This is a genomic window from Thiobaca trueperi, assembly GCF_004342175.1.
Taxonomy (GTDB): Bacteria; Pseudomonadota; Gammaproteobacteria; order Chromatiales; family Chromatiaceae; genus Thiobaca; species Thiobaca trueperi.
The window spans coordinates 1-44,717 of sequence record NZ_SMAO01000014.1 but is presented as its reverse complement, the minus strand read 5'-3'; the positions used below and the strand labels follow the sequence as shown (position 1 = coordinate 44,717).

The following is a 44,717-nucleotide window of genomic DNA, read 5'->3' as shown; positions in this document are numbered from 1 at the left end:
GGCAACGCTTCTATGTCCTCCCGCAAGCGGTCTGAATCATTCATCAATTTGATGGACAGGAGGCAAAAAGGACTTGCGTCAGAACAGAGTATCTATGAGCTACGAGCAGCCCCCCAGAAATCACCTAAGCGATTGATTTTAAAATTTTACTTAAACCGCGCCCCACCGAACTTCATTGGTCGTCACAGTGCCGATCCTCACTCGAAAAACGCCTGTCACACTGGACGCGGTTTAAGGCCGGACGCGGTTGATCGTGACGGCAACGGTGCTGTCAGTACCGAGCCTGATCGTTCCCGTTTCGCCTTCGAGATCGCCCGTCTGCGCCATGGCGTCGCCCGTTTTCGAGACACGGGCACCGATCACGACCTCCGTGACATCCGACAGACGCCGGTTAGGCATCATCGCCATGCTGTCGTCCAGGGTCACGGTCTGCGGCAGATCCTTGACCTGAAGACGCTTTGCTGCCAGCGGCATGGCCGAACCGCTGGCGGCGCGGGCAAAAATGAAGAGACTGTCATCCGGTCCCGCCTGGGCGGCGATACCGGGGTCCAGGCTCACCTCGACCGCGACCGATGCGCCGGCAGGCGCGGCGATGGCTCCGGTTTGATCGGATGCCGCTTTCGGTGCGGGCGATTCGGTTGCAGCCGGTTCGGTCGTGGCGGCGGCGGAAGACAGACCCGCCTCACGACGCGCATCGGCAATCATCTGACCCAGATTTTTGGCCTCGTCACTTGCGGGATCCATCTCATCCAGGATCTTCTGCCAGGTCACAATGGCCGTGTCGATCCGCCCTCCCTGATAGTCGATCATCCCGCCGAGCCAGCGCGCGACCTGATTGTCCGGCTCCTGCGCCAGTGCGGCGCGGATGAGTTCGGTCGGTCGGCCCGCCAGACTTTTGGTCGGGCTGGCAGCCGACAGCGCCTGGGCGTAGGACAGCATCACATCCACGCGCTGCGGGGCGAGCGCATACGCCTTTTCGATGGCCTGGAGACCTTTTTCCATCTGATCCGTGGCGAGATAGGTGCGACCGAGCATCAGCCAGCCTTCGACGTTGGCCGGATCGGCCTGCAGGCGTTCTTCCAGACGCTGGACCAGCATCTCCATTGAGGCGGCTTCCTGATTCTCTGCGCTGGCCGGCTGGCTGGCGGCGGTCTCCAGGCGCGGGATGATGCCCTGATCGCCCAGCTCCAGATACATGAAGACCGTGAGTGCAGGCACACCAATGGCGAGCGCGACGGCCAGCAGCCAGCGGCTGACAGCCGAGGATGGCGTGCTGTCCGGCGTGGCGGCCGCGTTGCCGTCGAGATCGTGCAGCAGATCGCGCTCCAGATCGCGGCGGGCGGCGGCGTACTGGTCCTGATCGAGAAAACCGGCGTTCAGGTCGGCGTCCAGTTCCTGCAAACGCTGACGGAAGACCTCCAGATTGAGCGCATCCGGCTCCGGCGAGTCAAGAGGTGCATCCTGGCGGGAGAGCGGCAGAATAATGAACAGCAGGGCCAGACCGATCAGGCCGGCGGCAAGAATCCAGAAGATCATGATGTGGCTCTAATCCTGATGATCGCCGGTCCTGGCGAGAAGTTGCTGGAGACGGGTGCGCTCGGCTTCGCTCAGATCCTGTTCGGGCTCGGCCTTTTTGCGTTGCAGGGTGCGAAACAGCAGCCAGCCGCCGATCCCGACGAAGAGAAAAGGACCGAACCAGAGGATGACGGTCGAGGGCTTGAGCGGCGGCTCGTAGAGCACGAAATCGCCATAACGGGCGACCAGAAAATCGACGACATCCTGCCGGCTTTTGCCCTCCTGCATCATCCGGTAGACCTCCTTGCGCAGATCCTGGGCGACGCCGGCCTGTGAGCCGGCGAGCGATTCGTTCTGACAGACCAGACAGCGGAGTCCGCCGATCAGATCGCGGAATTCGGCGGCTCGCGCCGGATCCTCGAAGGTGAATTCTTCGAGCGTATAAGCCTGCACCGTGCCGCAGCCGATGGCACCAGCCAGCAGGAGGCCGGTCACAAAGCGTTGAGTGAGTCTGCGCATCATTGTAATTGCTCGATGACGGGAAGGATTTCGCTCTCCCACACGGCGCGGTCGATGGGACCGATCCGTTTGTGGCGAATGATGCCTTCCTGATCCACCACGAAGGTCTCGGGGGCGCCATAGACGCCCCAGTCGATCCCGGCCTGATTATCCGGATCGTAGAGACTGACCAGATAGGGATCGCCGAACTGCTGGAGCATCTTCAGCCCGTCCGCGCGGTTGTCTTTCCAGTTGAAGCCGATCACCTGCACGTCATTGTCGCGCGCGATCCGCATGAGTTCGGCGTGTTCCTGACGACAGGACGGACACCAGGAAGCCCAGACATTCACCAGTGAGATCTTCCCCTTGAGGATGTCCTGGGTGATGGTCTGGCCCGGATCCTTCAACGAGGGCAGGGCGAAGTCCGGGGCCGGTTTGTCGATCAGGGGCGATGGCACCTTGCGTGGATCCAACTGCAAGCCGTAGAACAGCAGAGCGGCCAGGGCCAGGAAAATACCCAGCGGGATGAGTGCGCGTGTGGCGGATGTTTTCATGGTGTGAGGTCTTTGAAATTCGTGCCTGTGATCAAATCTTTTTCGACAGGATTAACAGGATTTAAAACAGTGACTTAAAAACCCTGTCAATCCTGTTAATCCTGTCTGAATCTTTAGCGTCAGGCGGTCGCCACAGCGCCGGCTGGCGCGATGGCTCTCTGGCGGGCGGTACGATAGCGCCGATCAGTCACGGCCAGGATGCCGCCGATTGACATCAGGATGCAGCCGAGCCAGATCCAGCGGACATAGGGTTTGTAATAAACCCGCAGCGCCCAGTCGCCGGTAACGCCCACCGGCTCGCCGAGCGAGATGTAAATATCGCGCAGGAAGCCGGCATCGATCGCGGCCTCGGTCATGGGCATGCCGCCCGAGAAATAATTGCGCTTCTCGGGATAGAGCCGGGTCATTTCCTGTTCGCCCCGATAGACGATGAACTCGCCACGGAAGGCGTCGTAATTGGAGCCTTTAACGACCTGGACGCCATTGAACTGGAAGCGATAACCCGAGTCCTCATGGACATTGCCCGGCGACATGCGGATATCCGTCTCGGTACCGTGATTGGAGACCATGGTGACGCCGACGATGAAAACCGCGATGCCGATGTGGGCCAGCCACATGCCGTAATAGCTGCGACTGTTGCCGCTGAGGTCGGACGCCAGCCCCTTGAACCAGCCCCGATGTCTGAGTCGGCTGGCGAGACTGATGAGATGGGTCGCGACCAGCCAGACGCTCATGCCCAGCCCGAAGCCGACCGCCAGACTGCCGGCCGGGAAGACTTCCAGCGCAGCGAGCACAAAGACGAGGACGCCGAGCGCGAGAGCCAGCCACAGCGAGCGGATCAGCCGTTTGGGCTCATCACTTTTCCAGTGCGTCAGGGGGCCGATGCCCATCGCCAGGATCAGCAGCGGCGAGAGAAAAATAAACATCTTGTTGAACCAGGGGAAACCGACCGAGATCTTGCCCCAGCCGGCGGCCTCATAGATCAGCGGCGCCAGGGTGCCGAACAACACCAGCAGCGCCAGGGTGGAAAGCAGCAGATTGTTCGCCAGCAGGAAGCTCTCGCGCGAGACCAGATCGAAGCGCCCGCCGCCCGAGATCGATGGCGCGCGCCAGGCGTAGAGCGCCAGCGAACCGCCGATGACGATGCAGAGAAAGATCAGGATGAAGCTGCCGCGCGTCGGGTCGGTCGCAAAGGCATGGACCGAGGTCAGTACACCCGAGCGGACCAGGAAGGTGCCGAGCAGCGAGAGCGAAAAGGCCGAGATCGCCAGCAGCACGGTCCAGGTCTTGAATGCCGCGCGTTTCTCCGTCACCGCGAGCGAGTGGATGAGCGCCGTGCCCACCAGCCAGGGCATGAACGAGGCATTTTCGACCGGATCCCAGAACCACCAGCCGCCCCAGCCGAGTTCGTAATAGGCCCACCAGGAGCCAAGCGCGATGCCGATGGTCAGAAAGACCCAGGCGACCGTGGTCCAGGGGCGCGACCAGCGCGCCCAGGCCGAATCCAGCTTGCCGCCGATCAGGGCCGCGATGGCGAAGGCGAAGGCAACCGAGAAGCCGACATAGCCCATGTAGAGCATCGGCGGATGGATCGCCAGACCCGGATCCTGCAACAGCGGATTCAGATCGCGGCCTTCGAGCGGGACCGGGAAGATGCGCTCGAATGGATTGGAGGTCAGCAGCATGAACAGCAGAAAGCCAATCGCAATCATGCCCTGCACCGAGATGACACGCGCGATCATGGCCAGCGGCAGATTGCGGCTGAGCGCACCAACCGCCGCCCCCCAACCGGCCAGCATCAGCACCCAGAGCAGCAGCGACCCTTCATGCGCGCCCCAGATCGCCGACACCTTGTAGGGGGTCGGCATGAGCGAATTGGAATTGGTCGCGACATAGATGACCGAGAAATCGTCGGTCAGAAAGGCTTGCAGCAGACAGAGAAAGGCGATGACGATGAAGGTCAACTGGCCCCAGGCGAGCGGGCGCGCCAGCTCCATCCAGGCGCGGTTGCCGGTGAAGGAGCCGATCAGCGGCACACTCGCCTGAACCAGGGTCAGGGACAGGGCGAGCAGCAGGGCGAAATGACCGAGTTCAGGCACCATCAGTTGGATGCTCCGGTGCCGTTGGCCTCAGCCGCTTGGATCACGCCTTCCGCATGAGCGGTCTTGAGTGTGCTCGCGACCTCGGGAGGCAGGTATTCCTCATCGTGCTTGGCGAGCACCTCGTCGGCATAAAAGATGCCGTCCGGCCCCAGCTTGCCCTTGGTCACCACGCCTTTGCCCTCGCTGAAGAGGTCGGGCAGGATCCCGGTATAGGCAACCTTGACCGTCTCGGCGTTATCGGTGACATCGAAATGAACCGTCAGCCCGTCCTGCTGGCGCGTGACCGTGCCTTTGGTGACCAATCCGCCGAGCCGGAAGACATGATCAGGCGGCGCCTCGTTGGCCAGCACCTGCGACGGGCTGAAAAAATAGGAAATATTGCTCTGGAGCGCGGTCAGGGCCAGCGCCGACGCCGCGCCGATCCCCAGAATCGCCAGGCCCACGAAGGCCAATCGTTTCTGTCTTGGTTTCATGCTTAACAGTCTCCGAAGTCACAGGCCCGGTCAGTCGTGCCGTTGTTCAGTCTCGCGAATCCGGCTCAATCGACCAAGTCGCGCCAGAATAGTTCGCCGCTGCGCGCGCAGTTGCAGGATTTCGGCCAGCAGCAGGAGCGCGACCATGCCATAAGCGCCCCAGACGAAGAAGGCGTAACCGCCTTGCGAGAAGAATTGGCTCATGTTCGATCCTCAGGATTCAGGAGTTCGCGCACCCACTGGCTGTCGGCCTCGCGGGTCAGGATGATGCTGCGCAGACGCATGAAAATGGTCGCGAACGAATGCATCCAGAAGGCCAGGGTCATGATCAGCATCGCGAACAGGATGTTGCCATCGACGCGACCCAGACCGGAACGCTGGTGCAGCGCCGCGCACTGGGTCGGATCCGGACAGTTGATGGACCAGAAAATGACCGGCACCATCACGAGTCCGACGATGGCGAGCAGGGCCGCGGCGCGATCCGCACGCCGGGTGTCGTCGATGGCCGAATGCAGCGCCATGTAGCCGATATACATGAAAAACAGCACCAGTTCGGAGGTCAGGCGCGGATCCCAGTCCCAATAGGTGCCCCAGCTCGTGCGGCCCCAGAAGGCCCCGGTCCAGAGCGCCAGGAAGGTGAAGATCGCGCCGGTTGGCGCCACCGCGTTGGCCATCATGAAGGACAGCCGGGTGTTGAACACCAGACCGATGGCCGCCCAACCGACCATGACGACATAGAGCCACATCGACATCCAGGCCGAGGGCACATGGATGAAGATGATGCGGTAATACTCCCTCTGTGGATTACTGCCGCCGAGCTGATCGGGGGTCTGAAAGAAACCCCAATAGAGCCCGACGACGAGCAGCAGGGCGGTGAGGATCCAGAACGCCGGGATCAGTCGCCCAGCGATGGGATAGAAAGAGGCGGGGGATGCAAGTTTGAACCAATTCAGAGTCATTGGGTTGATTGGAGCCGTGTTGGTTGGAGAGCGTGTCGCGCCTGATCCTGCTCTTGATTTTGGCTAAGCCGCCTGCCGGGGCAGCGGCAGTTGAAATCTTCCAGCGATAATTCCGGCAATGGTTAAATCTTCGTCAAGTTCTTCCCATCTCAATGCGTGCCCGTTCACTTCAATTTGAACGCTTTTAAGTTGTTTCTCGGATGCTTGACTTAGAATTTGGAAGCGGTCAGCGGGAAAGCCGACAATGCGTCCATCCATTAACTCGACGTAGATCATCCTGCCTTCCGTCCAGGCATTGATGGCGACAGGCTCTGTCTCAGTAGTGATGGTATTCATCATAGATTTCAGTCAGGATTTGTTTATTTTCAAACACAAGCCGCTCAATTTCTCGCAAATCATGTACAGGTATGCCACGATTACGTGCCAAAGCGATTGGCGAGAGCCAGAACTTGCACTCGCCATCGGCGCAGCGCACATGAATATGCGGTGGTTCGGCGCCTTCATCCGAATAAAAATGAAAGCGGAATCCCCCGATTTTCATCACTGTCGGCATGGCTGATTCAGGATAAGTCGCTTTTTGAATGCGTGAGTCAGCCTCACAGCTACTCAACCGAAATCCGCAACGCCGCCGCCGACGCCACCGGCGCAAAAATCAGCGCCACCAGCAGAAAGGCTCCCAGCAGCCCAAGATACGGCTGGGTGTCTGACAGATCGATGACACTCACCTCAATCGCGCCCGCTCCATAGACCAGCACCGGGATATAAAGTGGCAGAATCAGGAGCGACAGCAGGATGCCGCCGCCGCGCAGTCCGAGCGTCAGGGCCGCGCCGATGGCACCGATCAGGCTCAATACCGGGGTGCCGAGCAGCAGCGCCAGCATCATGACCCCGATGGCGGTGTCGGACAGGTGATACTGCATGCCGACCAGCGGGGCGATCAGCACCAGCGGCAGCCCGGTCAGGAGCCAGTGCGCGGTGATCTTGGCCAGTACCAGCAGCGACAGGGGTTGCGCCGTCAGGAGCATCTGTTCGAGCGTGCCGTCTTCGTAGTCCGCCGCAAAGAGACGTTCCAGCGCCAGCATTGAGGCCAGCAGCGCCGCGACCCAGACCACGCCGGGACCGAGGATCTGCAAGACCTGGCGCTCGGTGCCGACGCCCAGCGGAAAGAGACTGACGACGATGACAAAAAAGAACAGCGTGGTCAGCACGTCGGTACGGCGGCGCAGGGCCAGCGTCAGGTCGCGGGTGAGAACGCACCAGAAGACTCGCAGCATGATGATCAGTTCCCCAGATCCAGGCGCCGGATCTGACCCGAGGTCAGCGGCACCTCCTGGTGCGTGGTCAGGACAGCCAGCCCGCCAGCGGCGATGTGATCGGCGATCAGACGCTGGAGCAGGGCCACGGCGCCGGTATCCAGTGCGGTGAAGGGTTCATCCAGGATCCAGAGGGGCGCCCGGCTGAGGATGAGCCGTGCCAGCGCGACCCGTTTCTTCTGCCCCTGGGAGAGCATGCGGGTCGGCAGATCCTCGAAACCCGCCAGCCCGATCTGTTTCAGCGCCTCCCAGATCGCCGGCTGATCGACGCGGTCGCCGTCCAGGGTGGCGGCAATGGTGAGGTTTTCGATCCCGCTCAGATCGCCCTTGATGCCGTTGAGATGACCGAAATAGAGCAGATCGCGCTGGAATTCCTCGCCCAGCTCCCGCGTCGGCTGTCCCCGCCAGCGAATCTCGCCCGCATCCGGGGTGAAGAGTCCGCAGAGGGTGCGCAGCAGAGTGGTCTTGCCGCTGCCGTTGCGCCCGCGCACATGCAGCAGAGTGCCGGCGTCGAGGGCGAAATCCAGTCCGGAGAACAGCCGCCGATCGCCGCGTCGGCATTCCAGCTTCGTCACCTCAAGCATCTTGGGCAGTTATCCGATTCGTTGGCGTGGGACTGGCAGGCAGGGCCGGCATAACCGCCGCGACTTGTACAGGGTGGGCGCGTGAGATGTCTATACTCGATTGAACAACCATAAACGCTGGCGCTGTTTTTCACAACCAGGCACAGTCAACTCCCGCCAGCAAAGCATTTTTTGCAAACGGGGGCAACATTTTCCATGGATGATAAAATTTCCGCCGACCATCAGTCAGAACTCGCCAAATGGTGAAAACCCATGAAAAAGCCCATTCTAATCAATCTGATGATGCTATTCGCGATCACTGGTGGAGTGTCTGTCGCGCACGCTGAAGAATATATGAAGCGCGGCGCGAGCGTTCAGGACTATGAACAGGCGTTGAACCGGGTCATGGAGCGCAAACGCGGCCTCGTCACCGGACGCGAGCGTCAGGCCGCGCGTCAGTCGGAACAGGCGCCCAACACCGGCCATCGCACCAAGTCCCAGCCGGCACCGGCATCACGCGCGGAGACCGCACGCGCCGCAACTGTCTCCAGTCCGGACATTTACACCCCTGATCCGACTCAAAACGCCGACACCTCGAACGGGATCTCGATCTACTTCGGCTATGACTCGGCGCAACTCACCAACGCCTCCAGAATGGAGCTGAAAAAACTCGGCCAGGCACTGGCCTTGCCGCAATTCAGCGGGATCTCCTGGCTGATCGAAGGCCATACCGATGCCTCGGGTTCCGCCGATTATAACCAGGGGCTGTCGGAACGACGTGCGCAGTCGGCGCAACGCTATCTCATCGATCAGTTCGGAATCGAACCGCAAAAACTGATCGCCGTCGGCAAGGGTCAGACCGAGCCCTACGACCGCGAGAATCCAAGGGCAAGCATCAATCGGCGGGTGCGTCTGCTGCCAGCCGGGGAATAGCGCGGATGGCTTCAGTGCATGGTCGTGAAGAAATGATAGGCGACAGCGTGCCGAACCGGCCTGCCTGACAGGCCATTGTCAAGCGCGGCGGTGAGTGCGGTGAGATAAGCCCCGGCAGGCTCCGATTGATCGATCCGCCGCCGCGCAAACAGCGGCGTCTCGCTCCAGGTGGCCAGAATGAGATTGTTGCCATGCGGACGCGAGACCACGAAGCAGGCGTCTGGCTCTTGTTCGCATTGAGCATCGTCGCGTGCGCCAATGACAATCTGCGCGCCCGGCGCGACGAAGTGATCCGGCATGGCCGCCGTCGGGAACAGATGCACGACATCCTGATTGCTGTCGATGAAATCCAGATAGAGATAGCCGCCAACCGCGCCTGCGTTGGCAACCGTCAGCACCAGATAGTCCTCTTCGTGATAGAGCCGATCCGGATGGCTGAAGAGGATGGCCGGCATGCCCGGATGCCCTGCCCCATCGGCACCGACCGCACTCATCCTGGCGAGGATGTCGCAAAAGGGCGCCGCAAAGGCGATGTCGCGATCATCGACCGCCGCATCGGGCGCCAGCTCATTCAGACGCTCAATCAGCTTTGTCAGTTGTGCGCGATCACGCAGATAACCCGACAGCCGCAGATCCGTGTCACGCATGGACTCAAGCTTCACGCGCGCGCAGTCCAGCCCGGCCAGACCCAGCCGCTCGGCCAGTTGCGCCGCATCCAATGGTCCGGCCTCTGAGGATTCCCCCCCACCCGCTGGCTGATGCGTCTGGCGGCTGTCCGGTACGCTGACCTCAGGCGGGACGGGAGTTGAATCGAGCGGCAACGGCGGATCCACCCTGTCGGGCGCGCCGATCCAGTCGCGCGCCAGAAATCCGAGCGGAAGACTCAGAAGCAGAACCGCCAGGCCCGCCAGCGGATAGATCCAGCGTCCGGGTGGCGGCGACCGATCCGGCTGATCGCGGAGCCGGCTGAGACGGCTCTCCGACGGCCCGGCAGGATCTGGCGCCGACTGAGGCGCGGTGCCAGACGAAGTGGCTGGGGGCGCGATCACCTGACGCAGCGTCTCAGCCTCCCCGATTCCGACGACGCGCGTCTCGACATCCGCTTCCACAACCCGCTTGAAGAGCGTTCGCCACTGCGCGACGGTTTGGGGCCGCTGCTGCGAATCGAATTGCAGCCCGGCCTCCAGCGCCATCAGAAACGACGGATGATAGCCACAGCATTGCGTCTGCCAGTCGGGACTCAGGCGAGGCGGCGGCGGTCCGCCGGTCACGGCGTAAAACCCGGTCGCGGCCATGGCGTAGATATCCGTCCAGGGTCCCTGCGCGCCACCGAACATCTGCTCCGGCGCGGCAAAACTCGGGGTGTATTGCGAGATGACGCTCACCGCACTGTCCGCCCGCTCACGATGGGCCGCACCGAAATCGATGAGCAGCGGCGTCCCATCCTCACGGATCAGGATATTCGAGGGCTTGATGTCACGATGCCAGACCTGACGGGCATGGGCATGCTCCAGACCATCCAGCAGGGGCAGGATCCAGCGCATCAGCTCCGCCTCGCCGATGCGTCCGCGCGCCTCCAGGATGGCGTCCAAGGGCTCGCCACGCTCGAAGCGCATGCACAGATAGACGGTATCGTTTTCGTGAAAGGCGTCCGTGACCTGCACCAGATTCGGATGCGGCCGCGGACGGGCCAACTGGACCAGCGTCTGGCCCTCCTCCAGAAATTTCTGACGCAGCTGCTCGTAAACGGACTCCTGACCGGGGCGCGCCGCCACGCGCCTGCCGTCCGCCCGATACGCCAGATGACGCGGCAGGAACTCCTTGATGACAAAGGTTTCGCGCAGAATCGCATGCTCGGCGGCATAGACGATGCCGACCCCTCCCCGTCCGAGCGGTTCGCGAATGACAAACTCGTGCAGAGACGTCCCGGCTGGCAGGGGTTCGAGACTGGCGCTATCGTCCATCGCAATCCTCAGCGTTACCGACCCAATCATGTCGCACGGCCTTCACCGCCGCCTGTCCACCACAACTGACGCAGTTTTTAAGGCTGGACGTGCTTGACCAGGATCATACAAGATACTTCGGCCTGATCGGACGGCGGTCTCGACATCATTCAGTCAACCACTGGAGAGCGCAGCGATGTCCATCAACTTCTGGCGGCTCCTTCCTGGCCTGACGCTGCTCGGCGCCGCAACCTGTCCCGCCCAGATCGTCACCGACGGCACGGTCGGTCCACGCGCCACACTCAGCGGTCCCGACATGACCATCGGCGCCGAACTCGGCACCACGAAAGGCGCCAACCTCTTCCACAGCTTCCAGACCTTCGACATCCCGACCGCCCACACCGCCACCTTCACCGGCCCGGATCAGATCCAGAACGTCATCAGCCGCGTCACCGGCGGCAAGGCATCCCAACTCGACGGCACCCTGCGCTCCCGGGTGGGGAAGGCCGATGTCTTTCTGGTCAACCCGTCGGGCGTGGTCATGGGACCGAATGCCAGGGTCGATGTCCCGGCGGCCTTTCATGTCAGCACCGCCGATGAGGTTCGCTTTACCGATGGCAGCCGCTACAGCGCCAGCGATCCGGCCTCCAGCAGCCTGACCATGGCGGCGCCCGAATCCTTCGGTTTTCTCTCACCGCAACCGGCCAGTCTCACCATCAACGGCAGTCAGTTGGAGCTGAAGCCGGGCAAGACCGCGACGCTGACGGCGGGGGACGTGAGCATTGCCGGCACCAGCCCCACCCAGCGTGCCGGGGTCAACGTGGCAGGCGGAACCATTCGCGTCGAGGCCGTGGGAGGCCGGGGCAAACAGGTGCCTGTCAATGCAGCATCGCAGACAGCGGGCACCGGCAAGCTGTCGATCAAACATGCCGGTCTGGGGACGATCGGCGACGGCGGCGGCCAGTTGAGCATCCGCGCCGGCGAGATCGATCTGGACAACGGATGGCTCTTCGCCAACAACATCGGAACAACCGACGTCATCAGCAGGATCGACCTGACCGCCACCAGCCGACTGACGCTCACGAATCAATCTTACATCTCCAGCAGCACGGCAGCTTCCGGCCAGGCTGGAAACATCTCGATTCGGACGGGCGAGCTTCAGGCGGATGGCGAGTCGGCCATTCTGAGCGGCGCTTCCCGGGGATCGGAGGGTGCCGGCGGAAGCCTCGTGTTGGACGTGACCGGTCTGCTGCGTTTATCCGGCAAGACCTGGATAGGCACCGATACCTGGGGCAGCGGACAGGCCGGGGAGATCACGGTGCAGGCAGGCAGGCTGGAGCTGTTTTCCGGGGCAACCATTTCCAGCAATATCTATGGCGGCGGCAATGCCGGGCAGGTCGCCGTTCATGCCGATGAACTGCACCTGGACGGACTATCGACTGCAATCATGAGTCTGGCCGCGCCAGAGTCGCAAGGCCGTGCTGGCCGTGTCGTGATCGAGATCGCGAAACTCGCGCGACTGAGCAACGATGCATTCATCGGCAGCGATTCATACGGAGCAGGCAATGCCGGCGGGGTCTCTCTGCGAACCGGAGCACTGGAAGCGGCGTCGGGCGCGGACATCTCATCCAACACATACCGCCAGGGACATGCCGGAACCGTCAGCGTGCAGGCCGCCGCACTCCATCTCACCGGCATCAATACCAGCATCGCGAGCACATCGGGTCAGGACGCAAGCGGTCATGCTGGCGATGTGACAATCGACGTCGATGGGCTTGCGCGTTTGCAGGATGGTGCCTGGATCGGCAGCGACACCCTCAGCACAGCCGACGCCGGGCAGACCCTGATCAGAGCCGGCATGCTCGAACTCTCTGGCGACAGCTCGATTTCCAGCAACACCTTAGGCGAGGGCGCTGCCGGAAATGTCGAGATTGACAGCTATGACCTGCGACTCAACGACAGCTCCTGGATCACCAGTCTTGCGTCTTTGGGTGCAACAGGAAGAGCCGGTCAGGTATGGGTGAAGGTTAAAGGCCAGGCCGTTCTGAGCGACCGCAGTTCAATTCTCAGCAGCACCTTTGGGCCGGGCGATGCCGGTCAGGTCAGCGTGCGCGCCAAGATGCTGAATCTTCTGGACGTCGCCCGGATCGATAGCAGCACTTATTCATCGGGCAATGCGGGCAAGGTCGATGTCGCCGCCGACAGGCTGCACATCTCAGGCGCTCACTCCAATCAGGATATGGGGATCCTGAGCACGACCTTCGCCGAAGGCCAGGCCGGTTCGGTAACGGTCAAGGCCGGCGCGCTGCGGATTGATGGCGCGGGATCCGAACATTTCATCGGGATTACCAGCGGCTCTTATCCGCAGTCAACCGGTAACGCAGGCACCGTCAGCGTGGCAGTCTCCGGTTTGCTGGAGCTTCTCGGCGGCGGTCAGATCGATAGCAGCACCTATTCATCGGGCAATGCGGGTCAGGTCGATGTCACCGCTGGCATGCTGCATATTTCAGGTGCCGGCTCCAGTCAGGACATGGGGATCCTGAGCGCAACCAAAGCCGAAGGTCACGCCGGCCCGGTCACGGTCAAGGCCGGCGCACTGCGGATTGATGGCGCAGGGTCTGGAGACTTTACAGGCATCACCAGTGGCACTTATCCGCAATCGACCGGCAACGCGGGCACCGTCAACGTGGAAGTCACCGGTTTGCTGGAGCTTCTCGGCGGAGCGCAGATCGACAGCAGCGCCTATTCCTCGGGCAATGCCGGCGAAGTTCTGGTTAAAGCCGGCGAGTTACGCATCGATCACGTTCAGGACGCGCCTTTTGAGACGGGCATCAGCAGCCGCACGCAATCAACCGGAAACGCCAATCGGGTCACAATCGATGTCCGGGGTCTGCTGGACATCGCCAACGGGGGCAAGATCGACAGCACCACTTTTGCCGCCGGCAATGCCGATGTGGTCACCATTCATGCCGGCACGGCGCAACTCCTGAATGGATCAAGCATCGAGAGCCAGGCGCGCCGACGCTCAACCGGTCAGGCGGGGGCGGTCAATCTGCATGTCGATGGATTGCTGGATCTGCGCGACGGGTCGGAAGTCTTCACCGATACCTGGGGGACAGGCAATGCGGGCACTGTCACCGTGACAGCGGGCAACCTGCGCCTCGATCACGCACGTCTTGCCAGTCAGGCAAACACCGGTTCGACCGGCGAGGCGGGCGATGTCTCGGTGACGGTCGATAACCTGCTGGAACTCTTGCATGGCGGCGTGATTTCGACCAGTACCTGGGCCAGGGGGCAAGCCGGAGACATCGTCATCACGGCGGGGAATGCGTCTCTCGACGGCGGTGGAACAGGCAACCCGCTGACCACCATTTACAGCGATGCCTATGCCGGCTCCAGCGGCGATGCCGGAACCGTGACGATGCAGATAGCGGGACTGCTGGAGGCGCGTCACGGGGCGATCATTTCGACCAACGCCTGGTCGGTGGGCAATGCCGGCGACGTCGAGATCCAGGCCGACCGGCTGCGTCTGGTTGGCGCGGGAATCCTGAGTGCCGCGAATCCCGGCGCCAGCGGTCAGGTCGGGAAGGTCACAGTGCGCGCCACCAATGTCTCGCTCAACGAAGACGCGCAAATCAGTATCGCTGCCAATCACGGCATGCCCGTCGCCATCACGACATCCGATCAGCGTATCCGGATCGATGCCGGCAGGCTGCTGCTCGATCGGAGCGCCATCACCGCCGCCAGCACCGGAAACGTCCCGGCCAGCGCCATTCAGATCCGCGCGGACGACCTGCGTCTCGCCCACGACAGCCGCATCACGACCGAAGCGAGTCAGGCGGATGCCGGGCCCATTGCCATCGGCGGCGGTCGGCTGTGGCTGACCGACAGCCTCATCACCACCTCGGCCAACGGTCAGGCTGGCAACGGCGGCGACATCACCCTGACACCCGATTACCTGATCCTCGACGGCGGATTCATCCAGGCCAACACGGCGGCCCAGGGCGCGCGCGGCGGCAATATCCTCATCGACAGCCGCGCCCTTATCGCCAGTCAGGGGTTGCTGGAGATCGGCGGCGCCACCCGCCAGGACTTCGCCGCGCATAGCGGACGCAACATCATCCAGGCGGCTGCCCCCGGCGGTGAGCAGGGGGTGATCAAGGTCACCGCACCGGATCTGGATCTCACCGCCAGCCTGACCCCGCTCGCCACACCTTTCGACGATCCCGACGAGCTTTTCGCCGATCTGTGCCGCATCGCCACCGGCGACCAGGCCAGCTCACTGATCGAGCGCGGCAGCGGCGGGCTTGCCCCCGCCCCCGATGCGCCGGGAGCGGTGTCGCTGGGCGGGACGCGGCTGGATCGGATCCTCGCCAGGTGATGCGCCCGACGTCACTTCACGGTATAGGTCTTGCGGAGCTGGTTATTCCCTTCTCTGGATTCAGGCGTTTCGCACCAGCTATCGACGAATGCCCGAAATGTTTTGGTGCCCGCGCGACCGGCGCGGAACCTGATGGTCAGGGTTTTGCTCTGGCCCGCTTCAAGACGACCAATGGCGGCCCAGGACTCACTCATGGCGCCGCAGGACTGCGCTGTCGATTGATTGCTCCAGAGATCGAGATAACCGCCATCGGCCCCCAGCGTCCCTTGGTTTTTGACCGTCACCCTGGCCGTGAAGGTGCCCTTGGCACTCGGCGACACCGGATTCAGGCTGATTCCGGTCACCAGCAGATCGACAGAGGAATTGCCGGTGAAGGTCGCGGTGACCGTTGTTTTGGCGGTCATTCTGACCACACAGGGTCCGGTCGTGTTGGTGCAGGCGCCTTTCCAGCCGGCAAAGCTCGCACCCGCCGCCGGAACCGGCGTGAGTGTCACGGAAGTCCCGTGATTGAAGCTGGCCTGACACTGGGTTCCGCAATCGATTCCTGCCGGCTTGCTGGTGACTGTGCCGGGACCGGCCTTGCTGACCGAGAGGCTGTATCGTCTGGGTGCGAATCCGGCGACCAGAGTACGGTTGGCCTGGACGGTGAAGGCATATTGCGCACTGGTCGAGACAACCTGAGCGTTTTGGGTCCAGTTGGTGAAAGTCCAGCCCGTGCTGGGCGTGGCGCGCAGGGTCGCGGTGACACCGGCAGGATAGACACCGCCACCGGAGACCGTACCGCCCTGCACCGGGTTGGCGGACGCGGCAATGGTATAGGTCGCTGAATTCCAGAGATGACCGCGTCCCGCACAGAGCGGATTCTGCGGTTGGAAACTGGCATCCAGTTGCAGATCGACATCATGGGACCGGGCATCGCCGCCGATATGTGTCTGCCAGGCCGCCAGATTGCCGACCCAGGGTTCGCCGCCTCCGGTACGCTGATCCCTGAAACCCGCTGCACCGGCCTGCCGGTCATAACAGTTGTCGGACATGATCGGTTTGCCGGTCAGGGCGCTCATACCGCCAAAATCGAGTGAGTAGCGGATATCGACCAGGGGCGGATCGGTCGTCACCGCCGACGACTGACTGATGACGTTGCGCAGAAAGGACGGATTCAGATTGGGCGGTCGTCCCGCCTTGTCATCCCAGTCCTGATAACTCAGACCGAAATACAGCGGGCTGTGATACTGATTGGCGGCATCCAGAATGGTGTTGTTATAGGCCTGGGCGTCCTTCGAGGCATAAAAGCCGATTCCCGCCCAACCGGTCTCGCGGATCAGGTTATAGCGTGCGATCCCACGGATATTTTCGTAGTAATCGGGGTTGACGGTCAGATCGAAATATTCCGGGCTGGTGTCGAAACCAAGCAGAATGCCCGCCGCACCGGTGCGTTCGATCAGGTTGTATTCGATCACCCCGTCGGTTGCGCCGCCTTTGAGATAGACCCCGGTGGAACAGGTGTCATGGATATGGTTGTAAGCGACCTGCGTGCGATCACCGTTGACGTTATCGATGCCTTCGGCATTGCAGTCATCGACTGGCTGACCGACGCCCGAGTCGAAGATTTCATTGTGGCGAATCAGAATATCATCGCTGTTGGGCTTGATCTTGATCACATCGGCATAGGAGCCGTGGAGCCGGGCATGCTCGATCCGGATCCGCGAGACACCCGCGCGGTCATTCGGGTCGCCCCAGTCCCATTTGGTTTCGGTCGAGACCACATAGAATCCGCCGATGACTTCGATACAGGTCAGGACGCCATCGTCCGCGCCCACATAGAAATTGACGCCACTGTTCTGATCGGTATTGGAACTCCGGTCAATCACGGCCCATTCGCCGGGAAAGGAGCGAAGGGTCACGCCGGGCACGCGAAACTGAACCTCATTCGGTTCCAGATAGGTGCCGCCGCGCACCACGATGCTTTCATTGGCCTGGACGACCTCGGCCACGCGGGACAGGGTCCGATAGGGACGCGCCAGCGAACCATCGGCAGTTGCATCGTTTCCGGAGAGCGACACATAACGGACCTTGCCGGTGATGACGGCGGCGTCGCAAACCGCACGCTGCACACCCGGCGCGGCGGCTGTCGATACCTGATCGGCGAGCGGATCGGCGTCACGCGCCGACAGGGGCGCCACCATCGACAGCGCCAGCATGAACGCGAGACCTGTTTGCAAGCCAGACATGGCCAAATCCTCTATCTTTGCGGACGGTATCGTTGAGTGTAGCCAATCCGCCAGGCCGGCATTACCGGAGGCTTATGTTGATGTCATGAGCGGCGGGACGCGGCTGGATCGGATTCTGTCCCATTAACCCAAACGGCTGACGATGATGAACCTGTGCTCCGGTGATCGATACGCTTGGGCGTCTCTGCTGTGGTCGCTGCCATTGGCGGTGAGTCTGGCCCAGGATGTGCCGCCGGTATCCTCCCTGCCGGGCGGACATCGCGGCGCGACCGGGCCGGCACCGATGGAGCCGCTGCCGACTGAAGCGATCCCTGCCACGCCGCCGCCAGATAGCAGACCTGTTCCGGTGCCGACCGGCGGACCGGGCTTCATGTTGCACGGGGTCCGCTTCGAGGGCGGCGGGACGCTGCCTCAGGATGGGCTCAAGGCGGTCTATACGCCCTTCATCGGTCAATGGCTGACCCTGGCGGATGTCGAGGAATTGCGCTATCGCCTGACCAGGCATTATGTGGATCAGGGCTATGTCAACAGCGGCGTGCTGCTGAAGCCGGATCAGGTGGTGCGCGATGGCGTCATCGTCTTTCAGATCATTCCGGGGCGTCTGGCCGAGATTCGGGTGAGCGGGCAGGAGAGGCTGCGACCGTCCTATGTGACTGGCCGCATTCAGCCCGATCCGGAGATACCCTTCAATCGCAGCGATTTGCAGGAGCGGTTTCAGCTTCTGCTTCAGGACCCGCTGATCGAGCAGATTCACGGCACCCTGCTCCCCGGCAACGCACCGGGCAGCGCGGTGCTGGATCTCCAGGTGCAGCGCGCCCGGCCCTGGGATCTGTATCTGCGCACCGACAATTACCGCCCGCCGAGCACCGGGGCCGAGCGTGCCTATGTGGGCGGCGTGGTGCGCAATCTGACCGGTTTCGGCGATGTGCTGGATCTCTATCTCGGGCGCGCCTATGAGGGCCAGGGCAACGAAGGGGCGATCGGCTGGTCGGTTCCGCTCAATGCGCGCGACACCCGTCTGATGCTGCATTACGACCTCACCAATGCCTCGCTGCTCGAAGAGCCGCTGGTCGATCTCAACATCGAGAGCGAGACCAATCGTTTCGATCTGGGTCTGTCGCATCCGCTGTGGCAGTCATTGCAGAGCACGCTGCGACTGGGCGGGCTGCTGAGCTGGTCGGAGAACAAGACCACCCTGCTGGGCGAACCCTTCTCCTTTTCGGAGGGCGCGGTGGAGGGCACCAGCCGGGTGACTGCGTTGCGCTTCGTGCAGGAGTATTCGCGACGCTCCGCGAAGCAGGCCTATGCCCTGCGCTCGGTCCTGAGTTACGGTCTCGATGCCTTCGACGCCACCATTCACCCCGCCAATACGCCCGACAGCCGTTTCGCGGCCTGGCTCGGTCAGGGGCAGGCGGTGTGGCGTCTGACCGAAAGCGGCACGCAGTTGATCCTGCGCGGGGGCATCCAGCTTGCGGGCGAACATCTGCTGCCCTTGGAGCAGTTCGCCATCGGCGGCGTCAACACGGTGCGCGGCTATCGCGAGAACGAACTGGTCGGCGACAGCGGTTATGCCGCCTCGCTGGAGCTGCGTTATCCGCTCTGGGAGGGCGTCGGTTTTGCCGAGACCCGGCAACAGGTTCAGCTTGCCGCCTTCACCGATACCGGTAGCGCCTGGAATCACGGTCAGTTCAACCAGCGCGAAGACCTTTTCTCGGTCGGCGTCGGACTGATCTGGACGATTGAGGAACGCCTGCGCGCGGAACTCTATCTGGGACACGCCCTGACTGATCGCACGCCCCAGACGGATCACAATCTTCAGGATGACGGGATTCATTTCATGGTCCAGGCCGATTTTTAGGTGACTGACATGGTGATGCAGAGCGGTCGATTCCTGATCCTGGGGCTGGGTCTGAGCCTGGGGCTGGTCTGTGCGGCACAGGCGGCGCAGACATGCAACGCACCCGGCCGCGTCTCGTATCCGGCAAACGGCGAACAGTCCAGGGCGCTCGCCGCCTGGACAACGACCATCGAGCGCCGGGGCGCGCCCGCGACCGAGATCATCAAGGCACGCATCCGGCGTGGCGAGACCTATCGGGCGCTGGGGCGTTACCCGGATGCCGAGGCCGATCTGAAGCAGGCGGTGCAGGCGGCGCGCGCCCATGACCATGCCCTGCTGCAGGCGGTGGCGACGCAGGCGCTGGGACAGGTTCATGCGCAGCAGGGGCGCAACCGCGAGGCCGAGGAAGAGCTCCGCGATGCGCTCGCGCAGGCCCGGCGGCTCGACAGTCCGACCCTGGCCGCCGCCAGCGCCAACGGCCTGGGCAATGTGCTGCTGCAACAGGGACGCACCACTGAAGCCGCCACGCTCTACCGTCAGGCGCTCGAACAGGCGCGCAGGGCCGATGATCCGGGACTGATGGCGACCGTCCATATCAATCTGGCGCGACTCGATCCCGGTCAGGCATGGCGTGAACTTCAGGCCGCCCGGAACGCGACGGCGCGGGTGTCCTCGCCTGCCGAACAGGCGGAACTCCTGCTCAGCCTGGCCGTGCAGGCGCGTCAGATGTCAGGCGCTCCGGGACAGACGCTGGCCCGCGCGAGTCTTGAGACCGCCGCGGACCTCGCCAGAGCCGAGCGGCTGGGACGGGTCGAATCGCAGGCGCTGGGTCAGTTGAGCGAGCTGGCCGCCGCGTCGGGACGCGCGACCGAGGCGCGCCATCTGACCGAACGGGCGATCCAGGCCGCGCCGGTCGATGCCTATGATCTGCGCTATCGGTTGGAATGGCGTCTGGGTCAACTGCTGCGCGAGGCAAACGACCGTCCACGCGCCATCGCCGCCTATCGGCGCGCGGTCGATCATCTCCAGCGCATCCGTACGGACATACCGGTCGACTACGCCGAGGGTCGTTCCTCCTTCCGCGAGACCTTGGCGCCGCTCTATCTGGGTCTGGCCGATCTGCTGTTGCTGGACGCCGCCGCGACGGGCGACGCGACGCGGACGCAGAGTCTGCTGCGCGAGGCCCGCGACACCGTGGAGCAGATCAAGCTCGACGAGCTGCGCGACTATTTCCGCGATGCCTGCATCCAGCCGCTGCGCAAGGAGATCGAGTTGCTCTCGCCACGCGCCGCCGTGCTCTATCCGGTCATCTTCGCGGATCGGCTGGAGATCCTGGTGAGTATCGGCCAGCGTCTTTATCAGGCGACCACGCCGGTCGCGCGCGATGAGCTGATCATGGCCGCCGAGATCCTGGCGCTCAAGCTGCGTTACGACCAGCCCGCCGACGAGGAGTCCGCACAGCTCTATCGATGGCTGGTGGCGCCGATCCAGGCGTGGCTGGATGAACGTCAGGTCGATACCATCGTCTTCGTTCCCGATGGTCCGCTGCGCGCCGTGCCCCTGAGCGCTCTGCGTCAGGATGGTCGCTATCTGATTGAGCGTTATGCCGTGGCGACCGTGCCCGGATTGAAGCTGCTGCAACCCGATGTGCTCGCCAAAACCCGGCTGACGACTCTGCTCGCCGGACTCAGCCATCCCGGCCCGGTGGTCGATGACCTGCCGCGCTGGTGGGTGGATGCGCTGGTCCAGCAGCATCGCGGACGCGGCGCGCGCGGGGCATCAGACACTGACCGGCGCGGGGTCTCGGTCGGCGTGCGGGGAGCCTCGGAAGGCGAGCGCGATACGGTCAGGCCGCTGCGCGCGGCCCGAACCGAACAGATTGAGGCGCTGTCGCTCCCCGGCGTCGCGGTGGAGATCGATCAGTTATCTCAGCGGCTGCCGGGGCGCGCCCTGCGCGATCAGGAATTCGTCCTGAACCGCTTCGTCCAGGAGGTCGCCGACCAGCCCTATCGGGTGGTGCACATTGCCTCGCATGGGCTCTTCCAGGGACCGCCGGAGGAGAATTTCATCGTCACTTACGACCGCAAACTGGACATGAAGACCCTCGCAGCGGCGCTCAAGCCGAAGGAGCTGGCCCAACAGCCCATTGAGATACTGGTTCTGAGCGCCTGTCAGACGGCGGAAGGCGATGACCGCACCCCGCTGGGTTTGAGCGGTATCGCGATCCAGTCCGGTGCCCGCAGTGCGCTCGGCTCACTCTGGCCGGTCGGCGATCAGGCGACCCAGATTCTGATGCAGCATTTCTATGATCGGCTCAAGGAGCCGGGGATGAGCAAGGCGCGTGCGCTACAGGCCGCACAGCAGGCGTTGATTGCACGTGAAGGCTCTCATCCAGGGGATTGGGCGGCCTTCATTCTGGTCGGCAACTGGCTCTGAGCGGTTCTTGGTGTTGGACAGGATTGGCAGGATTTTCCAGGGGATCGCCACTCAGCGTCGCGCATCGAGTGCAACCTGAGAGATCCAGAGCAGCGCGGGTTCGTCGTCTTTTCCCAGTTCGCCGTCGCGGAAAAAGAGCGCACCATCCCGCACCGGCTCGGTGGCAACACCCAGATCATCCGCTGGCGCTGTGGGCCGCTGAACGGCGGCGTCACGGCCTGCGACCCGCTGTCGCACCCAATCCTGAATCGCCTGATGATAGGACTGGCGGTAGACGATCTTGGCAGCGGTCAGTCGCTCGCCGAGAAAAAACAGGGTCAGTGCAGAGGCCGGAATCTGATTGAATGAACCGATCTCAGCGCCGCAGAGCCGGTCGCCAAAGGGGTTCGCGCCCTCGGCGCACTGGAAGTTCAGTTTGGGGAAGGTCTCGCGGATCTTGATTTCAGTCAAACCACTGTGGAAGATATCCAGGGCCGGATTGAACTCGGGTTTGCCGAGGACGAACATCAGCGCCAGATCGGTGCGTTGCTGGCCGTCGTCGGTGAAGGCCAACCAGAAGAATGGCCCGAAGACGAGCGCCAGCATCAGCAGGGTCTTGTAGGTTTTGGGTAGCTTGAGATCGTTGTTCATCGCTGTATTGTACCGATAGGCGGCGGGCGATTGGGAATGGCCTGACGCGCATCCGGCGATGAACTGGAGACCATTTCGATCCGATGATTACGCGCGCGTCCGGCAGCGGTTGCGTTCGAGACCAGCGGCGAGAGCCCCGCGATTCCCGCCGGCGTCAGGCGCTCGCTGGCGATCCGATGGTCGCGCACCAATGCCTGCGCGACCTCCGCTGCGCGTCGTTGAGAAAGATTCAGGTCCGCTTGCAGCACGCCCGCATTGTCGGTGTGGCCGACCAGATAGACCTTCAGATCCGGCTGCTCGCGCAGCAGCCTGGCCATCGCCTCGAGTTGCGGGCGCGACGCCGGAAGGAGCCTGGACTGGCCGGCATCGAATTGGATCCCTTCGAGCACCACGCGCCCGGCCTCGGCGAGACCCTGCGCCAGTTTCTGAGCCAGTTGCGCGGCGTCCGGCAGCGCCGCGCCATCCGGCGCCGGTTTGGCGCGGATCTGTTCAACGAAGATGGCGACCCGCTCGCCGGCCTCGGAGTCGGCGTAATTATCCTGAAAGGCGGCGAAGACGAAGACATAGGAATCGGTGCCCGACTGGCTCAGACGCCCCGCCAGAATGTGCGGCTCGCGTACCGACTGCCCCGAATAGACGCTTTTGAGCAGATAGCTGTCGGTGAATTGATTGCCGTGGGCGGCGTCGGTATAAAAGGCCGCCACCTCTTTTCCGCATTCATCGAAACCCGAGCATTGAAAGAGCAATTGATAGCCCTGGCTGTCGAGCGTCTCCCGATAATGCCGGATGACCTCCAGTGATTTGGCAGGACGCGGAGCGAGATAGAGCAGACGGGTGCGCGGCCCCTCGACCTGTACGGATTGTTCCCAAAAGATGCGTCCGGCATTCCCTCCCCATTTGCCGGTCGGGATGATGCTCTGCTCGGACTCACTGACATGCTGACCGATCATGATCGAGTCGGCGAAACGCGGGATCCCCGCCGGATCGCGCGCACCGGGGAGATCCTGAGTCAGATCGACGGCGGACAACACCACGCCGGGCATGGATGCCAGAAACAAGAGGGTCGTCAGCAGGCGGCCAAAGTTGAACGGCATGTGCGATCCATCGGGGCGTCAATCAGACATTGAGGAGACGTCGGGGCATCGGCGCGCATCCAGTTCGAGCCACAACGACTCGCCGTTGCGGCGTTTCATGTCCAGCACGGCGGTGCGGGGCAACTGGCCGGCGTATCGCGTCACCACATCCATGACCCAGCCATGCGTGATCACCAGGACGCTGACGCCGGCATGCTGGTCCGCAATGTCGTGCAGGGCGTCCAGCACTCGGTCGGCGAAATGATCCATGCCTTCGCCCTGCTCGAATTCGCAGGCCGGGTTGCGCCGCAGGATTTCCTGATACAACTCAGGATGCGAGAGCGACAGATCGCGCTTGGGCATCCCTTGAAAGATACCGAAATGACGTTCTTTCAGACCGTCATGCGCCGTTGGCGGCGGCAACCCCCAGGCATTGGCGACGATTTCAGCCGTTTCCGCCGAACGTCGCAAGGGGCTGGTGCAGACCGCCGCAAAACCGACATCCGCCAGCGCCTGCGCCAGCTCCACGGCCTGTCGCCTGCCGGTGTCATTCAGCGCGACATCGATCCATCCCTGCAGGATGCCCATGATGTTCCAGTCGGTCTCGCCGTGGCGGGTCACGCAAAGTTTGGTTGGTTGGTTGTTCATCACCTATTCCATCATGCTGCGGATCACACCGCGTAGCCGGGTCAGGATCGCGTCACGCCCCTGACTACCGAACAATCGTATCAGTTCATGCATCGGACGGAACTGACGGATGGCGGCAATCAGCAGCGCGGCATCGTCCGGTGCAATGATGCCTGATTCAAGGGCGGGCTGGAGCCGGTCATGAACGAAATCGGTCAGCGCGGGCAATGTGGCCTCCAGCGTCCGGTGGCCGGCGGCAAAGGCGTTCAGTTCGTCCCGGCTCTCGTCTGGATCGCCATCGGCGCCCTCCCCCGTCTGTCCGGATGGCGCCGGAAGCGCACGCAGCAGGGCGACGACGATCACTGGATCGAGCGCGCGCAACGGCCCGGCGAGCAGGACCGGCAGGCGTCTGGCGAGTCGCCGTTGCGCCTGGGCTGCGAAACGGGCGCCGGTCTCGGTCGTGGCGTCGAGGACGACGGCGGCCTGTTCGCCGCTCGCGGCATTGCGGCTGGTGCCGATCTGTACCGGGCGATAGCCGCAGCGGCCCCAGAACGCCAGCAGATCGGGCGTGGCGCCGAAGCTGGCGCCGAGCAGATCGATTCCTTCGTCCAGCGCGTCCTGTCTGAGTCTGCGCAGCAGCATCCCGCCCAATCCACGACGGGAGAGCGCCGGATGCACGGCGATGCGGATCACTCGCAGATAGCGATAGCGCGGCGCATCCGCCAGACCGGCATGGGCCGAGAGCGTCTGTGGCAGCAGATGTCCGCGCGGGCGGCGGCGGCCCATGAAAATGGCCTCGCGCAACCCGGCATCCATGAAACCGCCTTCTTCGGCGGCAAGCAGTGTGGCAGCGACGTGCGCGCCGTGGCGCAGGACATAGACCCGCACATTGGGCCCGTCGAGCAGCATGCGCAGATCCAAAGGGCGGGTCTGATAATGCGCCAGCACCAGCAGGCCGAAGAGCTCGCGCAGGGTCGGTTCGTCCAGGGCGAGTTGATCGCGGTCGAGACGTTCCGCCCGGCAGGTGGACGGCATGGCCGTCGTCAGTTGCCCGGCGTCGGCTGGCGCGGCATCGAGCAGGAGTGCACGGAAACTGAGCGCCTCCAGCGGGTCGTCGGGCGCCCAGCGGATCGGGGTATCGAGCCTGAGCGCGCGCCAGTCTGGCGTCAGATGATCGAGGGTCGCGCGAAAGCGGATCTCGAAGCCGCGTCCGGTGCCTTCGTAGCCATGCACGGTGGTGGCGAAGACGATGCGCGGATACTGGACGAGCAGTCTTTCGAGCAACGGGGTCGGAATAGCGGCGGCCTCATCGACCAGCAGCAGGTCGGCAACGGGCGGATCGGCGACGATGGTATCCGGCGAGAGAAAGACCAATCGCTCCGTGCTCTTTGACTGCGATGCGGTCAGGGCTTCCGCATGCCGGAACAGTGACACGACTGCCGCGCGTCGGGGCGCCGTGACCAGAATCATTCGCTCCCCATCGATCAGCAACCGCCCGGCCGCCAGCCCCAGTGCCGCGCTCTTGCCGCGTCCGCGATGAGCGGTCAGGACCAGCGGACGCCGGGCGCGCCCGTGGGCGGTCTTGAGGATGGCCTCGACGGCGGCCGCTTGATCGGTCGTCTTAGCCCCTCTCCCCTCGCGGGAGAGGGGTTGGGGAGAGGGTGGAGAGCGGCCGGAATGACTCGTTTGTTTTTGTGCTGTTAGAAAGCGTTCAGCCCCCTTCCCACCGGCCCCCTCCCACCGGGGGAGGAGGAGAGGCTCAAACTGCTGAACCAGGTGGAGATGCGGATCGGCCAGCAGCACCCGGACCAATCGGGCCAGAAAGCGCCCGCTGACCGCATCCGCTGCATGGGGCCAGACCGCAATGCGTTCGGCCTCCGGGTCAGGTCGATGGGACCAGTTATCTAGAGGCGGCGTCAGGAGAATCAGCAGTCCACCGCCACGAATGGCGCCGGTCGCCGCGCCGAAGGCATCGGGATCGAATCCGCTGTGGGCGTCGTAGATCAACAGGTCCAGATCCTGCCCCAGTAACCCGATAGCATCGCGCAGGGGGTGCGTCTTTGGGGCCAGCGGGCGATGCGTGAGCCAGACCGGCGTCAGGTCGGGCCGTGCCGAGACGACCTCGCGTGCACGGGCAGCGGTCCAGTCGGCCTCGCCCGCGAGCAGCAGGATGGTGCGATGCTGGCGGAGAAGGCCAAGGCCCGCAGTGGTCGTGTCCCGATTCATGTGAAGCAGAGCTTCATCGCTGAGGTCACGAAGCTGGAGCTTCGTGACCAGAAAATGGACAGGATTAACAGGATTTCCCAGGATGGACAGGATTTTTCAAGTCATTGTTTTTAAAGCGCGCCGACTCCGACACCGCCTGAGTCAACCGGGGTCGATCCGATCCAAAAACATCGCATACCGTGTTGGGCGCGGTTTAAAGCAGGACCAGATTGTCGCGATGGATCAGTTCTTCGTCGTCGAGATAGCCAAGGATCGACTCGAAACGGGCCGACGACTGGCCCTTGATGCGGTTGGTGTCCTCGGCATCGTAATTGACCAACCCGCGCGCGACCTCCTGTCCGGCCTCGTCCACGCAGGCCACGACTTCACCGCGATTAAATGCGCCCTGTACGCCTTTGACCCCGACCGCCAGCAGGCTGGTGCCTTTGTCACGTAGCGCGCGCACCGCGCCGGCATCGAGGATCAGCCGTCCGCGCACCTGCAAATGACCGGCGAGCCACTGTTTGCGTGCGGCCTGCGGCTCCTGGCAGGGAATCAATAGGGTGCCGACCGGCTCGCCCAGACCGATGCGGCTCAGGACCGCTTCGCCACGACCGGGAGCGATGATGGTCGGCGTCCCGGAGCGCGCCGCGAGTCGCGCCGCGCGCACCTTGGTGACCATGCCGCCGGTGCCGAAGCCGGTGACGCTGCCGCCAGCGACCACGTCCAGTTGCGGATCGTTGACCCGGGTCGCGCTGATCAGCCGGGCATCGGGATGGCGGCGCGGATCCTGATCGAACAGACCATCCTGATCGGTGAGCAGGATCAGGAGATCGGCCTCGATCAGATTGGCGACCAGTGCGGCGAGCGTATCGTTGTCGCCAAAACGCAGTTCATCGGTGGCGACCGTGTCGTTCTCATTGATGACCGGCACCACGCCCAGCTTGAGCAGGGTGCGCAGGGTGCTGCGGGCATTGAGATAGCGGGCGCGGTTGGCGAGATCGTCGCGGGTCAGCAGCACCTGAGCGGTGTGCAGGCCATGCGCCTGAAAGCAGTCTTCGTAGGCCCGGATCAGACCCATCTGACCGATGGCGGCGGCAGCCTGGAGTTCGTGCAGGGTCTTGGGGCGCGCACGCCAGCGCATGCGGGCCATGCCTTCGGCCACCGCGCCCGAGGAGACCAGCACGATCTCGCGGCCAGCGGCACGATGCGCCGCCATCTGCTCGACCCAGGGGGTGAGCATGCCGCGTTCCAGACCCTGACCATCGCGGGTCAGGAGTGCGCTGCCGATCTTGACGACCCAGCGGCGTGTGTCGGGGATGGTATGGCGAGACATCATGGCGAGAAAAGAATCAGCCGAGCGGATGCCAGGGGCCGTCATCCGGCGCGGCTGGCATATCCCACTCGGAAAGGGTTGAATCCTGCCGAGCCGATGCCGCCAGGGGCACGGCCTCGGGGTCGAGCTTGAGCTGTTCGAGACGCTGCATCAGATCCTGGACCAGCTCGGTCGTACCCTGTCCGGTCAGCGCCGAGATGCTGTAAACCGGCCCCTGCCAGTCCAGACGCTCCAGAAGCTGCGCCCGGCGCGTCTGCGCGTCTTCGTCATCCAGCAGATCGGTCTTGTTCAGCACCAGCCAGCGTTCCTTGTCCAGCAGATCCTCGCTGAAGGCTGCCAGCTCGGTCTCGATCTTGCGCACCTGTTCGGCTGGATCGTCCTGTTCGTCGAGCGGGGCGAAATCGACCAGATGCAGCAGCAGACGGGTGCGCGAGAGATGTTTGAGAAACTGGATGCCGAGACCGGCGCCATCCGCCGCGCCTTCGATCACGCCCGGAATGTCGGCGATCACGAAGCTGCGATTCTGCCCGACACGCACCACGCCCAGATTGGGATAGAGGGTCGTGAAGGGATAATCGGCGACCTTGGGCCGCGCGCTCGACACCTGACGGATCAGCGACGACTTGCCGGCATTCGGAAAGCCGAGCAGCCCCACGTCGGCCAGCAGGATCAGCTCCAGTTGAAGGTCGCGGCGCTCGCCCGGCGTCCCCGGCGTGAACTGGCGCGGGGCGCGGTTGGTGCTGGACTTGAACCGCGCGTTGCCGATGCCGTGAAAGCCGCCCTGGGCCACCAGCAGACGCTGGCCCGGCTCCAGCAGCTCGCCGATCAGCTCGCCGGTCTCCTGTTCGAGCACCCGCGTCCCGACCGGCACCAGCAGGGTCAGATCCGGGGCGCTGCGTCCCCGCATGTCCTTGCTCATGCCGTTCTGGCCGCGTTCGGCGCGATGCACCCGCTGATAGCGGAAATCCACCAGGGTATTGATGTTGTTGTCGGCGAGCAGCCAGACGCTGCCACCATCGCCACCATCGCCACCATTGGGTCCGCCGAAGGGGATGTATTTTTCGCGGCGAAAGCTCACGCAGCCGCTGCCGCCATCGCCGGCCTCGACCCGAATCAATGCCTCGTCGACGAACTTCATGCTGCTGACCCGATACGCTAAACCGCGTCCAGTGCGATATGCGTAATTTTCAGTTTGTGTTTAGTTTTGGAGATGTCATCGACATCAGTGGAGACGCGGTTTAAAACTTTATATTTCTTAATATCTTAAACCGCGCTCCCGCGAATGGCCGTCGATTCTGCCAAGGCTGAATCAATCCTCAAAGATCACATACTGCATCAGGCGCGGTTTAAAACGAAAAAGCCCCGTCCGATAGACGAGGCTCCGCAGATACTGCCGATGCCTGACGCGCTCCCCTCAAATGGGGGATCAGAGGCTCTCGACCGTCACGAATTTGCGGTTTTTGGGGCCTTGCACCAGATACTTCACGATGCCATCGGTCAGGGCGAAGAGGGTATGATCGCGACCGCAACCGACATTGACGCCGTTGTGGAATTTGGTTCCGCGCTGGCGCACGATGATGCTGCCCGCCGTCACCTTCTGACCGCCAAAGACCTTGAGACCCAGTCGTTTGGATTCTGAATCGCGACCGTTGCGCGAACTACCGCCTGCTTTTTTATGTGCCATGGCTGATTGCTCCTCAACCGGCGCTGATGCTGGTGATCTTCAGCGCCGTGAACCACTGACGGTGGCCCTGATGCTTCAGATGATGCTTGCGCCGACGAAATTTGATGATCTTGACCTTCTTCGCGCGCCCATGGGATGCGACTGTCGCGGTCACCCGGCCACCGGCGAGATAGGGCGTACCGACTTTGACGGCATCGCCATCAGCCACCATCAAGATTTGGTCGAAGTCGATGCTCGCGCCTTCTTCAGCGGTCAGCTTTTCGACTTTGACGATGTCACCTTCGGAAACCCGGTATTGTTTGCCACCGGTTTGAATGACCGCGTACATGTCTGCAATCCCCAGGACTATGTTCGGAGTAGCCGACGCTCCGCGCCGGAACAAAGAAGCGGAAGGGTACTGCTAAAAAGGGCAAGGCGTCAATCATGAAAAGCGATCCAATTCATCCGAAACCCGTGACCGTCTCGAACGCCATGTCCGAGCGCGAGGCTTGAAGGCAGGATTTGTGCAGGCGCTGTTCGATGAGAGCCTGGAGCTTGGAGCCTGGCGATGATCGTCGCCGGTTCACCAGCGGAAACCCGGATCTCGATCATTTCTTTCAGCGTTTTGCGGGGCAGAATCACCTTGGCGTGACCTACCCTGCTCTCAGCGCTTCGGGCGAGGATTCCAGGCCGAACACCTGCTCCAATAGCCTGCGCTCTTCCTGATTCAGATCCAGCAGGATGCCCGGATCGGTGCCGCCGGCCTTCAGGAAGTCGATGCCGGTGCGGAAGAGACGCAGCGGCAGCCGGAAGGCGTCGATGTCCTTGCCTGCTTCTTCCCAGGCGGCGGCCCAGGTCTCCAGGTTGTCCGGGCTGGGGAGTTTTTCCGTGTCGGCATGGAGCCTGCCCAGATGTCGCGTGAGCGCTTCGCCAAGCTGGGTGATGGCGTCGGCATCGCGGTAGACCTCGAACAGACTGCGGGTGCGCTCGCGCCGGATTGCGGGTTGCAGGGTGCTATCGAAGAAGGCGCTGATGATGTTCGTTGAGTCGCCTTGATAGGCTGGCGCGGCGTTGATGCCCTCCCGCAGGCCATCTCCCAGCGCGACCATTGCGACATCCCAGCGCCCCGTTGCGATATGGAGCATGGCCAGCGCGAGGCAGGCATCGACGCGACGTTCGAGAGGTGCGCCTATTAATCTGGAGACGGCCTCCAGATCCCGCTGGGACTGCTCCAAGTCGTTCAACTTCCAATAGGTCATAGCCCGATTGACGAGCGCTCGGGTGGCCCACTCGACGGGGGCTTGCGGTAATTCGATCACGGCGCTGTAGTCGGCAATGGCCTTGTCGCTGTCGCCGCACTGCCCGTAGATTCTTCCCCGGTTGATGAGCGCCCGAGCGATTCCCTCGACGGGAGCCTGTGGTAGCTCGACCACAGCACTGTAGTCGAGAATGGCCTTATCGCTGTCGCCGTGCTGCCCGTAGATCACGCCCCGATTGAAGAGAGCCCGGCTGATCCACTCGACGGGAGCCTGCGGTAGCTCGATCACGGCGCTGTAGTCGGCAATGGCTTTGTTATTGTCGCCGCACTGCCCGTAAGTCGCGCCCCGATTGACGAACGCTCCGGCGATCCACTCGGCGGGGGCTTGCGGTAGCTCGATCACAGCGCTGTAGTCGGCAATGGCTTTGTCATTGTCGCCGCGCTGCCCATAGGTCACGCCCCGGGTGACGAGCGCCCGGGCGATCCACTCGACGGGAGCCTGTAAGCGATCGATCACGGCGCTATAGTCGGCAATGGCTTTGTCCTTGTCGCCGCGTTGCCCGTAGGTCATACCCCGGTTGACTAGTGCCTGGGCGACCAGCGTGATGGGAGCCTGTAGTCGATCGATCACAGCGCTGTAGTCGGCAATTTCCTTGTCGCTGTCGCTGCGCTGCCCGTAGGTTACTCCCCGGTTGATAAGTGCCTTGGCGATCAGCGCGACAGGAGCCTGTGGTAGATCGATCACGGCGCTGTAGTCGGCAATTTCCCTGTTGCTGTCGCCAAGCTGCCAGTAGAGCGCGCCTCGGTTGACGAGCGCCCCAGCGATCTCCTCAACGGAGACCGACGGCAAAGCCAGCAGCGCATCAAGCGCGTTTTTCGCCAGAACCAACTCGCCTTGCTTGTAGTAAATTTCGCCAGCGAGATTCAGTGCCCGTGTCTTGACCTCGATGGACTGCCCGCTATTCACCCCGGCAATCTCATCGAGTATCCGCAGCGCCTCGGCATCCTCGCCCTTGGCCCAATGCCCGCAGGCCAGGGCCAGCTCCTCTGATTGCTCGGCACAGGCTTCGATCAGCGGACCCCATTGCGCCCGTCCCGCCTCGTCCAGCTCCGCATTGAATGCATCCACCAACAACCGCGCACGCAGATTGCCCTTGGCTTGATTGGCCTCGATGGCGGACGCGAGATAGACCCGCGCCAGGCGGTCGGTCCTGTCGTCGGAGAGCCTGGCGTTCAGCTCATGGCCGTCGTACCAGACGCGCAGAAAATCCACCAGCACCCGCAACGGTCCCTGATTCTGGTTCTCCTTGATCTCGACGCAGATGCGCATCATGGGCTCGGCGATCTCGTACAGCGATTCGCGCCCGCGCTGTGCGGACTGGACATAGCCCTTGCCGCGCAGATCCTTGAGCTGGCTGGAAACGGTCTGCTGGGTGGCGAAGAGTCGGCGGGCGATCTGCTTGACCGGGGTGGGGCGGTCCTGGGTGCAGAGGAATTCGACGATCTTGCGCTGCTGCGCCGGCAGCCAGCGGATGCGCTCCTGATAGTAGGGCGTCATTTCATCGACCATCTTGGCGAAAGGCTCCACCAGTGCCTGGATGCTGTCGCGATTGATGAACTGGGACAGGACGATGTAGATCCGATGGTTGCCGCCGGAGAGGTGATGCAGGGCGCGGATGCGCGAACGGCCGGTGGCGCTGTCGAGAAAGGCGATCACATCGCTCTGACCATTGAGCCGGGCGATGTTGCGGAGCAGTTCGCGGGCCTGCTCCAGGGACAGTGGTTTCAGGTATTCAGTCTGGAAGAAGCCGAAAAAGGCGCTCTGGCGCCTGGCGATGTCATCGATCAGACGCTGGGCGGTCGTCACCATGGACAGCACCGGATGCTCCTGGATGAAGGCCCGGAGTTTCTGCTGGCCGGTCTGACCCAGTCCCTCGAAGAGTGCGTCGAGGTTTTCCACGACGACCAGCAAGGTACGATCCAGCAGGGTCTTGAGCAGGAGTTGGGCGAGTGCGTTTTCGGCATCCTCGGGCGTCAAATCGAACAGGGGTTCCAGCGCGTCGGGAGTGAATTCATCGGGATAGCGCTTGTTCAGAGCCTCGTAGATACGGCGCAGCAGCTCCAGCAGGCTGGTGCTGGTCTCGTCCTCGTTGAGCCAGGCGATGCGCAGACGCTTATCCAGGGTGCGATCCTGTCCCAGCCGATGCACCAGCAGCGTGACCAGATGGGTCTTGCCGGTGCCGCGCGGCCCGACGAACAGGAGATGGTGCTTGTTGCCCGTGGTGGCGCTTTCATGCGCCCGTTCGACGGCATCGGCGAGTAGTGCCTGACGCTGCACCGTGATGGCCTCCAGATCCTCCGGCGCGGTGCGACTGGGGGTGAAGACGGAGAGAAAGGCGCGGTCCTTCATGGTGGGATGAATAGGCTCATGTGTGATCTCAGAGTCCACGCGCCAGCCGCCACCAGCGTTGCAGCAGCGGAAAGCGGAACCGGTAGCTGCCAGCGGCGTCGCGCGACAGATAGTGGTCCTGCTCCATGAGTCGGAGCAGGTCGATGAGCCGGTCGCGATCGTCCAGAGTGCCGGCGGCCCGACCTTCGGCCAGCAGATCGTTGATGGAGAGTGCAACGGGTGTTGCGTCTGCGGCACGGGCGGCGAGGCCGTCGAGGATGCCGAGCACTGCCTGTTCGGAGTCGCTGCCGTAGTAGATCGGGATACGCTCGCGGTAGTGGCTCAGTTCCCAGGGATCGTTGGGGTCAAGCAATTGTTGCGCAACGACCTGCTCGACCAGCGCCGGATCGGCGCCCGTAGCCGACGTCAGCGCGGCCTGTTTCAGTGCCTTGACGATGTGGTGAATGTAGAAGGGAAAGCGGTCGGCGAGCCGGGCGACGGCGTCCGCAGTGTCTGAATCCGAATCTGAGGAACGGGAGATGCGGACTCGCTCGCCCTCGATCAGACGGGTCGCCAGCTCCCGCGCTGGCCCTGCGTCCAGCGACGGCACTTCCAACGGGTAAGTATCGTTGAGCGGAGAGTTGGCATAATTCTGCCGCTTGAGGCCGGCGATGACATGATGGAGACCGATCGACCCCGTCAGCACCATGCGCAGACCGGCCGTACGGTGGGTCTGGCGAAGCGCGCGCAGGTTGTCCAACACGGCCATGGCGACCGGCTCGCCTTCCTGCCTGCGGATGCTGTCGAGCATGAAGGGCACTTCGTCCCAGAGGAAGAGCGGGCGCTTATCGAGACGTTCTAGCTCCTCGACCAGATCCTGGATGACGAGACTCAGGATGTCCTGCCAGGGTGTGTCGGCCACCATTTTCGGGAGTTTGAGCACCCCGCCGACCTCGATACCACCGAGGGATTTGAGAAAATCCTTGCTCCGTCGGGCGAATCGCTTATGCAAGGACAGGAACCGATTCACCTCCTGGTAGACCGAAAGCGCGAATTCCCGCGCGCTGTGATAACGCTCCAGATCCTGAAAGATGGGCACCCAGCCAGGCCGTGGTTCGGCGCGCAACTTGCGGATGATGGTGGTCTTGCCGATGCGCCGCTCGGCGGTCATGCGAATGGATTGCTGCTCCAGCGTGTCCCAGATCTGCCCGATCAGTTGGTCACGCCCGACGACCTCCGCGAGGTCGATCTGCCCGCCCGGATTTGCCTTCATGCCGAGATCCCTGCGTCATCATTATGATACCCAAATCATACGCCAGAATCGTCGTGCGTCAAATATAACGTATGTTTCAAAGCGCATTCCGGTTTCAGGCCGGAAGGTGACGCAACCGGCCTGTCATGCGCAGACCGTCGCGCCCTGACGACCGGAACCTTCCCTGCCCTGCTGGCGCTCTGGCATGTTGACGGACTGCCGCCATCTCCTCGAAAGGAGCAGATATTTCCGCTATGGCGCGATGTAGAATCCCTGCGTGACCGGCTGAAGCCCTGATTCCTGCGGGCGCTGCCGCCAATGTCACCGGCTGCCAGCACAGGATTCTCCATCAAACCGCCCGCACCTCATGCAACCATCAGGAATCCCGCGACCATGAACCGACCGCCTTCCTTCCTTGCATTGATTCTGGTCGCCCTGACGGCGCTGCCGACTATGGCTGGCGAGACGCTGGAGACCGTCAAATCGCGCGGGATGCTGCGCTGCGGCGTGAGCGAGGGCATCGCCGGGTTCTCGCAGCCGGACGCCGACGGGCGCTGGCAGGGACTCGACGCCGATTTCTGCCGCGCGGTCGCCGCCGCAGTGCTGGGCGATGGCGAGCGGGTGGAATTCGTGCCGCTCCAGGCCGCCGCCCGTTTTCCCGCCCTGCTGGGGCGCAAGATCGATCTGCTGTCCCGCACCACAACCTGGACCCTCAATCGCGAGGCGATTCTCGGGCTCCAGTTTCCCGGCATCATCTTCTACGACGGACAGGGCTTTCTGGTGCCAGCGGCGGCAGGCATCCAGTCGCCGAGTCAGTTGCACGGCAAGATCATCTGTCTGGAGAAAGGCACCAACCATGAGCGCAATCTCGCCCGCTACGCCTATCTGAAAAAACTGACCTTCACGCCGCTGGTGCTCGATTCGCTGCACACGGCAGCGGACGCACTCTTCGCCGGACGCTGCGCCGCCTACACCGGGGACGCCGGTCAACTGGCCGCCACCCGCCTGCGGGCACCGGGCGGCGCGGACGCCTTCGTCATCCTGCCGGAACGCATTTCCAAAGAACCGCTGGCCCCGGTCATTCTCGAAGGTGACAGCCAGTGGACGACGATCATCCGCTGGGTTCTCTTCTCGCTGATCCGGGCCGAAGAATACGGGGTCACCCGCGACAACGTGGACGCCCTGTTCGACGACGACACCGCCACCCTGGGCCGCCAGTTTGCCTTTCTGACCAAGGAAGAAAAACGGCTGCTGGGCAATGCGATGAGTCTGACGCCCGGCTGGGCAATGCGCGCGATCAAGACCGTGGGCAACTACGGCGAGATCTACGAGCGCCACCTTGGCCGCGCCAGCCCGCTGCACATCGAGCGCGGGCTCAACCGGCTCTGGACCGAGGGCGGGCTGATGTATGCCCCGCCCCCCGATTAGAACGAAAATTCAGACAGGATTAAACCGCGCCCGGTGCGGTATGTGATATTTGAGGATTGAGTCGGCCTTGGCAGAATCGACGACCGTTCGAGCGAGCGCGGTTTAAGATATTAAAAAATCTAAATTTTAAACCGCGTCTCCACTGATGCCGATGACATCTCCAAAGCTAAATACAAATTGAAAATGACGCATATCGCGCTGGACGCGGTTTAGCGCACTGGACCGCCGCCATGACTGACTTCCAAATCTACCTGACCGTCGGCATCTTCGCCGGGGTCATCCTGCTGATCGCCTTCGATCTGCTCGACATGACGCTCGCCGCCCTGCTCGGCGTCTGTCTGCTGCTGGTGCTGGGGCTGCTCGACCGCGCCGACATCATGGACGCGATGGCGACTGCTGGCGGTCCGCTGGCGCTGTTGTTCGGCGGCATGGTCGTGGCGCGGGTGCTCGCCAGCACCGGACTCTTCGACTGGCTCGGCGAACGATTCCTGCGCGCCACTGGAGGCAGCGGCAAACGCTTCCTGCTCCTGCTGGTCGCCCTGACCGCACCGGTATGCGCCTTTCTGCCCAACGCCACGACCGTGATCCTGCTGGCGCCCGTAATCATCCGCGTGGCGCAGGCGCTCAAGGTGGATTTCGTGGGTCCGTTGATCCTGACCGCCATCGTCAGCAACTCGGCGGGCATGCTGACACTGGTGGGCGATCCTGCAACCTTTCTGGTCGGCAACGCCATCGGTCTGTCATTCGGCGACTATCTGCGCACCGTGAGTCTGGGCGGTCTGCTGGCGGTGCTCATCATCGTGCCGCTGCTGCCATTGCTGCTGCGCGCGATCTGGACCGCGCGCCTGACCCTGCCCGATACCACGCCCCACACCGTCATCCAGCGTCCCGGCTTCGCCACCTTCGCCCTGCTGGCGCTGGGCGTCATGATCGCCCTGTTCCTGATCGGCGAAAACCTGCCCCACCGGATCGTTCCGCCAGCGGTGGCCATCATCGGTGCCACGCTGGCCCTGCTGGCGGTCTATGGGGCGCGCATCGAGCCGGTGGACGCGGTGCTGCGCGACGTGGACTGGAAGACCCTGATCTTTCTCGGTGCCATTTTCGTGCTGGTACAGTCCTTCACCAAAACCGGACTTCTGCAAGGTCTGTCGGTGCAGCTTGATGGCTGGTTCGGCGCCAATCTGACGCTGGTGGCGCTGCTGCTGCTGACTGGCATCGGTGCGCTGTCGAGCCTGCTCGCCAATATCCCGGTCGTGGCGGCGGCGCTCGTCATGGTCCAGGGCTATCTGGTGGTCGCCGAGCTGGTGCCCGAAATCGCGCTGGCCTCCGGCTTCGCCGACTGGCCCGCCGCAACCCTCCCGGTCTTCATCGCCATGATGTTCGGCGCGACACTGGGCGGCAACGCCACCCTGGTCGGCGCCTCGGCCAACATCGTCGCCGTCGGCATCTGCGCCAACGCCGGCAAGCGGGTGAGCTTCATGCGCTGGGTCCGCTATGGTCTGCCCATCACGCTCGCGCAATTAAGCATGGGAGCGGTCTATGTGCTCGTTCTGACCCGGCTCCAGGGTTGAACGCACGGGGATGAATCACCCGGCGTGCGTCTGACCCACAGGATCAGATCGATTCGCTGTCGTTGTCGTAATCGAAGATTCGCAAGCCGATTACGACAACGACCATGATCGGGGACGGTCTCGGAATCTCTGCACGGCTGCACATGCAGCATTGCCGGGGGGCTGCGAATTTTGCAAATAAGAATGATTTTTGTTATTTTGCGAAATACGCAGTCCACAACCGGAATGGCGGGACCAGCCGCGTGCGGCGGATCCCGAGAACCCTGACGCGAGACTCGATCAACGCATGACGCACAGCCGCTCGATGGAACCGCCCGCCTGGAAGCCAATCGATGCCTTCTTTGCGCGCGAAAGTGAGAGCCCCCTGACAGACGCCTTCGCAGGGCGGCGCGCGGTGCATCCCTTCGTCGGGATGTCGCCGGTGCCGGAGCAGGAATGGATGTCTGTCTGGAGCGAGATGACCGCTGGCGCGCGTTCGGGAAAATCGGTCGCCTACATCCATGTGCCCTTCTGCGAGAACCACTGCCTTTTCTGCAGCTTCTACCAGAACGCCTGGCACGCGCCGCTCGGGGGGCGCTATGTGGACGTGCTGGTGGATCATCTGCGGCGCGACCGTGACCGGCCCTATCAGGCCGTCGGTTCCATCCATGCCGTCTATTTCGGGGGCGGCACCCCGACGCTGCTGTCGGCCCCGGATCTCGCGCGTGCGGTCGAGGCGGTGCGCGAGCATCTGCCGCTGGCGCCGGATTGCGAGATCACGCTGGAGGGACGGGCGCAGGATCTGACCCCGGACAAAGCCCGGGCGGTCTTCGATGCGGGCGTCAACCGGCTCTCGATCGGGGTGCAGAGCTTCGATGACGGAGTCCGTCGCCGTCTGGGCCGCAAGACCGCGCGGGCGGATCTGATCCGTCGTCTTGAGGATCTGATGGCGGCGGATCGCGGTGCAATCGTCATCGATCTGATCTTCGGTCTGCCGGGTCAATCGCTCGCGGTCTGGGAGTCGGATGTCCGCACGGCGCTCGGCATGGGCCTGGATGGGGCGGATCTCTATGCGCTCAAGCTCATGCCGCAGACGCCGCTCGGGAGTGCGACCCGCGCCGGAAAGCTCGATCCCGCGCCGGTGGAGTCGCATGGAATGTACTACGCGCGCGGGGCGGAGCTGATGGCAGAGGCGCGCTGGAAATCCCTGTCGTCCAGTCACTGGCGCAGCGGAACCCGTGAACGCAACCTCTACAACCTAGAGCTGAAGGCCGGCGCCAACTGTCTGGCCTTCGGTGCGGGCGCGGGCGGCTTTCTGGCCGGCTGCTCTTACCGCACGCTGGCGGACCTGACCGAATACGCCGACTGCGTGCGGCAGGATCGGCCACTGCTCGGCGGTCTCATGCGCCAGTCGCCCCATCACCGCCTGTTCAACTTCATCAAGGGCAGCCTGGAGCGCGGTCGGCTGGACCGGTCGGCCCTCGCCGAACGGCTCGGGACCGCCACAGGGCTCGATCTGGACCGCATTGCCGGTCCACTGTTCGCGCAATGGGAACAGGCGGGACTCATCGCCATCGACGGGCGCTGGCTCGACCTCACCCTGGCGGGCCGCTTCTGGCAGGTGACGCTCACCCAGAGTCTGCTTGAGTGGCTGGAGCAGTGTATCCGCAAGAACCACGCCCCGGCGGACCAGCCCGCCGCACTCGCCTGAGGAACGACCGATGACGCTGACCGACACACTGATCGATGCGATTCGCACCGCGCTGCATGCCAACCCCGGCGCGGTGCTGGAGGATCTCGCCAGAGAGCATGGCGTGACCACGCGCGATGTCCTCAGCCTGCTGCCCGCATCCGAAGCCGTCCTGATCGGCGGCGACCGGTTTGCAGAGGTGATGCAGGAGATGACGACCTGGGGCGAGCTGACCCTGCTGGTCAACACCGGCGATGTCATCCTTGAGGCCAAGGGACCGCTGCCCGAGGGCAGTCTGGCGCAGGGCTATTACAACCTGCATGGCAAACCGATCAGCGGTCATCTCAAGGCCGCCAACTGCGATCTCATCGCCTTCGTCTCGCGCAAGCTGTTCAGTTCCGACACCCACTCGGTGCAGTTCTACAACCATCAGGGTGATTGCATGTTCAAGGTCTACCTGGGTCGCGACGCCCAGCGCCAACTCATACCCGAACAGATCGAACGCTTCAGGGCGTTTCGGGGACGACTGACGACTTCTTAGGCGATTTCCTGAAAACAATCTACCCACTAAGAGGTCGTGAATGGACAGGATTCACAGGATTTTTCAAGATTGACAGGATGAAAAAACAATGGCTTGTCTCCTGTAAATCCTGCGAAATCCTGCGAAATCCTGTTCATCCTGTCCATTTGGAGCCTTGACTCTGGTAGACACTTTCCCGGAAACCACCTTAAAGAGCACTTGAAATATGACGACTCCATCGCTGTTCTGCTTCGGTCTCGGTTACACGGGCGTTCGTCTGGCGCGGGCCGCAATCGCGCGCGGCTGGTCTGTCGCGGGAACCTGCCGCGATGCCGGAAAGGCGGCGACCCTGTGTGCACTGGGCATGCGGACGATTCCCTTCGACGGGACACACGCCAGCGCCGAGGTGCAGGACGCGCTGGGTCAGGCCACACATCTCCTCAGCTCCATCCCGCCCGACGCGGATGGCGATCCGGTGCTGCGTCTCCACACGACTGACCTGGAGACGCTGGCCGGTTCACTGCAATGGCTTGGCTATCTCTCGACCACCGGCGTCTATGGCGACTGCGACGGTGACTGGATCGACGAGGACCGCACGCCGAAGCCGGCGACGGTCGAAAACCAGCGCCGTCTGGACGCCGAGGACGACTGGCTGGGACTTGGGGCACGGATGGCAACGCCCGCGCAGGTCTTCCGGCTGCCGGGGATCTACGGACCCGAGGGACGCAACGTCATCGACTCGCTGGAAGCGGGCCGTGCCCGGCGCATCGTCAAGCCCGGTCAGGTCTTCAACCGTATCCACGTCGATGACCTCGTCGCTGTCCTGCTGGCTGCGCTGGAGCGCCCGCATGCCGGGCGGATCTATAACCTGTCCGATGACGAGCCCGCCCCGGCGGACGAGGTGCTGTGCCATGCCGCCGCACTCATGGGCATCGAGCCGCCACCGGCTGAACCCTTCGAGGAGGCCGGACTCTCGCCGTTCGCCCGGCACTTCTATGCCGAGTGCAAGCGTGTCTCCAACCAGCGCATCAAGCAGGAGCTGGGAGTGCACCTGCGCTATCCGACCTATCGCGAGGGACTGCGCGCCATCGCGGAGGCGCGCGCCGCAGCCGGGACACCCGCATCAGTAGAACCACAAACCTGAGGAGCCAGACGCCATGTACATCGCCATGAACCGCTTTCGCATCAACCACGGCTTCGAGGCCGATTTCGAGCGTCTCTGGCGCGAGCGCGAGTCCCATCTCTCGGAGCTGAACGGCTTCATCGCCTTCCATCTGCTCAAGGGCGCGGACGACGGCGAGTGCACCCTCTATGCCTCGCACACGATTTGGTCGAGCCACGCCGACTTCGCGGCCTGGACCCAGTCCGAACAGTTCCGCAGCGCCCATGCTCAGGCCAAGACGCCCAAGGGAACCTATGCCGGTCATCCGGTCTTCGAGGGGTTCGAGGTGCTGCTGGAGGAGCGGAAGGATGCGTCCTGAACCGCTCGCGGCGCTCGTCCTGACGCTGTCCCTGGCGACAGGCGCGGCGCTGGCTGCCGAACGGCTGGTGTCGGTGGACGGCGCCATCACCGAGATCGTCTACGCCCTGGACCAGGGCGCACGACTGGTCGGCGTCGATACCACCAGCACCTATCCGCCCGAGACGAAGTCGCTGGCGAGCGTCGGCTACAAGCGCGCACTCTCGGCCGAGGGGCTTTTGAGTCTCTCGCCGGATCTGGTGCTGGCGACCGACGACGCGGGACCGCCCGAGGTGCTGGATCAGATCCGCTCCGCCGGGGTCGAGGTGCGGCAGGTTCCGGACGCGGCGACGCTGGACGGGCTGCGCGAGAAGATCGGCGCGGTTGCCGCCGCGCTGGATGCCGGGGACCGGGGCGAGACCCTGAATGCCCGCATCGATCTGGAGCTGAAGCAGCTTGAGCAGAGGCTCGGTCAGATCGAAAGCCGTCCGCGCGTGCTCTTCCTCATGGTCGTCGGCTCGGGCATCGACCACTCCGCCGGACGGGGCGCGCCGGTCGATACCCTGATCTGGCTCGCGGGCGGCGAAAACGTGCTGCATGAGACGGTCGTGGACTACAAACCGCTGAGTCCGGAGGCGGCGCTTGCCGCCGCGCCGGACGTGATCCTGGTCTCCGACCGCGCACTGAAAGACCTGAACGGCATCGACGGCGTACTCGGTCGCGCCGGACTGGCCGCGACACCGGCCGGACAGGAGCGGCGGGTGATCGCACTCGACAACACACTGCTGTTCAACTTCGGACCACGCCTCGCTCAGGCGGCTGAGGAGCTGGCGCGCCAGCTCGGCACCTTCAGGGATCCCGAGGTCGCCAAAGCCGGTGACTAGTCTCGCGCTGGCCCCCACGGCGATTGCGGGTCTGCTGCGCCGCCAGCAACGGCAGCACTGGACCCTGCTCGCGCTCTTCGTGCTGATGCTGGCGGTCGCGGTGCTGTCGGTCGCAATCGGACCCGTCACCATCCCGCCGGGCGAGGTGCTGCGGGTGATCGCCGCCAGCCTGGGCCTGCCGGTCGGAGAGATCGCCCCCCAGCACGCTGCGGTGATCGAGACCATCCGCCTGCCGCGCACCCTGCTCGGGCTGCTGGTCGGCGCCGCGCTGGCGGTGGCGGGGGCGGCCATGCAGGGGCTCTTTCGCAACCCGCTGGCCGATCCGGGGCTGATCGGGGTGTCGGCGGGCTCCGCGCTCGCGGCGGTCAGCATCATCGTGCTGGGCGGACAGGGGCTGGGCTTCCTGACCGCCGCGCTGGGTGCCTTCACCCTGCCGCTGGCGGCCTTCGCCGGGGGTCTGCTCACCACGCTGGTGGTCTACCGGCTCGCCAGCCGCGAGGGTCACACCTCGGTCACGACCCTGCTGCTCGCCGGGATCGCCATCAACGCGCTCTGCGGCGCCGGCACCGGGCTCCTGACCTATGTGGCCGACGACCAGCAACTGCGCAACCTCACCTTCTGGAGCATGGGCAGTCTGGGCGGCGCGACCTGGAGCCAGGTCGGCAGCGTCGCGCTGCTGATCGCCCTGCCGCTCTGCGCCCTGCCGCTGCTCGCGCGCACCCTGAACGCCCTGCTGCTCGGCGAGGCCGAGGCGGGACATCTGGGGATCGCGGTCCAGCGAATGCAGCGGATCATCGTCACACTCGCCGCCCTCGCGGTGGGCGCGGCGGTCGCGGTCAGCGGTCTCATCGGCTTCATCGGACTGGTGGTGCCGCATCTGCTGCGACTGGCCCTGGGGCCGGATCACCGCTTTCTGCTGCCGGGCTCGGCCCTGCTTGGCGGCAGCCTGCTCCTGCTGGCCGATCTGCTCGCGCGCACCCTGGTGACGCCCGCCGAGCTGCCGATCGGCATCCTCACGGCGCTGCTCGGCGGCCCCTTCTTCCTGGCCCTTTTGATGCGTCGGCGCGGGGTGGCGGCATGAGCCTGGAGGCACATGGGCTGCGACTGATCCGCAACGGGCGCGCACTGATCGACGGGGTCAGTTTCAGCCTGCATCCGGGCGAGGTGCTGGTCATCCTGGGCGCCAACGGGGCCGGCAAATCGACCCTGCTGCGCTGTCTGAGCGGCGAGCTGACGCCGGACGCAGGCGAGATCCGGCTGAACGGCGTCCCGCTCGGGCGCTGGTCCGCCGCAGACTGCGCCAGACGCCGCGCCACCCTACCGCAACAGAGCCCCCTGAGCTTCCCCTTCACCGCGCTGGAGGTCGCCGCCATGGGTCGTATCCCGCACGGCGATCCGGGAGCCAGCGACACCCGGATCGCCGTCGAGGCGCTGGCGGCTGCCGAAGTGGCGCACCTGGCCGAGCGGCGCTACACCACGCTCTCCGGCGGCGAGCGCCAGCGGGTGCATCTGGCGCGCATCCTGGCCCAGCTCTGGACCCCGCTGCCGGACGACGAACCGCGCTATCTGCTGCTCGACGAGCCCACCGCCAGCCTCGATCTGGCCCATCAGCACGCCACACTCGACCTCGCGCGGCGCTGGACCGACCGCCGCATCGGCGTGCTGGTCGTCCTGCACGATCTCAACCTGGCGGCCCAGTACGGCGACCGCATCGCGCTCATGAAGGCCGGGCGTCTGCTCGCCGTGGACCGCCCGCAGGTGGTTCTGGAGCCGGCGAACATCGAGCATGTCTTTGGCCTGCCGGTGCGGGTCATCCCGCATCCGGAGCTGGATTGTCCGCTGGTGATTGCGCGGCAGGCGTCCGCGCAGGGCTTCCGGGCATGCCGGTGAAGGATGATCCTCGGGGTTCTGCGTCTCGCCCGCCCCAATCTTTTGAGCGAACGGATCTTGAGCTGGAGATCGAGCGACACGCCGATGAACTGCGCATTCGACCCGCGCGCCGGTCATTGGCGGGCGTATTGACCAGGTTTGCCCGATTCTCCGCTGACTTCATGGCGAATGGACGCGGCGAACAGGAACAGGATGAGCGGGATCGTCTCTGATGCCGCGCTATATGCTTTTGGATTCAGACAGGATTAACAGGATTTCGGCTCATTCCCACGCTCCTGAGATTGGGCAAGTATTCCCTGTAGGCTGGGTTGAGGAACGAAACCCAGCATCCGTCGCCCCGTAAGCCGCTGAAATGCTAGGGTTTTCAAGCTCACCCCAGCCTACGACAATCGGCCGTTGAATGGCAGATGCGAATACTTGCACAGCCTCTCCTGCGTGGGAATGCCGTCGTACCGCTCTAGCGGTGCGTATCGGTGACGCGACGCCAGAGCGTCGCGACTTGCTCCCACGCCGGAGCGTCGGAGCCAGAGGATAACTTATATAATTTCATGTATTCTAAGGTAAATATTCCCCGTTTCGGCAGCCTTGCGGCGTTTTCTCAGAAGTAATTGCACAAGATCTATGCGGCCTTCCAGAACCGCCATAAGATCGCTGCCGTCCATAAGTATCAAAAGCCTCCTGCCTGATGAATGTGCTGTAACTGCATCCTCGGAAAACCCGTTTATTGATAGAAAAAGACCGAGAGTATTTTCAAGTTTTCGTGACAACTTACCCGCCATTCCATCTAGATCATTTGCTGCCACTAGACTCTGTTGCCATTTAGCTTCAAGCAAATAGTCAGTTCCTTCAAAACTAAACGCCCCATCGATTTGCTCTCCAGCGATACGAAACGAAGCCTTTGGATCAAGATCGAAAATATTGAAAAGACCTTTTAGTATCTTTTCTAGACTAAATCCCCTTTGCTGAGGATTGTCCGAACTAACGAGATCAAAAAACTCCTTTTTTAATTGCTCAAGCTCTTGCTGAATGGCATTTATACCGAGCTAATACCAATTTTTTGTCGACTCACTCACCGACAATGGCGAAGTTTTCCGTCAGCAACGATCGTAGATCACCACGATATTGGTT

General features: G+C 63.3%; 37 protein-coding genes. 13 read left to right on the top strand and 24 right to left on the bottom strand.

Translation table 11 applies throughout. The features are described from left to right. Window positions 1–231: 231 nt before the first annotated feature. The 11 genes from ccmI to ccmA form a co-directional block, all read right to left on the bottom strand. On the bottom strand, window positions 232–1,539 hold the full coding sequence (gene ccmI / locus EDC35_RS18100) for a c-type cytochrome biogenesis protein CcmI (protein WP_132978662.1): 1,308 nt from the start codon (window positions 1,537–1,539) through the stop codon (window positions 232–234). Window positions 1,540–1,545: 6 nt separating this feature from the next. Continuing rightward, window positions 1,546–2,037, bottom strand: a complete 492-nt coding sequence (locus EDC35_RS18095) for a cytochrome c-type biogenesis protein (protein WP_132978661.1) — start codon at window positions 2,035–2,037, stop codon at window positions 1,546–1,548. After that, the gene (locus EDC35_RS18090; protein WP_132978660.1) at window positions 2,034–2,567 is read right to left on the bottom strand and encodes a DsbE family thiol:disulfide interchange protein; all 534 of its coding nucleotides are present in this window, start codon (window positions 2,565–2,567) and stop codon (window positions 2,034–2,036) included. Before EDC35_RS18090 ends, EDC35_RS18095 begins: the two co-directional genes overlap by 4 nt. 119 nt (window positions 2,568–2,686) lie before the next feature. After that, window positions 2,687–4,669 carry a heme lyase CcmF/NrfE family subunit gene (locus EDC35_RS18085; RefSeq protein ID WP_132978659.1) on the bottom strand — a complete coding sequence of 661 codons (1,983 nt, stop codon included), beginning with the start codon at window positions 4,667–4,669 and terminating at the stop codon, window positions 2,687–2,689. Continuing rightward, complete coding sequence (ccmE, locus tag EDC35_RS18080; RefSeq protein ID WP_132978658.1) at window positions 4,669–5,142, bottom strand: cytochrome c maturation protein CcmE; 474 nt, start codon at window positions 5,140–5,142, stop codon at window positions 4,669–4,671. The genes EDC35_RS18085 and ccmE overlap by 1 nt, the downstream gene beginning before the upstream one ends. Window positions 5,143–5,172: 30 nt before the next feature. After that, the gene (ccmD, locus tag EDC35_RS18075) at window positions 5,173–5,346 is read right to left on the bottom strand and encodes a heme exporter protein CcmD (protein WP_132978657.1); all 174 of its coding nucleotides are present in this window, start codon (window positions 5,344–5,346) and stop codon (window positions 5,173–5,175) included. Continuing rightward, on the bottom strand, window positions 5,343–6,101 hold the full coding sequence (gene ccsA / locus EDC35_RS18070; protein ID WP_132978656.1) for a cytochrome c biogenesis protein CcsA: 759 nt from the start codon (window positions 6,099–6,101) through the stop codon (window positions 5,343–5,345). The genes ccmD and ccsA overlap by 4 nt, the downstream gene beginning before the upstream one ends. A 63-nt stretch (window positions 6,102–6,164) precedes the next feature. Beyond that, window positions 6,165–6,440: a DUF2442 domain-containing protein gene (locus tag EDC35_RS18065; RefSeq protein WP_243651780.1), complete on the bottom strand. Its 276-nt coding sequence runs from the start codon at window positions 6,438–6,440 to the stop codon at window positions 6,165–6,167. After that, the gene (locus EDC35_RS18060; protein WP_243651779.1) at window positions 6,418–6,711 is read right to left on the bottom strand and encodes a DUF4160 domain-containing protein; all 294 of its coding nucleotides are present in this window, start codon (window positions 6,709–6,711) and stop codon (window positions 6,418–6,420) included. The genes EDC35_RS18065 and EDC35_RS18060 overlap by 23 nt, the downstream gene beginning before the upstream one ends. Beyond that, window positions 6,704–7,375, bottom strand: a complete 672-nt coding sequence (gene ccmB, locus EDC35_RS18055) for a heme exporter protein CcmB (RefSeq protein ID WP_132978655.1) — start codon at window positions 7,373–7,375, stop codon at window positions 6,704–6,706. Before ccmB ends, EDC35_RS18060 begins: the two co-directional genes overlap by 8 nt. A 5-nt stretch (window positions 7,376–7,380) precedes the next feature. After that, window positions 7,381–7,998 carry a cytochrome c biogenesis heme-transporting ATPase CcmA gene (gene ccmA / locus EDC35_RS18050; RefSeq protein WP_132978654.1) on the bottom strand — a complete coding sequence of 206 codons (618 nt, stop codon included), beginning with the start codon at window positions 7,996–7,998 and terminating at the stop codon, window positions 7,381–7,383. Between the two features lie 333 nt (window positions 7,999–8,331). On the opposite strand from ccmA, the gene EDC35_RS18045 reads away from it, so the two are divergent. Further along, entirely contained in the window at window positions 8,332–8,910 is a 579-nt protein-coding gene (locus EDC35_RS18045) for an OmpA family protein (protein WP_165903482.1), read from the top strand. Between the two features lie 11 nt (window positions 8,911–8,921). Here EDC35_RS18045 and EDC35_RS18040 read toward each other — a convergent pair whose 3' ends face one another. Then, on the bottom strand, window positions 8,922–10,874 hold the full coding sequence (locus tag EDC35_RS18040; RefSeq protein ID WP_165903481.1) for a serine/threonine protein kinase: 1,953 nt from the start codon (window positions 10,872–10,874) through the stop codon (window positions 8,922–8,924). Between the two features lie 175 nt (window positions 10,875–11,049). Here EDC35_RS18040 and EDC35_RS18035 point away from each other — a divergent pair, with 175 nt between their 5' ends. Then, window positions 11,050–15,234 carry a two-partner secretion domain-containing protein gene (locus tag EDC35_RS18035; RefSeq protein ID WP_132978651.1) on the top strand — a complete coding sequence of 1,395 codons (4,185 nt, stop codon included), beginning with the start codon at window positions 11,050–11,052 and terminating at the stop codon, window positions 15,232–15,234. A gap of 11 nt (window positions 15,235–15,245) precedes the next feature. Here the strand turns inward: EDC35_RS18035 and EDC35_RS18030 are convergent, their stop codons facing one another. After that, window positions 15,246–17,462, bottom strand: coding sequence for an InlB B-repeat-containing protein (locus tag EDC35_RS18030; protein WP_132978650.1), 2,217 nt, complete (start codon window positions 17,460–17,462; stop codon window positions 15,246–15,248). 142 nt (window positions 17,463–17,604) lie between these two features. Between EDC35_RS18030 and EDC35_RS18025 the strand changes: the two genes are divergently transcribed. Further along, entirely contained in the window at window positions 17,605–19,320 is a 1,716-nt protein-coding gene (locus tag EDC35_RS18025; RefSeq protein WP_132978649.1) for a ShlB/FhaC/HecB family hemolysin secretion/activation protein, read from the top strand. A 9-nt stretch (window positions 19,321–19,329) separates the two neighbouring features. Further along, on the top strand, window positions 19,330–21,735 hold the full coding sequence (locus EDC35_RS18020; protein ID WP_243651781.1) for a CHAT domain-containing protein: 2,406 nt from the start codon (window positions 19,330–19,332) through the stop codon (window positions 21,733–21,735). Between the two features lie 51 nt (window positions 21,736–21,786). Here EDC35_RS18020 and EDC35_RS18015 read toward each other — a convergent pair whose 3' ends face one another. The 10 genes from EDC35_RS18015 to EDC35_RS17965 all read right to left on the bottom strand — a co-directional run bounded on the left by EDC35_RS18015 (window position 21,787) and on the right by EDC35_RS17965 (window position 34,189). Further along, window positions 21,787–22,365, bottom strand: coding sequence for a hypothetical protein (locus EDC35_RS18015; protein ID WP_132978647.1), 579 nt, complete (start codon window positions 22,363–22,365; stop codon window positions 21,787–21,789). After that, window positions 22,362–23,459, bottom strand: a complete 1,098-nt coding sequence (locus EDC35_RS18010; RefSeq protein WP_243651778.1) for an OmpA family protein — start codon at window positions 23,457–23,459, stop codon at window positions 22,362–22,364. The genes EDC35_RS18015 and EDC35_RS18010 overlap by 4 nt, the downstream gene beginning before the upstream one ends. A gap of 18 nt (window positions 23,460–23,477) precedes the next feature. Further along, window positions 23,478–24,086 carry a histidine phosphatase family protein gene (locus tag EDC35_RS18005; RefSeq protein WP_132978646.1) on the bottom strand — a complete coding sequence of 203 codons (609 nt, stop codon included), beginning with the start codon at window positions 24,084–24,086 and terminating at the stop codon, window positions 23,478–23,480. A 3-nt stretch (window positions 24,087–24,089) separates the two neighbouring features. After that, window positions 24,090–26,291, bottom strand: a complete 2,202-nt coding sequence (locus EDC35_RS18000) for a tRNA(Met) cytidine acetyltransferase TmcA (protein ID WP_132978645.1) — start codon at window positions 26,289–26,291, stop codon at window positions 24,090–24,092. A gap of 193 nt (window positions 26,292–26,484) precedes the next feature. Then, window positions 26,485–27,609: a glutamate 5-kinase gene (proB, locus tag EDC35_RS17995; RefSeq protein ID WP_132978644.1), complete on the bottom strand. Its 1,125-nt coding sequence runs from the start codon at window positions 27,607–27,609 to the stop codon at window positions 26,485–26,487. A 13-nt stretch (window positions 27,610–27,622) separates the two neighbouring features. Next, window positions 27,623–28,744 carry an Obg family GTPase CgtA gene (gene cgtA / locus EDC35_RS17990; protein WP_132978643.1) on the bottom strand — a complete coding sequence of 374 codons (1,122 nt, stop codon included), beginning with the start codon at window positions 28,742–28,744 and terminating at the stop codon, window positions 27,623–27,625. Window positions 28,745–29,032: 288 nt separating this feature from the next. Then, a complete protein-coding gene (gene rpmA, locus EDC35_RS17985; RefSeq protein ID WP_132978642.1) occupies window positions 29,033–29,290 on the bottom strand; it encodes a 50S ribosomal protein L27 in 258 nt (85 codons plus the stop codon). A 13-nt stretch (window positions 29,291–29,303) separates the two neighbouring features. Continuing rightward, window positions 29,304–29,618, bottom strand: a complete 315-nt coding sequence (gene rplU / locus EDC35_RS17980; RefSeq protein WP_132978641.1) for a 50S ribosomal protein L21 — start codon at window positions 29,616–29,618, stop codon at window positions 29,304–29,306. Window positions 29,619–29,922: 304 nt separating this feature from the next. Further along, on the bottom strand, window positions 29,923–32,976 hold the full coding sequence (locus tag EDC35_RS17970) for a tetratricopeptide repeat protein (protein WP_243651777.1): 3,054 nt from the start codon (window positions 32,974–32,976) through the stop codon (window positions 29,923–29,925). After that, the gene (locus EDC35_RS17965; protein ID WP_132978640.1) at window positions 32,966–34,189 is read right to left on the bottom strand and encodes a hypothetical protein; all 1,224 of its coding nucleotides are present in this window, start codon (window positions 34,187–34,189) and stop codon (window positions 32,966–32,968) included. Before EDC35_RS17965 ends, EDC35_RS17970 begins: the two co-directional genes overlap by 11 nt. 372 nt (window positions 34,190–34,561) lie before the next feature. Between EDC35_RS17965 and EDC35_RS17960 the strand changes: the two genes are divergently transcribed. The 9 genes from EDC35_RS17960 (at window position 34,562) to EDC35_RS17920 (ending at window position 43,589) form a co-directional block, all read left to right on the top strand. Continuing rightward, complete coding sequence (locus EDC35_RS17960; protein WP_132978639.1) at window positions 34,562–35,596, top strand: amino acid ABC transporter substrate-binding protein; 1,035 nt, start codon at window positions 34,562–34,564, stop codon at window positions 35,594–35,596. A 230-nt stretch (window positions 35,597–35,826) separates the two neighbouring features. Beyond that, window positions 35,827–37,167 carry an ArsB/NhaD family transporter gene (locus tag EDC35_RS17955; RefSeq protein WP_132978638.1) on the top strand — a complete coding sequence of 447 codons (1,341 nt, stop codon included), beginning with the start codon at window positions 35,827–35,829 and terminating at the stop codon, window positions 37,165–37,167. Between the two features lie 286 nt (window positions 37,168–37,453). Next, a complete protein-coding gene (gene hutW, locus EDC35_RS17950; protein WP_132978637.1) occupies window positions 37,454–38,857 on the top strand; it encodes a heme anaerobic degradation radical SAM methyltransferase ChuW/HutW in 1,404 nt (467 codons plus the stop codon). Window positions 38,858–38,867: 10 nt separating this feature from the next. Continuing rightward, window positions 38,868–39,377, top strand: coding sequence for a heme utilization cystosolic carrier protein HutX (hutX, locus tag EDC35_RS17945; protein ID WP_132978636.1), 510 nt, complete (start codon window positions 38,868–38,870; stop codon window positions 39,375–39,377). Window positions 39,378–39,582: 205 nt separating this feature from the next. Beyond that, window positions 39,583–40,500, top strand: coding sequence for an SDR family oxidoreductase (locus EDC35_RS17940; protein ID WP_132978635.1), 918 nt, complete (start codon window positions 39,583–39,585; stop codon window positions 40,498–40,500). 13 nt (window positions 40,501–40,513) lie between these two features. Next, entirely contained in the window at window positions 40,514–40,837 is a 324-nt protein-coding gene (hmuQ, locus tag EDC35_RS17935) for a heme-degrading protein HmuQ (protein WP_132978634.1), read from the top strand. Beyond that, window positions 40,827–41,699, top strand: a complete 873-nt coding sequence (locus EDC35_RS17930; protein ID WP_165903480.1) for a heme/hemin ABC transporter substrate-binding protein — start codon at window positions 40,827–40,829, stop codon at window positions 41,697–41,699. The genes hmuQ and EDC35_RS17930 overlap by 11 nt, the downstream gene beginning before the upstream one ends. Continuing rightward, window positions 41,692–42,780, top strand: coding sequence for a FecCD family ABC transporter permease (locus EDC35_RS17925; RefSeq protein WP_132978632.1), 1,089 nt, complete (start codon window positions 41,692–41,694; stop codon window positions 42,778–42,780). Before EDC35_RS17930 ends, EDC35_RS17925 begins: the two co-directional genes overlap by 8 nt. After that, on the top strand, window positions 42,777–43,589 hold the full coding sequence (locus EDC35_RS17920; RefSeq protein WP_132978631.1) for a heme ABC transporter ATP-binding protein: 813 nt from the start codon (window positions 42,777–42,779) through the stop codon (window positions 43,587–43,589). The genes EDC35_RS17925 and EDC35_RS17920 overlap by 4 nt, the downstream gene beginning before the upstream one ends. Window positions 43,590–44,125: 536 nt before the next feature. On the opposite strand, the gene EDC35_RS17910 is transcribed toward EDC35_RS17920, so the two are convergent. Next, a complete protein-coding gene (locus EDC35_RS17910; protein WP_132978630.1) occupies window positions 44,126–44,422 on the bottom strand; it encodes a hypothetical protein in 297 nt (98 codons plus the stop codon). Between the last annotated feature and the right edge of the window lie 295 nt (window positions 44,423–44,717).

What these genes read in the sequence shown, in the direction of transcription:
- EDC35_RS18095 (WP_132978661.1), bottom strand. Translation starts at nt 2,037, where the DNA reads ATGATGCGCAGACTCACTCAACGCTTTGTGACCGGCCTCCTGCTGGCT.
- EDC35_RS18090 (WP_132978660.1), bottom strand. Translation starts at nt 2,567, where the DNA reads ATGAAAACATCCGCCACACGCGCACTCATCCCGCTGGGTATTTTCCTG.
- EDC35_RS18085 (WP_132978659.1), bottom strand. Translation starts at nt 4,669, where the DNA reads ATGGTGCCTGAACTCGGTCATTTCGCCCTGCTGCTCGCCCTGTCCCTG.
- ccmE (WP_132978658.1), bottom strand. Translation starts at nt 5,142, where the DNA reads ATGAAACCAAGACAGAAACGATTGGCCTTCGTGGGCCTGGCGATTCTG.
- ccmD (WP_132978657.1), bottom strand. Translation starts at nt 5,346, where the DNA reads ATGAGCCAATTCTTCTCGCAAGGCGGTTACGCCTTCTTCGTCTGGGGC.
- ccsA (WP_132978656.1), bottom strand. Translation starts at nt 6,101, where the DNA reads ATGACTCTGAATTGGTTCAAACTTGCATCCCCCGCCTCTTTCTATCCC.
- EDC35_RS18065 (WP_243651780.1), bottom strand. Translation starts at nt 6,440, where the DNA reads ATGATGAATACCATCACTACTGAGACAGAGCCTGTCGCCATCAATGCC.
- ccmB (WP_132978655.1), bottom strand. Translation starts at nt 7,375, where the DNA reads ATGCTGCGAGTCTTCTGGTGCGTTCTCACCCGCGACCTGACGCTGGCC.
- ccmA (WP_132978654.1), bottom strand. Translation starts at nt 7,998, where the DNA reads ATGCTTGAGGTGACGAAGCTGGAATGCCGACGCGGCGATCGGCGGCTG.
- EDC35_RS18045 (WP_165903482.1), top strand. Translation starts at nt 8,332, where the DNA reads ATGAAGCGCGGCGCGAGCGTTCAGGACTATGAACAGGCGTTGAACCGG.
- EDC35_RS18040 (WP_165903481.1), bottom strand. Translation starts at nt 10,874, where the DNA reads ATGGACGATAGCGCCAGTCTCGAACCCCTGCCAGCCGGGACGTCTCTG.
- EDC35_RS18035 (WP_132978651.1), top strand. Translation starts at nt 11,050, where the DNA reads ATGTCCATCAACTTCTGGCGGCTCCTTCCTGGCCTGACGCTGCTCGGC.
- EDC35_RS18030 (WP_132978650.1), bottom strand. Translation starts at nt 17,462, where the DNA reads ATGTCTGGCTTGCAAACAGGTCTCGCGTTCATGCTGGCGCTGTCGATG.
- EDC35_RS18025 (WP_132978649.1), top strand. Translation starts at nt 17,605, where the DNA reads ATGATGAACCTGTGCTCCGGTGATCGATACGCTTGGGCGTCTCTGCTG.
- EDC35_RS18020 (WP_243651781.1), top strand. Translation starts at nt 19,330, where the DNA reads ATGGTGATGCAGAGCGGTCGATTCCTGATCCTGGGGCTGGGTCTGAGC.
- EDC35_RS18015 (WP_132978647.1), bottom strand. Translation starts at nt 22,365, where the DNA reads ATGAACAACGATCTCAAGCTACCCAAAACCTACAAGACCCTGCTGATG.
- EDC35_RS18010 (WP_243651778.1), bottom strand. Translation starts at nt 23,459, where the DNA reads ATGCCGTTCAACTTTGGCCGCCTGCTGACGACCCTCTTGTTTCTGGCA.
- EDC35_RS18005 (WP_132978646.1), bottom strand. Translation starts at nt 24,086, where the DNA reads ATGAACAACCAACCAACCAAACTTTGCGTGACCCGCCACGGCGAGACC.
- EDC35_RS18000 (WP_132978645.1), bottom strand. Translation starts at nt 26,291, where the DNA reads ATGAATCGGGACACGACCACTGCGGGCCTTGGCCTTCTCCGCCAGCAT.
- proB (WP_132978644.1), bottom strand. Translation starts at nt 27,609, where the DNA reads ATGATGTCTCGCCATACCATCCCCGACACACGCCGCTGGGTCGTCAAG.
- cgtA (WP_132978643.1), bottom strand. Translation starts at nt 28,744, where the DNA reads ATGAAGTTCGTCGACGAGGCATTGATTCGGGTCGAGGCCGGCGATGGC.
- rpmA (WP_132978642.1), bottom strand. Translation starts at nt 29,290, where the DNA reads ATGGCACATAAAAAAGCAGGCGGTAGTTCGCGCAACGGTCGCGATTCA.
- rplU (WP_132978641.1), bottom strand. Translation starts at nt 29,618, where the DNA reads ATGTACGCGGTCATTCAAACCGGTGGCAAACAATACCGGGTTTCCGAA.
- EDC35_RS17965 (WP_132978640.1), bottom strand. Translation starts at nt 34,189, where the DNA reads ATGAAGGCAAATCCGGGCGGGCAGATCGACCTCGCGGAGGTCGTCGGG.
- EDC35_RS17960 (WP_132978639.1), top strand. Translation starts at nt 34,562, where the DNA reads ATGAACCGACCGCCTTCCTTCCTTGCATTGATTCTGGTCGCCCTGACG.
- EDC35_RS17955 (WP_132978638.1), top strand. Translation starts at nt 35,827, where the DNA reads ATGACTGACTTCCAAATCTACCTGACCGTCGGCATCTTCGCCGGGGTC.
- hutW (WP_132978637.1), top strand. Translation starts at nt 37,454, where the DNA reads ATGACGCACAGCCGCTCGATGGAACCGCCCGCCTGGAAGCCAATCGAT.
- hutX (WP_132978636.1), top strand. Translation starts at nt 38,868, where the DNA reads ATGACGCTGACCGACACACTGATCGATGCGATTCGCACCGCGCTGCAT.
- EDC35_RS17940 (WP_132978635.1), top strand. Translation starts at nt 39,583, where the DNA reads ATGACGACTCCATCGCTGTTCTGCTTCGGTCTCGGTTACACGGGCGTT.
- hmuQ (WP_132978634.1), top strand. Translation starts at nt 40,514, where the DNA reads ATGTACATCGCCATGAACCGCTTTCGCATCAACCACGGCTTCGAGGCC.
- EDC35_RS17930 (WP_165903480.1), top strand. Translation starts at nt 40,827, where the DNA reads ATGCGTCCTGAACCGCTCGCGGCGCTCGTCCTGACGCTGTCCCTGGCG.
- EDC35_RS17920 (WP_132978631.1), top strand. Translation starts at nt 42,777, where the DNA reads ATGAGCCTGGAGGCACATGGGCTGCGACTGATCCGCAACGGGCGCGCA.